Raw genomic sequence first — 57,671 nt, forward strand, 5'->3', positions numbered from 1 at the left:
CTTGGAAGCGGAGTGGCTCCAACATCTTTAGCTATAGCTTTATCATGACAGCTTAAACAAATATTATTATCCTTAGTAATTGGAAGCATATCCTCTAAAGTATGTGGAATTAATGGCGGAGCATTTTCAAATGATCTCTCAATTAAAACAGATTCTCCAGCCATTGCTTGAGAATACTTTGCATCCAATAACTCTACATTTTCACTTTCTAAACTTGTTTTTCTTAAACCTATATCTTTTGAATCAACACTTTTAACAGCAAGTCCGCAAGCACTTATTAAAACAGCTGCTGCTAAGGATAAAAAGATTTTATTTTTCATTTTCTCTCCTTAAATTTATTATACTAAAACCTAAAGCATCATCACCGCAAACATCAACACATTTTCCACATCTTATACACTCACCTGATTTTACATCTTGATTTTCTTTACCTATCATCCAAAGCACTTGCTTTTCAGGGCATACTCCAAGGCATTTGTAACACTTGGTGCATTTTTGTAAGTTATATCTTACTTTTAGTAATGAAAAATGCGAACTTAAAGCCCAAAAAGCTCCTAAAGGACAAAAATGCGAGCAAGTAAATCTTGGACTAAAAAATATATCTATACAAAAAACAATCAAAGCTACAAAAAGCCAAGAAATACCGCCAAAAATAATCCCTCTTTGGATTATTCCTATATAAGAAAATTCCTCAAAAACAGGAAAGGAAAAAAGAAAAGAAAAAATCAAAACAAAAGCCAAAACATAATAACGCAAATTTTTATTTACATTAAAAATCCTTGCTTGATTAAAACCTAATTTACTTCTAATAAAATAAGCAAAATCAGTAATGATATTTACAGGACAAACCCAAGCACAAAACGCTCTTCCAGCAAAAATAGCATAAAATAAAAATACTATCAAAGCACCACTTAAAGCCATTAAATCTACTTGCAAACTTGCTAAAGCAAGTTGAATAAACGCAAAAGGATCACTTAAGGGCGCCGAAGAAAATAAAACTGAAGAGCTTAAATTTCCTTTTAATATAAAATTAAATACACCAAAAGAAAAAAAAGTTAAGATAGACAATTGCACTATTCTTCTTAAAATAAGATATTTCATAACAATTCTCCATCATTAAGATAATCTTTAGCCTTGTTTTTATTGAAATTTTTATCTGTGTTTACATCTTGCAAGCGTTTTTCATCTTTTTCATCCCAACCTTTGATGTAATTATCCCCAGCTTTTCCCAAGACAAATTCTCTAGGTAAAACTCTAATAGCAGCTTTTTGCGTTATACAGGCTTTCTCACAAATCCCACATCCCACGCATACTTCATGATCTACTACAGGTAATAAAAATGCGTGCTTTGCAGTTCTTTCATTGCGTTTTATTTCAAGCTTTAATGCTTTATCTATCAATGGACAGGCTCTATAACAAGCATCACATTGAATTCCCCAATAAGCAACACAACTTGCGCTATCAATTATAGCTATACCCATTTTTGTTTTATAAATTCCATCATTTTGCTCTAAATATTTATGATCTAGCGCATTTGTAGGACAATCTCTTATACAAGGTATATCCTCGCACAATCTACAAGGATTTTCTCTTGCTATAAAAAAAGGTGTGCCATTTTTAGCACTATTTTCTAAATTTGCTAGTTTTAAAACATCATAAGGACAAGCTTTTACACAAAGTCCACATCGTATACATTTTGATAAAAATTCTTTTTCATCATCTGCCCCAGGAGGTCTTAAAAAATACTCCTGATTTGAGCTAAATGCTAAACTTGCTAAAAATGCACTTCCGCTTCCTATACATAAAAGCTTAAAAGTAAAGGCTAAAAATTCTCTTCTATTTTTCATTTTTATGCTTTAGTAATTTTTACGGCACATTTTTTGAAATCTGTTTGATTAGACAATGGGCAAGTTGCATCTAATGTAACTTTGTTTATATATACATTTTCATCAAACCAAGGCACATACACAAGCCCTTTAGATGGTTTATTTCTACCACGAAAATCTACTCTAGCTTTTACTTTACCACGGCGTGATTGTACCCATACGATATCACCTTGATTAATTTTCATTGCCCTAGCATCATCTTCATTCATATAACAAAGTGCTTCAGGTACTGCACGGAAAAGCTCAGGAACTCTCATAGTCATAGTTCCACTATGCCAATGCTCTAAAACCCTACCAGTACATAACCAAAATGGATACTCTTCGCTCGGTCTTTCAGGAGCTTTCATAAATGGTCTAAAGAAAATTTTCACTTTGTTTTTCAAGCTATATTTTTCTTTAGTCTGCGGAGCCAGCAAATCTCCTTTTGGTAGTTCTTTAGCGAATTCACCATAAAATGCAAAATCTGAATTTGGAGCTGCTTTTTTAGCATAATAATCAAATTTAGTATTAAATCTCCATTGTGTTTCTTTACCATTTACTACAGGCCATCTTAAACCTCTTACTTTATGATAAGTATCAAAATCCGCTAAATCATGGCCGTGTCCTAAACCAAATTTACGGTATTCTTCCCAAAGGTATTTTTGAACGAAAAAGCCATAGCCGGTAAATTCTTTACCATCACTACCTATAATTTTTCTTTCATCGCCATTAACATCACTATTATCAAATCCTTTTGCAATAGAATCGTTTGCTTTGAAAGATTTTGCTTCTTTGTTTGCAAATAATACATCATATAAAGTATCATCTTCACTATAACCCATAGCTTTAGCTTCTTCTAAAACACTTGGCAGAGTAAGTTTATCATTTACCTTAGTTTCACCCCAAACTTCTTTTAATTTAAAGCGTTTTGCAAATTCCATAATTTGCCAAGTATCACTCATAGCCTCACCTACAGGCAGCACTTGCTGTTTCCAGTGTTGAGTTCTTCTTTCAGCATTACCATAAGCACCCCATTTTTCATAAATCATAGCACTTGGTAAAATTAAATCTGCCACCTTAGCACTAATTCCTGGGTAGCAATCACTCACAACGATAAAATTATCCATTTCTCTAGCTGCTGCTATCCAGTGATTTGCATTAGCAGTGTTTTGCCAAGGATTATTTACTTGCACCCAAGCAAATTTGATATTTCCATCTTCTAAATCTCTCATGATTTTTAAGTATGGAGCACCTGGTTTAGGATTGATTGTTTTTGCCGGAACTTTCCAAATTTTTTCGCTAATTTCTCTGTGTTTAGGATTTGCAACGACCATATCAGCAGGTAAACGATGCGAAAAAGTCCCTACTTCTCTTGCAGTTCCACAAGCACTTGGTTGCCCTGTCAATGAAAACGCACCGCTACCTGGCTTAGCTTGTTTACCAAGTAAGAAATGTACCATATAAGCTTGTTCATTCACCCAAGTACCTCTTGTGTGTTGATTAAAGCCCATAGTCCAAAAACTTACAACTTTTCTATTTTTTTCTATATATAAATTTGCTAATTCTTGAAGTTTTTTCTTAAATTCTTCAATGCTTTCATCTTCATTACCTTTAGCAACTTTAGCAACATAATCAAGCGTATAAGGTTCTAATGCTTTTTTGAAATCTTCAAATGAAATTTCCCAATGCGCATCAGAAGCACTTTGGTGTTTCATTTCAAATTTATCACCTGTTTTTACTCCTAAATAAGCCAAAGATACCGCTTCTTCTTCATCTACAATAATAGCATTTTGTTTTGCTACTGTATCTTTCTCACTTGCTTTAAATTTAGGATGGTTTGGATTATTTCTCATTCCATAACCAATATCAGCATAGCCTGTTGTAAAGATACAATGTTTTTCAATAAATTCTTTATCCATAGCTTCAGGATGATTATAAACAATCTCTCTAGCGATATAATTCCAAATAGCTAAATCAGTATTTGGCTTGAAGATGATTTCAGTATCTGCTATATGAGAAGTTCTATTAGAAAAAGTAGATAAATTTACAATTTTGACTTTATCTAAATTACTTAATTTTCTATCACTTACCCTTGACCATAAAATCGGATGCATTTCTGCCATATTTGCACCCCAAGTAATAATAGTATCAGTAAGCTCTATATCATCATAACAGCCAGAAGGCTCATCAACTCCAAAAGTTTGCATAAAACCAACAACTGCACTAGCCATACAATGGCGTGCATTTGGGTCTATATTGTTTGATCTAAAACCAGCTTTTACTAATTTTGCAGCAGCATATCCTTCTTGTATAGTATATTGACCGCTTGCAAAAATTCCAATTCCTTCAACACCTTTTTCTTTATAAGCTTTTTTAAATTGTTTTTCCATTTCATCAAAGGCTCTTTGCCAAGAAACTTGTTGAAATTTTCCATTTTTATCAAACTCACCTTTTGCATTTACGCGAAGTAAAGGTGTTACTAAGCGATCTTCTCCATACATAATTTTTGCATTAAAATAACCTTTAATACAATTTAATCCACGATTTACAGGAGCTGCTGGATCTCCTTTTACAGCAACAATTTTACCATCTAAACTTGCAACTAAAATTCCACAGCCTGTACCACAAAATCTACAAACAGCCTTATCCCAACGCCATTTATTCTCAGTATTAGCAAGTACACTACTTGGAACACTAAGACCTGCAACACCACAAGCACTAGCAATAGCGGTGTTTTTAATGAAGTCTCTTCTGTTCATTATATCCCTCGTTATTGTTTATTCAATGTATTTTAATACATCTAAAAAATATTACTACATTAATGATAAAATTTAAATTATAAAAAAGAATATTTTATAAGTATTTATAAATAGGAGTTTTTTAGTATATTTTTAAATATTTTTACATATTATAAACGCTAGTTAATTCTAGCGTTTTAATTGATTTACAATTCCAAGCATATCATCACTTGTAGTGATTGCTTTTGAGCCTGCTTCGTAAGCTCTTTGTCCTGTAATAAGATCAGTCATTTCCTCTACAAGTTGAACATTACTAAGCTCCACAAAGCCGTGTTTGATAACAGAAAAACCGTTCTCGCCCGCTATACCTGCAATAGGTGCCCCACTTGCATCAGTTTCTACTAAAAGATTATCCCCTAAAGCATGTAAACCTGCAGGATTGATAAAATTTACAAGTTCAATTTGTCCTATTTGAGTTTCAGCTGTATTTCCTGGCTGCATTACTGAAACTGTTCCATCGCTTGCAACATTTATAGCAATAGCATCTTCAGGTATAGTCATTTCCGGTAAAAGTCTATAACCATCTGAATTTACTATGTTTCCTTCAGCATCTTTAGTAAATTGACCATTTCTAGTATAAGCTATAGTTCCATCAGGCATTTGAATTTGGAAAAAGCCATTATTACCAGCAATTGCCATATCAAGACCTGAAGTTGATGTTTGTTTTAAACTACCTTCACTAAAAATTTTACTTACAGCTGTTACTCTTGCTCCAAGCCCTACTTCAATGCCACTTGGATGTTTTGTGGTGCTTGAGGTTGAAGTTCCTGCATATTTCATCGTTTGATACATCAAATCTGCAAATTCTGCACGCGATTTTTTATAACCTACTGTATTAACATTTGAAATATTATTTGAAGTCACATCAATTTGTGTTTGTTGTGATACCATCCCTGATGCTGCTGTGTATAATGATCTTAACATTTTATCTATCCTTAGTTTATTTAGTACTTGCTAATTTATTAATAGCTTCTTGATTTAAATCATCCATATGAGATGTCATAACTTTTTGATACATCTCAACCATTCTATTTGCCTCAATTAATCCTACCATTTCTGTAACTGGATTAACATTTGATCCTTGAGTAAAACCTTGCTTAATGGCATTTGAATTTGGTAAATCTCTAATCTTGTTTAAATTATCAATTTTATACATATTATCGCCATCTTTTTGCAAATCTCTTAAATCATCAACTTGTGCTACAAATAATCTTGCAATATTTTGATTAGCTGCACTGATAATTCCATTTTTATCCACATTAATAAAAGAAGTAGAATCTCCTATGCGTATGCCATCATTTTCGGGATTATTAAAATAATCACTACTTAAAACTCTGTATCCTTGACGATTTACCAAATAACCCTCATCATCAAGTTGGAAATTTCCATCTTGACTTAATCTTATTTCACCATTATTTGTTTTAATCAAGTAAAAAGTATCTTCGCGAGTAAGAGCTAAATCCAAAGGATTATGCGTCATTTTCATAGAACCTACGCTAAAATTTGTATAGACATGATTAACCTGCGGAACTCTATCTATAGTTGTATTAACAAATCTTGCAGCATCTCTTGTGTGATTTTGTATAGGTAACTCATCTTGAGTTTCTTTAAAAATCCTTTTAAAATCTGCAATAACAACATTATCTCTTTTATAGCCACTTGTATTTACATTTGCTAGATTGTTAGTTACAACATCTAAGCGATTAAATTGCGTAACCATAGCACCGGTGGCTTGATAATACCCATTTTGCATTATTTTTCCTAACTAAAATCTTAATTTTTCACCAACAAAGCAAAAGTCGTTCCAAAATATTTTTATTTGTTTTTAATTAATTTTTAGGCATAATATTTAGTTTTACACTCATTACTTAAATACAAGGGGTATCCATGGCTAATGAAACTAATGTTTTAGAAGAACTTTTCAAAGAAAATTTTAAAGATTATATCACATATGAAAAACTTGTCAAGTATTTTGCAAAGCTTCCAAACGCAACAAGTGCAAAAAAAATCCGTGATCTAATGGATAAATATAAAGTAGAATTAATCTCTTCAGCTGAAATTGCCAAAAAAAGAAATTTAGAAGAAGCAAAAAAGCTACAAGAGGAAAAACAAAAATTACAAGATACAAGTTTGGAAAATGAATTTGATTTAGCCAATGAAAATGATTTACTTGAGTGGAGCAGATCAGACTCTCCTGTAAGAATGTATTTAAGAGAAATGGGACAAATTGCTCTTTTAAATAAAGATGAAGAAATTGAAATTTCTAAAAAGATTGAGCTAGGCGAAGACATTATCATCGATGCTTTTTGTTCTGTGCCTTATTTGATTGATTTTATACTTGATTATAAAGAACCTTTAATTAATAGAGAAAGAAGAGTGAAAGAGCTTTTTAAAAGCTTTGAGGATGATGATAAAAGCGATGATGATAAAAGCGATGAAGAAATAGACTCTGAAGAAGAAAATGAAAATGAGGAAAATGAAAATTCTAATGAAAAAAAACCTAAAAAAACAAATAAAAAAGAAGATGAAAGAACTCTAAAAGTCATAGAAAGCTTTAAAGCATTAGAAAAAGCAAAAAAAGAATGGTTAAAAACTATATCTACTATTAATGCAGAAAAAAATGATGATGAACTATTAGATAAACTCATAATTGCTTTTAAGAAAAATATACTAAAAGAAAAACTAATGGATCTAGGTCCAACATCAAAACTTATTTCTGAAATAGTAAAATCTATGGAAACAGCATTAAAAAGTGATGAGGAATTTGATAAAGAATTAAAACGCTTGGAGTATCGCTTACCGATGTTTTCAGAAGAATTAAAACAAAGACACCAAGATATTTTAAAAGATATTACCAAACTTAGCAAAGAAGAAATAGCCGAGCGTGCTTTAGAAACTACCATGGTAAGCACTTATATGGAGATTAAAAAACTTATTCAAACTAAAGAAGCTAGTCAAAATTCTTTTGATTTAGAAAAAGATCAATTAAAAGAAATTCTAGAGCAAATCAAACGCGGTAAAAAAATATCTGATGAGGCTAAAACTAGAATGGCAAAATCAAATTTACGCTTAGTTGTAAGCATTGCCAAAAGATATACTAACCGCGGATTACCATTTTTAGATTTAATCCAAGAAGGCAACATAGGCTTAATGAAAGCGGTAGATAAATTTGAATACAAACGCGGTTATAAGTTTTCAACCTATGCAACTTGGTGGATTAGACAAGCTATTTCAAGAGCAATTGCCGATCAAGCAAGAACTATAAGAATTCCTATTCATATGATAGAAACTATCAATCAAATCAATAAAATCATTCGCGAGTATTTGCAAAAAGAAGGTAAAGAACCGGATGTAAGTATTATTGCAAAAGAAGTAGGACTTAGTATAGATAAAGTAAAACAAGTTATTAAAATTACTAAAGAACCAATTTCCCTAGAAGCACCTATTAGCAACGAGGATGATGGTAAATTTGGAGATTTTGTAGAAGATAGAACCTCAATTTCACCTATGGATCACATCTTAAAAGATGATTTAAAAGAACAAATTGATGAAGTTTTAGATCAGCTTAATGATAGAGAAAAGGCTGTTATTAGAATGCGTTTTGGCTTAATGGATGATGAAAGTGATAGAACTTTAGAAGAAATCGGTAAAGAATTAAATGTCACAAGAGAAAGAGTAAGACAAATAGAAAGCTCAGCTATAAAAAAACTTAAACACCCAAAAGTTGGTAGAAAACTTAAAAACTACATAGAAGGTTGGAAATAATCCTTGCTAAAAAAGCAAGGATTAGCTATCTCTAAAAAGCTTCGTTGCTAAGTGCGTCGCCCTGCTGTGATCAGTATCTTTTTTCAAGGTATTAAAAATTCTACTAATATACTCTTCTAAAGTTTGTTGAGAATTGTTGATTTTTTCTGTCTCATTTAAAATAACCTTACGATATCTTCCCTCGTTGTCTAACTCATAAGCTAAATCATTGTCGCTTAATTGTAGTTTTAAAATTTGAGCCAATTTTGCACGAGAATGCTCATCAAAAATAGGAGTCATTAATTCTAGTCTTCTTTCTAAATTCCTTGGCATCCAATCAGCGCTTGAAATAAAATAATTTGGTGTTGTATGTTTAAAATATAAAATTCTAGCATGCTCTAAATATTTTCCCACTATACTTCTAACTCTTATATTTTCACTATATCCTTTTACTCCAGGTCTTAAACAACAAATTCCACGCACAATAAGATCTATTTTAACACCTTTGTTTGAAGCCTCATATAAAGCTTTAATCACATCACCATCTACCAAAGCATTCATTTTGGCTATGATTACCCCATCTTTTCCATAGCTTGCTTCAGTAGCTATCATATCTAAAATTCTTTCTTTGATTTGCTTTGGACTCATTGATAAAGTCTTTAAACGACGACTTTTGCTATATCCTGAAAGTATGTGAAAAAAAGTTGTAGTATCTTGAGAATATTCTTCTTTTGAAGTAAAATAACTCACATCAGTATAAATTTTAGCTGAACTTGCATTGTAATTACCCGTACTTAAATGATTATAAATTTTTAATTTATCCCCTTCTTTTCTAATCACTTGAGCTACTTTTGCATGCACTTTAAAACCAGTGATTCCATATACCACATGAGCCCCTGCATTTTCTAATGATTTTGCCCAATGCAAGTTATTTTCCTCATCAAAACGCGCTTTTAATTCTACCATTACAGTAACTTGTTTGCCATCGCTTGCTGCATCAATTAAAGCTTGAACTATGTTTGAATTTTTTTCTACTCTATAAAGAGTCATTCTTATAGAAACAACCTTAGGATCTTTACTTGCCTCTTTGATAAATTGATATACAGGCTCAAAACTCTCATAAGGTTGTATAGCCAAAATATCTTGTTTATCTATTGCACTAAATATAGATACATTATCCCCAAAAGGTGGTAAAATTTTTGGTGTATACATAGGATTTAGCAAATGTGTAAATTCTTTGTTGGAAATGATTTGCCATAATGAAGCTAAATTTAAAAGTATATTATACTCATAAATATCTTTATGAAAAATATTCATATGAGAACTTAAAAATTCAATCAACTGCTCATCTGCGCCTTTTTCTATTTGCAAGCGTATAAAAGCACCTTTTCTACGAAGTTTTAAACCCTGCTCTAAAATCAACATAAAATCATCAGCTTCTTCTTCTTCTATTTCCATATCTGCATTTCTAGTTACTCTAAAAGCAGCAGAAGATAAGAGCTTATAGCCAGGAAAAATATGCTCAGTATGATAGCGTACTATACTTTCTATAGGCACATAAATATTAGAACTTACTTGATAAAATCTTGGTAAAACCCTAGGTATGCGTATCATGCCAAATTTTAAAAGTTCAGGGTGCATAGGATCACAAAGTTTTACCGCTAAAGAAAATGAAAGGTTATTTAAATGCGGAAAAGGATGAGTTGCATCAACTGCAATTGGAACTATCACAGGAAAAATATTAGAAAAAAAATGCTCATTACATTGCTGTTTTAAATCCTCATCAAGTTCTTCGTATGAGCGAATAAATAAATTTTCTTTTTCTAAATCTTGGGTATTTTTAGTAAAATACTGCTCTACTACATATTTTTCTTCATGTAGATAATTTCTAATAGCTTTAAGTTGCGCAAGAGGAGTCATTTCATCATTGCTTGTTGTGCTTATTCCTGCCACAAAAAGTTGTTTTAATCCAGCCACTCTTATCATATAAAACTCATCTAAATTTGTACAGTATATAGCAATAAATTTAAGTTTTTCAAGCAAAGGAAGATCTTTAGAGCATTGATCTAAAACACGAGAATTAAACGCAAGCCAAGAAAGTTCTCTGTTAATATACATTGATGGTTGAATTTGCATGATATACCTACCTTTATTTCTAGATATTTATATTTTAGTATTTCTTTCATTAAAATTTATTTTATTTGTATAATAGTAAATATAATTATATAAAAAAATAACACTTTTTTTATCTTATTAAAAAAATAATAAATGATTAATAAATATATATTTACTTTTTTACCTTTATGGTGTTATATAATTATACACAAGTTCTTGTAACTTAAACTTCATTCAAAGGAGAGACTTTGAAAAAAGCAAACTCAAAACTTTTTGCTGTTTTCCTCTTCTTACTTGTAATTTTAGCAGGAGTTGGAATGTATACTTTCCATAATGCTAAGGGCACTTCTTATTTTAGCGATGCTAGTGAAAGCTGTAATAATTGCCATATTATGAACGAGGTTTATAATGATTATTTAAAAGCTTCGCACTCTAAAGAAGTTGATGGTAAACCAAGAGCAACCTGTAATGATTGCCATTTGCCACATAGCTTTTTTGAAAAATGGATTGCTAAAGCTCAAAGTGGCTTAGGACATGCTTATGCATTTACTTTCAAACTAGATTCTTTACCTACACATTTGAGTGCAAATGCAAAAAGTAAAGAAATAGTCCAAAATAACTGTATAGAATGTCACAAAGAAATTGCGAGTAACACTATCAACCCTACCCTAGATCCACATAAAGATAATGCTTTAAGTTGTGTATCTTGCCACCAAGGTGTTGGTCACAAGAGAGGATTTTAAATGAAAGGAGTATTTAATGAATAACAAAGGCATTTTATATAGTGCTATAAGTGCTACTATAGTAGCTATTGCAGGTGTATTATGGCTTAATCAGGACATTACAGCTAAAACAAATGATTCAGTAGGCGGGATCATTTCACAAGAAATTGTAAAACTTGGTGATGAAAATCCTACTTTTGATTACTGGGGAAAGAACTTTCCTGATTATTTAGACATGCACACAGCAGTAGAAAAACAAACACCTAATGCAACAGAATTTGGTGGAAATTTAGCTTATTCAAAGCTTATTCGCTATCCACAACTAACTGTTCTTTGGGCAGGTTATCCATTTAGCATTGATGCAAATGAAGAAAGAGGACACTTTTGGGTTCAAGTAGATCAAATGGATACAGCTAGAAATAATAAAGATTTCTTAAATGCACATGGTTTTACAGGATTTGGCGGTCAACCAACAGCTTGTATGAACTGCCATAGCGGATGGACTCCATGGCTTTTAAACAACACTGCAAAAGGCGATTGGGTAGCATTTAACTCTGCAAAATATTGGACTATGGTTAAAACTATCCCAGCTGTAAATGGAGCTAAAGAAAACTCACCTGAACACAGCGGACCTCATGGTGGAAAAAGAATGGGTGTAACATGCGCAGATTGCCACAACCCAACAGATATGAGTTTAAGACTTACAAGACCAGCTTTAATTAAAGCATTAATTTCAAGAGGTTATGAAGCAGACGAAAAACAAGGCATTAAAGCTTCAAGAAGCGAAATGAGAACTTTAGTATGCTCTCAATGTCATGTTGAATACTACTTCAAACCAACAGGCACTAAAGTGAAAACTATAGGCGAAAGTATTGCTAATGATAGTTCTAAAAAATGGTGGAATGGCACTCAAAAAACTTACGATGAGTTTGATTCTTGGAGAGATGGTAACAAGCCAGTTGAAATCGAAGTTGATGGTATAGAGCTAGCATTTCCATGGAGTGAGTGGAAAAAAGGCGAGCCATTTAGAATAGAAATGATTGATGATTATTATGAAAAAAATAGAGAAAATTTTCCAAGTGATTGGGTTCATAAAATCACAAAAGCACCAATGATTAAAATTCAACACCCAGAAAGCGAACTTTATAGTGGTGGAGTACATGCTGCAAATGGTGTAAGTTGTGCAGATTGTCATATGCCTTATATTAGAAAAGGTGCAAAAAAAGTTACTAACCACAATATTACTTCACCTTTAGTTGATATTAACTCAGCTTGTAAAACTTGTCACACTCAAAGCGAAAGCTATCTAGCTAAACAAGTAAAAGATATTCAAAATTCAGTAGCTCATGATTTAAGAACAGCTGAATATTCTTTAGTAAGCTTGATTAAAGATGTAGAAACTATTCGTGCAGAACTTGGAAAAATGCCTAAATTTCAAACTGATGGCAAAGCAGATGATGCTAAAATTTCGGCTGAATTAAAAGAAGTATTAGAACTACATAGAAAATCTCAAATTAGAGCAGACTTTGTAGGTGCTGAAAACTCAACAGGTTTCCACAATCCTAGAGAAGCTTCAAGAATGCTTTTACAATCAGTTGATATGTCAAGACAAGGACAAACTAAGCTAGCAGAAATTGCGGCCAAAAATGGCATTAAAGATTTCAAAACTTCAAATTTAGGTTTTGAAGATATTCAAAAATTAAATCCAGGTGAAATTCACTATAAAGTAGATCTAAATGGTAATAAAGCAGGTGATCGCTACTATAAACACCAAGAAGTAAATGGTAATCCACCAGCAAAACTTCTTGAAGATGATAAAAATCTAAAACCTTATAATTATAAAGTAATAGATTAATCAAAATAAACCCTCATAATTGAGGGTTTATTCTTTTATCAAACTTACATCCTCACCTTTTAAAATTTTATTCATAGTGTTCATAGCACACATTTTTCCACACATTGAGCAAGAATTAAGCTCTTCAGGTTTTCTTTCATTAAACATTTTCTTAGCCTTTTCTCCATCAATTGCTAATTTAAACATTTTTTCCCAATCAATATCTTGTCTTGCTTTACTCATTTCATCATCTATTTTTCTTTCTTTGGGAAGCTTGGCTATATCTCCTGCATGAGCTGCTATTTTAGTTGCTACTATACCATCTCTTACATCTTCTAAATTTGGAAGTCTTAAATGTTCAGCAGGAGTTACATAACAAAGTATATCAGCACCAGCTGCTGCTGCAACTGCTCCACCAATTGCTCCACTTATATGATCATATCCTGCACCTATATCAGTAACTAATGGTCCTAAAACATAAAATGGAGCTCCATTGCAAATTCTTTTTTCAAGTTGCATATTAGCTTCTATTTCGTTAATAGCCATATGACCAGGTCCTTCTATCATCACTTGCACATCTTGAGCCCATGCTCTTTTGGTTAGCAATGAAAGTTCTATAAGTTCAGCAATTTGAGCTCCATCACTTGCATCATGAGTACAACCAGGTCTTAGTGCATCACCCAAAGAAAGTGTCACATCAAATTCCTTACATATAGCAAGCAAATCATCATAATATTCATAGAATGGATTTTCAGCATCATTCATTTGCATCCAAGCATAAAGAACCGAACCTCCTCTTGAAACTATATTAGTAATCCTATCACACTCTTTAAAAACCCTAGCAGCACGAGAATTTATCCCTGCGTGAATTGTCATAAAATCCACTCCACTTTTAGCATGATGATATACTACATCTAAAAAATCTTTTGCTTTAATATCTTTTAAATCTTTTTCTAAAAAACCTACCGCATCATAAACAGGCACAGTACCTATCATAGCTTTTGAAGTAGCAATTAGCTCATCTCTAAAACGACTGGTTTTACCATAATTACTAAGATCCATAATAGCTTCTATATTAAATTTGTGAGCCAATTCTACCTTTTTCATCTCTTCACTATAATCTACACAATCATTTGAAACACCTAAATTCACATTTACCTTTGTTTTAAGTCCATAGCCAATACCATTTGGATCTAATGCTTTATGGTTGATATTTGCAGGAATGATGATTTTTCCACATGCTATATTTTCAAGTAAAAAACCTTCACTTACTTGTTCTTTTTGTGCAACAATTTGCATTTGCTTTGTGAAAATTCCTTCTTTTGCATAAGACATTTGAGTTTTCATTTGAATTTATCCTTGAAATAAATTTGGATAAATGAAGGGTATGTGAGTAGTTGATAAATTATCCCAACGCTAGCATTACCTAGTTCTGGTGCGGTCTAAGCTTTTAGCTTACTCTCAGCCTGTATCACAAGCTCCCGTCATTTATGCAAAAGAAGTATAGCAATAAATACAAAACAAAGTTTATTTTTTTGTTTGATTTTTAGCTTGCTTGCTAAAATGTAACAATTCTTCAGTAGTTTTAATGTAAAAAGGAATTTTTTTAAGACAGTATTTTAAAATTTCACTTGCAGCCAAAGCATCACTTAAGGCTCTATGATGCTTACTTTCAATACACAAAAACTCTTTTAGAGCATCAAGGCCGTATTTGGGACTTTCAATGCATTTTTTAGCTAAATCAATAGTACATAATCTTCTATTTAAAAGCACTCCAAAATCATTTTCATACATAGCTTTAGATATAAAATGATAATCAAAACGCACATTGTGTGCTACAAAAATGCTATCTTTTAAAAATAACTTAAAATCATTTAACACAGCTTTCAAAGAAGGAGCATTTTCTACCATATCTAAACTAATCCCAGTTAATTCTGTAATATTTTCAGGTATGCTTTCTACTTTTACAAAACTCTCAAATCTATCAATTTCTTTATAATTTTGAATTTTTACAGCACCTATTTCTAAAATTTGACCACTTTTTATCCCGCCGGTACTTTCAATATCTACAACACAAAATATCTCATCTTTTATTTTTTTATTTTTACTTTTTAAACACAAACAATTTTGTGCATTAAGCTCTACCCCTAGTCCTAAAAGCTCAAAAATATATAAATCAAAATCATAGTGGTTTAATTCTTCTATTTTTGCAAGTTCTTTTAAAACCCAAGGAAAAGGTTTGTTTTCTTTGCTTAGCTTGATGATTAAATCATCGATTTGTTGTTGGCTCAAAATTCAAGCTTTAAAGAATTAATTGCTGTTTTTTTATCTTGCGAAGAAAAAATATAACTACCAGCGACCAAAATATCAGCTCCTGCTTCATCCAAATCAGGTGCATTTAAGCCATTTACCCCACCATCAACCTCTATAAAAACTTTAAGATTTTTCCTATCTATCATTTCTCTCAACTGGCGAATTTTATTATACACCAAAGGTAAAAAACTTTGCCCGCCAAAGCCTGGATTAACACTCATTAAAAGCACCATATCTACAAATTCTAAAATATGTTCTATGCTTGAAACTGGAGTATGTGGATTTGATACAATAGCAGGATGAATGCCGTTTTTTCTTATATACTCGCACACCCTAATAGGATGGTTTTCAGCTTCTAAATGAAAACTAATAAATTTTGGTTTTATAGGTATAAATAAATCTACAAAACTACTAACATTATGCACCATTAAATGCACATCTAAAGGTACTGAAGTAATTTTTGAAATATTTTCAATCACACAAGGACCAAAAGTAAGATTTGGCACAAAATGTCCATCCATCACATCAATGTGCAACAAATCAGCTCCCGCTTGAGATACTTCTTTAATCTCATTTTCTAAGTTTAAAAAATTTGCAGACAATAAACTTGGCGCTACATACATTATATATCTCCAATAAAATAAAAAATAATTTTATCATACTTATTATCAAATTTTCTTTATGTATTTTTAATAATATTTGATTTTTTTAAGCTTGCTTTAGATATAATGCTAAAAATTATTTTTATTTCATAAGGAAAAATTTATGTCAAGAATTTGCCAAATTACAGGAAAAGGACCTATGGTAGGTAACAATGTTAGCCATGCTAACAACAAAACTAAAAGACGCTTTTTGCCAAATTTAAGAACAGTTCGTATTACTTTAGAAGATGGAACTACTAGAAAAGTTAGAGTTGCTGCTTCAACTTTAAGAACACTTAAAAAACAGAGTAGCAAATAATCCTTAATATAAACGAGGAATTATTATGTCTTTTTTGAAAAAGCTACAAAAATTCCTCAATTGGTCCCCCTCTCCAAAACCTTCAATCAACCTCAATGACGAGCTTTACGAGCAGCTTAGATTTTTAAGAATCCCTCTTATTGCTGTCGTAATAATGACACTAATTGGAGCTTTTGGTTATATGCTTACAAGTAATTATAATCTCAATGATGCTATTTACCAAGCTGGTATGACATTTACCACTTTAGGCTACACTGAAGTCAATCCCATACCAACAGCGGGTAGAATTTTTACCGTTATATATGTATTATTAACTTTTACAATATTTACTTTTTGCATGGGTTTAGTGATAGAAATAGTAAAAAAAGGAATCTTGTCTAAAATAATCAAGGAGAGAAGAATGCTTCATAAAGTTGCAAGATTAAAAAATCATTTTGTAATATGCTATCACAATGATTTTACCATAGAACTAGCACAGCAATTCAAAGAAAATCACATTCCTTTTGTTGTTGTTGATGAAATAGAAAATTTTAGCGAGATAGCTGAAAAATACAATTATCCTTATTATATAGAAAGTGCTCCACATACAAATATAGCCTTTTTAAAGACCAATCTTTCTAGCGCAAAAGGTGTAATTACTCTTAGCAATAACATAGCAGATAATATAGCCATCATTGCTTCAGTGAGATTGTTTGAAAAAGAATTACAAAGAATCAATCCTTATTTTATACTAGCTAGCTCAAGCAATGAAGACGAAACTGAAAAACTAAAAAAACTTGGAGCAAATTCCATAGTTTCTGCTACAAAATTGGTCGCACAAAGACTTAGTGCTATGTCAGCAAGACCTGATATGGAAAATTTATTAGAAAATTATCTTTACAAAAAAAATAGCCCTATTGATTTAGAAGAGGTTAAAATTCCTGACGAGTCATGGGTGAGATTTAAAAGACTAAAAGAAATCCATTTAAGAGATATGGCAAATGTTAGCATAGTAGGAATTTTGGAAAATAAAAAATTTACTCCTATGCCAAGAGGAGACACTTTAATAGGCACTGGTGCAAAATTGTTAATCGTTGGTACAGCAGATAGTATAAAAATAGCTAAAAAGATTATTAAAAATAAACAAAAACCTGACGAGTTAAAATACATTTAACTTATTTAAGCTATAATCAATAACAATAAAATTTCAAAAAAGGAGGCTTACATGCTACATGAATTTAGGGATTTAATCACCGAGTTAAAAGGCAAGGATATGCATTTTGATAAGTTGTTTGAAGAGCACAACAAACTTGATCACAAAATCAAAGATGCAGAAGAAGGTAGAATTCATCTAGATAGCTTAGAAATAGCAAATCTAAAGAAAGAAAAGTTAAAATTAAAGGATGAATTAAATACTTATTTATCAAATTATAAAAAATAATTTCTACCAATTTTTTTAACTTTTAAGGATTAAATATGTTTGGAAAAAAAAGTCAATTATCACAAGACTTTGAAAATTTACAAAATAAAATCAAAGAACTAGAAGAAGAAAACAAAAGACTTCTTTCAGAAAAACAAGAATTAATTAAAAATTATGAAAAACAACTTCAAGGAAATTGCGGAAAAACTGAACTTGAAACAAATCTTTTAGAAATGCTATTAAATGGTGTTTTAAAAGGTATTGCAAATGTTCAAAGTGATATGCAGGAAAATGTTAATAAAGCGGAAATGATTTCTCAATATTCTGATTCCTCTTTAAAAGATATGCAAGAGTTAAATTCAATAACTCACTCTATCATATCTTCACTTCAAAGCATTATAGAATCAGCTAATCGCTCAAGAGATACAGCGGGAAATTTACACCGCAGCGTTGATGAGATCACTAATGTTATTAACTTAATCAAAGATGTATCCGATCAAACCAATCTTTTAGCACTAAATGCCGCAATCGAAGCTGCTAGAGCAGGAGAACACGGCAGAGGCTTTGCTGTTGTTGCTGATGAAGTAAGAAAACTTGCTGAAAAAACACAAAAAGCAACTTCTGAAGTAGAATTAAATATTAACCTATTAAAACAAAATGCTGATGAGATGTATGGACAAAGTGAACAAGTAGAAAAAGTATCATTAGAATCTAATGAGCATATAGTAAAATTCTCTAGTAATTTTGCTCAATTAATTTCTAATGCAAATTCAACTAGTTCTCACGCTAAAAGCATTACCTCTGAAATATTCATATCACTAGCAAAACTAGATCATATTGCATTTAAATTAAATGGATATAATGAAATTATTCATGCTTCAGGAAAAACTTTATCTGATCATTTAAGTTGCAGACTTGCAAAATGGATTGCTGGTATTGGCAAGGAAAGATTTTCTGGCGGAAGAACTTTTGGTAAGTTAAATTTACCACATCAAAAAGTACATGAAAATATGAACCAAGCCGTTGCTTTAGCACATAATGAAGATACAAGTGATAAACTAGTACAAAATCAAATTTTAGATAAATGCTCTAATGCTGAAAAGGCTTCTGAAGATTTATTTGGAATCTTTAAAGAAATGCTTGATGAAAAAGATCTAAATATTGAAAATAAAGAGGAAAAATAAAAAGAGGTAAGATTAATTCTTACCCTTAAACCATAAATACGCATACTCAAGTAAAGGAGTTTTTATAGGATTTTCTTTAGAAAACTTTTCAAAATCTTTTCTTTTTATCCATACTGCTTGGATATCTTCCCCCTCAATTCCACCACCATTACCAATTTTATCATCTTCATTAATTTCAGCAAAAAATAAAAATTGTCTACTAACACCTGAACCAAAACCTGTATAAAATTCTCCTATTTTTTCTACAACCTTAGGAGCATAACCTAGTTCTTCAATACATTCTTCTTTAGCTATTTCTTCCAAACTCAAATCTTTATCAACAAGCCCTGAACAAAGTTCTATACTAAATCCTATCTCATCTAAATACAAATTATTACGTTTTTGATAATCCCATAAAGGAATTCTAAATTGCTTTACAAAAACAAAAGAATCTTTTTGAGTATGATATAAAAAAACAGAAACGCTATCTAATGCTTCTATAAAATCCCAAGTGTATTTTTTGTTATCTTTACCTATATAAGTATATCTTTTAGGCTTAATATATTTTGAGTTAGAAAATTGCTCTTCTTGTAAATTTTTCACTTTATGATACCTTTTGCAATTAAATTCTTTTTAAAATTTCTTCAGCTAACACATTAGCTCTTTTGTCTAAAAACAAATTATAGTCTACAAAATCATCGTGTATAATAAAATGAGATTTTAATGCCTCATCGATATTACTATTTTCTTTTTCAAAATATTTTATATACTCTTGAGGATTTCTATCCCTTATAATTCTTTTATTTAAATAATCATCCACTAGCGTTATGTTAGCTAATGCATTTGCATTATCGGTATTGTTTATTCTTTTCAAATATGCTTTTGGAAAAAAATGATGATAATTTTTAGAAGAAGCTATACTGAGATAAGAATTATCTAATCTTACTTTTGAATTGTCGCTAAATTTTTTAGGTTCATTATAAGCTAATATACAAAGAACTGCTTTATCAAAAGCATTTGATGATGAAAAATCTTCTTTTAAAAGTTCAATAAAATAATCTTTTTGTTTGTTTTGCAATGGTAATTCTTTATCAAAATTTACATTTATATTGTTTTTGATATTTTCAATTATTTTTATATCAGAATTTAATTTACTTTCAACAGAAGAAGAAAACCTCCAACTGATTGCACATCTAAAAAAATATCTTTCAATTTGTTTTAATTGAGTATTAGTTGGAGGTTTAAAATCATTAATTCTATAAAAATAAGCAATTGGAACTATTAAAACATAATAAGGCAAAAGTTTTGATACTTCTATTTTAAAATAATCTCTTATTTTATCAATCGCTAATTTTAATGCCTTAATTGTATTATCCCATTCATCTATAAATTGATTTTTATTTATAGATAAAATTGCACTTGTTTTAGAATTTTTTATTAAATTTAAAGATAATAATTGCAAAATAATAGTTTTATTTTCGGCTATTGTTTCATATGCACTAATTTCTAATTCTCTTATGAGATTATTATAACTATCTTCTAAATCAAATTTTTTATTTTCATCATAGACTTTAGCATTCATTATTTCAAATAATGTTAAATCTTTTCCCGTTGTATTAATTCTTGTAAAAATTTCAGTTATTCTTTCTATAGAAGTATCATCAATCTCTATAGTTGAAAATTCATACGATTTTATCCAATCTCTTATTTTTTCTATTTTATGTATTTTATCTAAGTCTTTATTAAAATTATTTACCAAATCCACAATAGAAGCATTCATTAAATCATAAAAACTTATATAATTTCCCTTGCCTTTTTCTATACTGCAAATTTCTTCATTTGTTTCAAGTTTATCTAAATTAATATAGAGTTCTTTGTAATCTTCTTTTTCTATTTGAACGCCATTTATGGCAAGATATAACGAAGTCATTCTTTGTTGGCCATCTAAAACATATAAAACAAAATCACCTTCTTTTATATCATTTAGAAAATAATTACCAATTTTTTTTAATGATCTTAACCTTTCTTTGGTTTTCCACAAAATAAAACTTCCTATAGGAAATCCCTTGATTAAGCTATCAATTAATTTAGCAACTTGCTCTTTTTTCCATACAAAATCTCTTTGAAATTTTGGAATTTGATAAAAACCTTCATTTATATTTCTAATTATATCTTCATACTTTCTTGTAATAGGTTTTGGTTGAATAAGCATTTTAACCTCAGAGATAATACAAATAAAGCAAGGAAAATCCTTGCTTTTAAAAAATTAAGAATGGGTTACATCATACCACCCATGCCTCCCATACCACCCATGCCACTCATATCAGGCATAGCAGGTTTGTCTTCTTTAATTTCGCTAATTGTAGCTTCAGTTGTTAAAAGCATGCTAGCTACCGATACCGCATTAAGTAAGGCTACTCTTTCTACTTTAACAGGATCGATAATACCGCTTTCAAGCATATTTACATATTCACCTTTTGCAGCGTCAAAACCAGTATTTTCTTCTTTACTATTTTCTACTGTATTTACAACTACACCAGCATCAAATCCAGCATTTTCAGCAATTTGTCTTAAAGGTGCTCTTAATGCTCTTTCTACAATAGCTGCACCAATAGCCTCATCGCCTTGCAAATTCAAGCTGATTTTTGATTTTGCTTTGATTAATGCAGCGCCACCACCTATTACTATACCTTCTTCAACTGCAGCTTTTGTAGCACTTAATGCATCATCAACTCTATCTTTTTTCTCTTTCATTTCAGTTTCAGTAGCCGCACCAACTTTAATCACCGCTACACCGCCGCTTAATTTAGCTAATCTTTCTTGTAATTTTTCTCTATCATAATCTGAACTTGTTTCAGCAATTTGAGCTTTGATTTGGTTAATTCTTGCATCAATATTTGCTTTTTCACCTGCACCATTTACAATAGTTGTATTGTCTTTATCAATAATCACGCTTGAAGCTTGACCTAAATCTTGAATACTAGCACTTTCTAAAGTTCTTCCAAGCTCTTCAGAAATCACTTCACCACCTGTTAAAATAGCAATATCTTCAAGCATAGCTTTTCTTCTATCGCCAAAACCAGGAGCTTTAACTGCTGAAATATTTAAAACACCTCTTAATTTATTTACAACTAAAGTTGCCAAAGCTTCGCCTTCAATATCTTCAGCTATAATTAAAAGTGGTTTTCCTGTTTTTTGAATTTGTTCTAAAATTGGTAATAAATCTTTTAAGTTGGCAATTTTTTTATCAAATAACAAAATAAAAGGATTTTGCAATTCAGCTGTCATTTTTTCAGTATTTGTAATGAAATATGGGCTTAAATAACCTCTATCAAATTGCATACCTTCAACTACATTTAATTCATCATTGATTGATTTTGCTTCTTCAACAGTGATAACACCATCTTTTCCAACTTTTTCCATAGCATCAGCGATTAAATTTCCGATTTTCTCGTCTGAATTTGCAGAAATTGTCGCAACTTGAGCTATTTCTTTTTTATCTTTAACTTCACGAGAAAGTTTTTTAAGTTCAGCTACTATAGCTTCGCAAGCTTTATCCATACCTCTTTTAACTTCGATAGGATTAGCACCTGCTGTAATATTTCTCAAACCTTCTTTAAAAATAGCATGCGCTAAAACTGTTGCTGTTGTTGTTCCATCGCCTGCTTGATCAGCTGTTTTACTAGCTACTTCTCTAACTAAAGAAGCACCCATATTTTCTAAAGAATCTTTTAATTCCACTTCTTTAGCTACACTCACACCATCTTTTGTGATAGTTGGAGCACCAAAACTTTTTTGGATTAATACATTACGACCGCGTGGCCCCATAGTGACTTTTACAGCATCATTAAGTTTTTTAACACCTTCATAAAGTTTATTTCTTGCTTCATCTGAAAAAAATATTTCTTTTGCCATTTTTTATCCTTTTTTATTTAATAATCCCTAAAACATCTTCAACATTAAGAACTAAATACTCTTCATTATCAAGTTTAATTTCAGTTCCACCGTATTTTGCAAACATTACTTTATCATTTACCTTAATATCTTCTATTTCTTTGCTTACTGCAACAACTTCACCATTTAATGGTTTTTCTTTAGCATTATCTGGTATAATAATCCCAGAAGCAGTAGTTTTCATTTCTTCTAAGCGTTTTACTAAAATACGCTTTCCTAGAGGTTGAAAATTCATTTTTTATCCTTTCTAAAATGTGCCATTTTTAGCACTCTTTGTTTTTGAGTGATAGAATTATACATTAAAGAAAGTTAATTGTCAATAAATTAAGTAAAATATATCATATAAGTTTAGTCTATATCACTAAATTTATATGATATATCATTATAAAGGTTTCTCATGAAAAAAATTCTTTACATTCTTTTAGGTGTAGTGTGTATAGCATTTCTAGCTATATATACATTATTATTTACAAGCATGGGTAATGCTTTTTTAAAGCCAAGAATCGAAACGATTATTGCTCAAAAAAGCGGTATGAATGTTAAATTTGAAAATTTTAAAATTAGTTTTTCACAACTTGACATTAAAGCAAATATTGATGATAAATTTTTTGCTAACATAGAAGGTGGCATATCACCTTTAAGACTAGGATTTGATTTAAACTATCTTTTAGGACTTAAACAAAACTATATTCAAAATCTTGGCTTAAAAAGTGATAAAGATTTTACATTTAAAGGTAGTGCTGTAGGTAAAAGTAGTGATTTTTTAGTAAAAGGTAATGGATTTTTGTTTGATTCTAATCTTAGCTTAGATGCAAAAATTGTTGATTTTTCTCCTATAAATCTTGAATTTATTGGCAAAAATATAGATTTGGCTCAAATTTTAGATTTTGCTAATCTACCAAGATATGCTCAAGGAAAAATTAGTATTATAAGCGATATACAAGCTAAAGATTTAAAACCAAATGGTAATGCTTTGATTAATTTTTACACAAGTTCTATCAACAATACTCTAATTGAAAAAGATTTTAATCTAAGCTTACCAAAACAAAGCTATATAAAAGGTGAAATAAGATCTTTAATCCAAAACAATGAAGTTATTTCTAAAAGTGAAATTTTAAGTAACTTCTTCAAACTTTATACACAAAAAAGTATTTATGATATAGCAAAACAAAGCTTAACTAGTGATTTTGATATCAAAATAGATGATTTTAATCAATTTTCATCTCTAGCCAAAATGAAACTCCAAGGTAAAAGTCAAATTCAAGGTAATTTACTTTTTGCAAACAATCAATTGCAAAAATTAGATGCTAACTTACTTGGATTTGGTGGTAGCTTAAAAGCTGTTTTAGAAAATAATAATCTTAATATCAATACAACTAATATAGAAGTAGCAGAACTTTTAAAAACCATATCCATACCTGCTTTTATTAATTCTAAATTAGTTTTAGATTTAAAAGCACAAGGGCTTGATTTTAAAAATTTCAATCTAAACACTAGGTTAAACAATGCAAATATAAATGTTATGGAATTTAAAAAACTAAGCAATCTTGATTTTCCAAAAACAAATTTTAACTTACAAGCTAAAGCAAATGCGAAAAATTCTTTGATTGATTATGAAGCTTTACTTGATTCAAACATAGCAAAAATACCTCAACTAAAAGGTTCATATAACCTTACAAACAAAGATTTAAACGTACAAATTAGTGCTTTTATAGATAATCTTAACAAATTAAAACCTTTAACCAAACAAGATCTCAATGGACCTTTAAATTTAGATGCCAAAGTTGATCTTAAGTCAAATCAAATTCAAAATCTTGATGCAAATATTAAAATCATGCAAGGGCTTATCAATGCAAAATCCAATGGAAAAAGTTTACAAGCAAAGATTGATAATATAAAACTAGAACAACTTTTTCCTTTGATAGGAAAAAAAGTTTTAGTATTTGGTGATGTAAATGCAGATATTGACTTAAAGTCACTTGATTTTAACAATATTAATGGTGATTTTAAAGCAAATATTAATTCTTCTTTTAATGAAGTAGAATTATCCAAGCTTTTAGAGAAAAAATTTCCAAAGAATACTTCAGCAAAAATCAATCTTGATGGAAAAATTTCTAAATCAATCATTGATTTTAACGCTAAAGCTCTAAGTTCATTTGCAAATATTAATTCATTAAAAGGTAAATTTGATCTTAATCAAATGGCTCTAGTAAGCACTTATAATATATCATTGCAAGATTTTTCTAAGCTAGGATTTTTAGTTGATAGAAACTTAAAAGGCAAGGCTGATTTTGAAGGAAAATTTGATTTTAAAAACGCTTTAATAGATGCAAGTATTAATAGTAAAAATATATTTAACGGCTCATTAAATGCCACTTTAAAAAATAATATTTTTAACGCTAAAATGCAAAATACCGATCTTTCAAATTTAACTCAAAGCTTAGATTTGCCTGATTATTACCAAGCAAAATCAAATTTAAGCATTGATTATAATCTTTTAAAAGAAAGTGGTGTAGTGCTAATGAATTTAGCCGATGGGCAACTTAAGAAAAATCTTATCACAGGTGCTTTAATGTTACTTTTACAAAAAGATATCACTCAAGATGTATATCGCAACGGTGAAGCCAAAATAAATATCAACAAAAATCTTATAGATTTAAATTTAAACCTAGTGGCTGATAGAAGCAATATAAATATTAGCAAAGGTAAGGTTGATACAAAAAGTACCAAATTAAACATTCCTTTTAATATCGTCATTGATAGAGCAAACTTCAAAGGTGTTATAAAAGGAACAACACAAGATCCTAAAGTAAGTCTTGATACAAAAAGTGTTGTAAATTCTATTGTTAATACAATAGGCGGAAATGCTAGTGATGGTGCTAAAAATACAGGTAAAAAAGTAGATCAAGCAATAGATAAAATTTTTAACAAACTCTTCTAATAAATCTAGCCTTTAAAAAAGGCTAGATTTTTATTAAAATAAACCAAATTTACCATCTTTTTTCTTATATAACACCCTCATTTTTGCATCTATGTCATTAAAAACTAAAAATATATCTTTACTTGCTTTTAATTTTTCCAATGCTTCTTCAATTTCCAAAGGCTTATATAGCTCAAGTTCTGTTGGAACTATCTCATCTTCCTCAATCAAGCTCGGTAATACTAAATTTTCTTTTATCTCATCTTGATGTTTATGGGTAATATTTTTATCATGCAATCTTCTTAAAACCTTAGAAATTCTATCAGTAGCTAAATCTATAGCAGCATATAAGTCTTTATCTTTTTGCTTTACAACCACTGTATTAATACCGGCTAGATTAATGCTAAATTCAGCCCAAAATCCTTTCTTTCCATGCCTTTCATCAGCACTTATAACACAACGCGCAGAAATCACATCTAAGCCATATTTACTTAAAGCATCAAAGCTTTTTTCCACATACTCTTTTATAGACTCAGTTAGCTCAAATTGCTTTCCAACTATACTTGTATTCATTACTTCTCCTTTTTATGAAGTTAAATACATTATAGCACTTTAATCGTAAAAAAAATAACTTTTTAAATAAAAAATAAATTTAAAATTTTAAAGGATCTAGAATAAGCACACCATCCTCTGAAAGTTTTTTACCTTGAAAATGTGTTTTACAAAAAGAAACAATCAAAGCATGAAAAATTTGATAAAGCTCATATAATTTACATTCTTTTTTTAATAAAACACACAATTCTTGTTGATTTTTAGCTATGTCTTTTTTTAAAAAATCTGCCAACTCATCATAACTTTGACACTCATAGCCTAAATAATTAGCTATTTTTGCACTATAAGCATCAACTACTAAAACTTCTTTTTTGCATATATAATTTAAAATTCCATCAGCACTTTCTTGACCAAAACCCTTAATATCCAAAAGCCATTCTCTATCAACTTCTTCTTTAAAAAGCTCAAAAGAATTAAAGTATTGAAAATATTTTTGAGTAAAATTTTTAATATATTTTGCCTTAGTATTATAAAATCCACTTGGCTTTATTAAAAACGCTAAATCTTGAGTGTTTAAATTTGATAAATCTTCTATCTTGGTAATATTTGCTTGTTTTAAATTTATCAAAGCTTTCAATACATTTTTCCAGTTTGTATTTTGAGTTAAAACTACAGAAATTAAAATTTCAAACTCACTTAAAGTATTATTTTCTAGCCATTCAAAATCTTTATAAACAATATTTGCATTAACTAAAGCTTTAAAAATTTCATATCCACTCATGCTTTTTCACTCTTTCTTAAATGCATCAAAATAGCCTCAATTACATCATCATCGTCTTTACTTTTTGCTTTAATGACTTCTTTGCTCTCATCATCTTTTACAAAACAAATATTTTGTTCATAATTGCTCACTAATTTATAATGTTTGCTAGCTAAAATTTTTATGATAATTAAATCCAAAAACTGCTTTGTGAAGATATCAGGCCTTCCAAAACGATCATTCATCTCACTTTCTATCTCATAAACTTCATTAGCACTCATACACTTACTAAGTCTTCTGTAAAGTTCTAATCTCAAACGATCTTCACTAATATACTCACTATTTAAAAAAGCATTGATATTAAGCTTTAGATCTATTTTTTTCTCTTTAATTTCTTCTTTTTTACTTAGCTTATTAATTTCATCTTCTAACATTTTAAGATACAAACTATAACCAATTTGTTCTATATGTCCACTTTGATCCACACCTAATAAATTTCCACCCCCACGAATTTCTAAATCATGGTAAGCAAGCACGCTTCCTGAGCCTAAATAAGAATTGCTCTCTAAACTCATAAGTCTTTTTAAAGAATCTTTTGTGATTTTTTCCTTATCTTCAATCAAAAAATAACAATATCCTTGCTTAGCACTACGCCCTACTCTTCCTCTAAGTTGGTGCAAATCAGCCATACCAAAGCGATCTGAATTTTCTACTATAATAGTATTTGCATTTGCTAAATCAATACCACTTTCAACTATAGAAGTACAAAGCAATAAGTCATATTCTTTATTTTCAAATTTAATCATTTCTTCTTCAGTAGTTTTTGCATCAATTTTAGAATGCAAGATTAAAATTTTTAGATTTGGAAACAAATCTAAAAGATATTTTTTACACCCATCAATACTTGCTATATGATTGTGTATATAAAAAATCTGTCCTGCCCTTCTTAATTCTCTTGAAATAGCTTCTTTAATCAAAGCGTCATTACTTTCTCTAACAAATGTACGCACATCCAAACGATCCTCAGGTGGAGTTTGTAAAACACTATATGACTTTAAAGAGCTAAGAGCTTGATTTAAACTTCTTGGTATAGGCGTTGCTGACATAGATAGAATATGTGAATTTTTACTTAGTTCTTTGAGTTTTTCTTTTTGTTTTACACCAAATTTATGCTCCTCATCTATCACGACTAAACCCAAATTTTCACACTCAACCCCTAAAAGAAAATGCGTTCCAACCACTACACAAGGCTTATTTTCTTTTAAAAATGCTAAAACTTGTTTTTTTTCTTTAGCACTAGTAAAACGATCTAGCTTAAAAACCTCTATATCAAAAGAATCAAATCTTCGTTTTAAGGTTTTAAAATGCTGGGCTGAAAGCAAAGTAGTTGGCACAAAAAATAAAGCCGTATAACCACTTTTTACACAAGTAAATATAGCGTTCATAGCAACTTCTGTTTTACCAAAACCCACATCGCCACTTAAAAGCCTATCCATCACCTGCATACTTTTTAAATCTTGAGTGATTTCTTGACAAACTTGACTTTGATCTTTAGTGTAAAAAAATCCTGCCTTATTGATAAATTCATCTTGTAATTCTTGAGAAATTTTTAATTCTTTTGCTTTTATCAAAGCTCTAGCCGCTGCTAAAGAAACTATATTTGAAGCAATGGCAAATAATTTTTCTTTTAATCTTTCCTTGATTTTTAAAAAACTTCCTTTTCCAAGCTTATCAAGTAAAGGCACGCCACCACTTGCACCGATATATTTATCAATCATATATAAATTTTCAACAGGCAATAAAAGCTTATCGTTATTTAAATACCCAAGAGCGACAAATTCTTTTTTTGCTCCTGCTATTGCAATAATCTCAAGACCTAAAAATTTAGCTACACCATAATCTTCATGCACAACAAAATCCCCAACCCTAAGCTCATCTATTACCAAACTTGCTTTTCTAACTCTTTTATTTTTTTCTTTTTTATTTAAAGATATGATAAGCTCATCTTGAGTACTTAAATTAATTCTTTCTTGGGATATTTTTAATTTAATATTTGAAAATTCTTGTAAATTTAAAGCTTTAAACAAAGCTTCATTTTTTGCCAAAATAGTAATTTTTTTATCTTTGTGAAAAGTGAAAAAATCATAATTATAAGAACTTACCAAATCTTTATAAAATTTTGGTTCAGGTAAAATATTTTGATTGATTTTACTAATATCTTCTTCAAAATCATTTACATCAAATTTTTTTATGCTTACAAAATTTAAATCTAAATAATCACAAAAATCATCAACACACCAAAAACCTAAAGAATTAACATCATTTATAATGCTTTGACTTTGGAAATTTTGAATTTTTTCTTGTAAATTTTCATATTGCTCTTGACTAAAAGCACTCAAAAAAGGACAAATTTCTATATTGGAGAGTTCAGTAGGGATTGATTTTTGTGTATGTATATCAAAATATCTTATACTTTCTATCTCATCTGAAAAAAGTAAAATTCTAAAAGGTTGTTCTTCATTAATCGCAAAAATATCTATAATATCCCCGCGTATTGAAATTTCACCCTTATCTTGAACTATATCTACAAACTCATATCCACTATGTAAAATTTCTTCTTTAAATTTCTCTAAAGCAAGAAGTGAATTTCTTTTAAGAATAATGTTTTTTAGATGCTTTTTACCTGGTAATTTTTGCAAAATTGTTTTTATGGGAGATATTAAAATTTTATTTTCATTTTCTTTATGATAAACATTTAATACTTTACAAATTTCAAAAAGTTCTTTAGAAAAAGAGCGTAAATCGCTACCAAATTCTGCTCTAAAATCAGGTAAAATAAAAGTTTTTAATTTTAAAAATAAGCAAACTTGAGCTAATTCATCTGCTTCTTTATCATTCTCACAAATTATTAACTCAGTTTTATTACTTAATAAATATTCATATAATTTAGCTTGCATTTTCTGAATTTTCTATACTCACATCAATAGTTGCAAGCTCTTCTTCTTTTTCAATTATTTTACTACTTCCGTTAAATTTCCCACCATTTTCAATACTTAATTGTTTAACTATGATATTACCATTAAGTACACCGCCGGATAAAATTTCTAAAGAATCAACTTGCATTTCTCCCTCAAAAACTCCATTGATTACTATTTTACTTGCCTTAACTTGTCCTTTTAAAACACCACTTTTACCTATCACTATCACATTAGAAGAATTAATTACTCCTGTAATTTCTCCATCTAAATGAAGCATAGAATCAAAATAAAATTTTCCTTCTATTTTTGCTCCGTTTGAAATGACTGTAGTTTCGGATACTGCAGCAATAGAGCCTTTATTAAAGATTGCCATGGCACTCTCCTTTCTTTTTCAAAAATTTGTTCATAGTTTTTTCGGTTTAAATCTATAAAAATCTTAGGATCTAAAAGTTTATTAATAAATCTAACCTCATAATGCAAATGCGGGCCCGTAGAAAGACCTGTATTTCCCGTATAACCCAACAAATCACCTTTTTTTACAAATTGCCCTGCTTTGACAACATCCTGACGCGTCATATGCGCATAAACCGTTTTAAAACCAAAATTATGGATCAAAATCACTGAGTAACCATAACCATTATTGCTATATGCAGCGTATTCAACCACTCCATTTGCAGGCGCATAAATAGGAGTTTTTAAAGCTGCTCTTAAATCAATACCTGGATGAAATTCTTTTTTATTTAATATAGGATGATGACGCCATCCGAAATTACCTGTGACTCCATTATCTTCTATCACATGACCATTTGGAATTTGTGTTAAAAATAAATAAGCTTGATCATTAGTAAGTTTGACTTTTTCTAATCTTTCTGGTATATCTAAACTTTCATCTTGTTTTAAGCCTAAATTATCCTCAATATCTGCAAGTTGGGTTTGGAGTTCATCATATAAGGCTGTTTTTTCTTCTAAACTTTTTTGCATACTCTCATTTTGAGAAAACAATTTAGTATTCTTTGAAGATAATATTTCTTGTTCTTTTAAAAGCTCTGAACGCTTATCTGCTAGATAATTAATATATAAAGCACCTAAAACTATAACAACAAAAACAAAAGTAGTAAAATAAATTATTACTTTTTTTATAATCTGACTTAATAAAAAATGTCTAGAACCATTTACATCTGTAATAGTTAGCGTAAATTTATCTTTCATTATAGCCTCTTAAAAATTTTTCTACCAATACAAAAGAACCAAAAACTAAATATAACTCATCTTTTTTTATTTGTTCAAATTTTTGATAAACAATATCTAATTTTTCTAAATTTTCTAGCAAAACAGAACCCGCCAAAGGTCTATCTTTACTTTCATAATCATAAATTTCAACTATTTTTATTATAGGTTTTAAAACCTTTAAAATTTTATAAGAATCTTTATCTAAAAAGCAATTATAAACTAAATGAACTTTTTTTTCCTTGAAAATTTCAACTAAAGCTAAAGCCGCCATTTCATTATGTCCTACATCAATAAAAATATTTTGACTTATTTGCTCGCACCTTCCTTTTAAATCAAGTTTTGGTAGATTTTTGATACTTTGAATTAATTCTTTTTCATTTTTAACACAAATTTTAGAAAAAGCTTCTAAAGCTAAAAAAAGATTATCTTTTAAAAAAGTTGCAAAATTGTGCTTTTGAATATATTCTTGCACATAAGGATAAATAAAATTATTTTTTTCTAGCAAACTGATACTTAAACTAGCTTGTTTTAAATTTGCTATTTTTTGAGCCAAATTTAATACTTTTGCTTCTTGCTTATGATTAATTAAAGCTTTGGCACTCATGGCTTTTAATTTTGTTCTTGCTATTTCTTCTAAATTTTTACCTAATAAATCTTGATGATCAAATCCTATTTTAGTAAAAATACTAAAATTTATTTCAAAAACACTTGTCGCATCATACTCCCCACCTACTCCGGCTTCTAAAATCACATAATCACAATCTTTAAAAATAAAAAAAGCTAAAAAAGTAGCGTATTCAAAATAACTAAGTTTTTTTACATCTTCCAAAAAAACACTTTCTAGTTTTTCATGCGCTTTTTCTAAAAGTTCATTGCTTGCAATTTTGCCATTTAACCAAAATCTTTCATTAAATTCAAAAATATGTGGACTTGTATAATGACCTACTTTATATCCTTGCTCTAAAAGTAAAAGCGCTAAAAATCTACCCGTACTTCCTTTGCCATTAGTGCCAATAATTTGGATATTTTTAGTTTTTGGAATAAATTTTTTATACTTCTCATACATACTAAACATAAAAAATCTACTAATTTTCTGCACATACATAGTTTTTTGTGAAAGTATTTGTTGAAATTTCATGCTAAGCTTTTTGGATTAATTCTTTTAAAATATCGCCATCTGGAAATTCTTTTTTTTCTATGTAAGAAGATGATAAAATAAGTTTAACTACTTCTTCTTTATAAATGAATTTATAATCATCTATAAGCTTTAAGGCTTTTTCTATAAAAATCTGAGCACTTTCTAAATTTTTACCTGGAAGTATAACCAAATAAGAACTTTCATCTAAAATCCAAATTTCACCCATATCTTTACATAAATCTTTAAGTATCTTTTTAAACTTTCCACTAATTGCCTTAAAACTATCAACACCATAAACATTAATAACATGCTCTATATTATTAATTTTAAAAAAACATAATGCATAATTAACAGCATAAAGCTTATAGTTTTCATCAAGTTTTTTAAGTTCTTGAGCAAGACTCCACTGCTCTCTTTGCTCATCGTCACTTGTAGCTTGAATTTGAGTTTTAATTTGCGCTATTTGCTCGTTTGCATATAAAAGTTTATCTTTTAGTGTATCAAAATTAATTTGAACATTACCATTTTCATCTTTAGTTAAAGCATTAATAAATTTCACATCTTCTTGGCTGTTATCATAAAGCTTTGATACCATTTCATTTAAGCTTTCTAAGTGTTGATTAAAAAAAGAAAGGTTTTTTTGTATATAATATTTATCTGTTGCTTCTTTTTTTTGCAACATTAAATAATACTCATGTGCAAATTCTTTCCTGGCAATTAATTTAGGATTTTCTTTTAAATTTTGTTTAAACTGCTCAAGCTCTTTACTTACTCCAAACAAAGACTCCAAAGAAGCTAGTAAAAGTTCAGCCTGCTTCTCATAAGATCTCTCCTTTAACATAACAATGAGTTTTTCAACTAAAGTGTGAAAATCCAAAAACGCTCGAATATTAAATTCTTCTAATTTTTTTAAAAGCTCATAATCCTCATAAGATTTTTCAAGCTCTCTCCATTTAGCCCTTAAAAGATATATGGTTTCTAAATCCATAGCTTGAGATAATCTGTGTTGAGTAATTTTTGCTAGTTCTTTGATTTTTTTATCTTTGCTAATACTAAGCTGTTGTACAATCAAATCAAGCAAAGCATAAACATCTTCATATTTTCTACTTACTTGCCTATTAAGCCTAGAAACTAAAAACATCAAAAACTCATCAATAGTTCGAATGCTTTTTCCTTTTAGCTCTTGCTTATAAATATCATCTAAAAGATTAGTATATTTTTCTATCCTTGCTTTATTAAAACTCATCACACCCGCTTTTTTAGCGCATTCTTCAAATACCTCACTATAATTTTCAGGAGTTGGATGCAACTTACGCTCTTTTAATTTTATCAATGTTTCTTTTGCAATCTCATTGATATGACTTGCCATTTATTTATAACCCCTAATAGCTATGATAGAAACAAATTCATCAAAAGCTTCACTTGATGCATTTTTAATTGCTTCAAATCTAGCTTGATCGCTAATAATAGAATTTGGATTAATATCAAAATTATAACTTCCCTTGGTATTTACAACTTCTTCTTTACCATTTTTATAACGCATAAGAAATTCCAAGTAAAGCTCTGCTTTATAATTAACCACATAACCATTTCTATCATACACCATAGGATGAAATTCTAACTTTTTCATCGTAACTATAATAGAACTATCTGCATTATGCTCATCTGTGACTTTTCTGCCAAGCTTATTAAGCATAGCTTCTCTTAAAATATCTGTTATATAAACACTATTTTCGGGATCTTGTTTACTAATATTGATTTTCAAAAATACATTTTCACCCAAAACCCTACTTGCCATTTGAGATGATGGGATATATCCACAAGATATAATAAAAAAAGCAAAAAAAGATATTAAATATTTTTTCATTTAACCACCAAATTTACCAATTTCTTATCAATATAAATTTCTTTTACAATGGTTTTTCCTTCTAGCCATTTTGCAACATTTTCTTTAGCCAAAACTAAAATCTCATCTTTTTTAGCCTCTGAATTTATTTCAATCTGTGCTCTTTTTTTACCATTAACACTAATAGCTATATTAAAACTATCTTTTACAAAAACTTCTTCTTTTATTTTTAATACTTTAAAATTTTCACATTTAAACAAATGCTCGCTAAGCTCAAAACAAACATGAGGGATAATAGGCTCTAAAATATTTAAAATAATATAAAAAGCTTCTTTTAAAACTTCTTTATGATTTATAGCATTTAAGGCATTTAAAGCTTCCATACATGCAGCTATTAAGGTATTAAAGGCAAAACTTTCTTCATAAACTTCAAAAGATTTTTTCAAAGCTTCATATACTTTTAATCTAGCATATTTTTCTTCTTTATTTAAACTTTGATGATCAATTTCTTGTAATTTTCCACATTCTAAACTCATAGCCTTTTCATAAAGTCTATTGATAAATTTAAACGCACCCTCTAGCGCACTATCGTTCCATTCAAGTTCTTTAGCAGGTGGTGCAGCAAACAATATAAACAATCTTGCACTATCTGCTCCATATTTTTCTATAATATAATCAGGATCTACTACATTACCCTTAGATTTACTCATCTTAGCACCATCTTTAGTGACCATTCCTTGGGTTAAAAGTCTATTAAAAGGCTCATCATCTTTTAAATAACCCAAATCTCTAAGTGCTTTTTGGAAAAATCTAGCATAGAGTAAATGCAATATCGCATGTTCAATCCCACCAATATATTCATCAACATTCATCCAATAATTAACACTTTTTTCATCTACCGCTTTTTCTTGCCATGTTTTATCATCACTTGCAAAACGCGCAAAATACCAAGAACTTTCAAAGAAAGTATCTAAAGTATCGCTTTCTTTTTGTGCTTTTTTACCACATTTTGGACAAATGCACTCTTTCCATATTTCATGCTTATCAAGTGGATTTCCCTCTCCATTTATAATCACATCTTCAGGCAAGGTAATAGGTAAATTTTCTATTTTTTGAGGAACTATGCCACAAGAATTACACTTAATCATTGGTATAGGAGCACCCCAATATCTTTGTCTAGAAACACCCCAATCACGAATTTTAAAATTGGTAACCTTTTTACCAATACCCAAAGATTCAATTTTTAAACTAATTTTTTCTCTAGCATCATCACATTCTAATTGATCAAATTCGCCACTATTGGTTAAAACACCTTCTTTTAAAGTGTAGCATTGTGCGTCATTTTCATCTTTATAAATTACTTTTTTTATAGCTAAATTATAAGTTTTTGCAAACTCATAATCTCTTTCATCATGAGCAGGCACACTCATAACAGCCCCACTACCATAATCACTTAAAACAAAATTAGCTACCCATAAAGGAATTTTTTCTTTACTTAGTGGATGGATTACATGAAGATTTAAAAAATATCCTTCTTTTGGCGCAGCTTGTCTTTGGCGGGGTGTTTGATTTTGTATATTTTGAATTTTTATGATAGTATCTTGATCTAGTAATTTTTTATCAATTAATTCGTTTACTATTTCATGATCAGGTGCTAAAGCAATATAAGATACTCCATAAATAGTCTCAGCTCTTGTTGTAAAAACATTGATCTTTTTTGCACTGATTTTATTATTTTCTTCTATATCAAAATCAAAACTAAGCCCTGTGCTTTTACCTATCCAATTTTCTTGCATAGTCAAAACCTGACTTGGCCATTTTCCTTCTAATTTTTTAAGATCTTGCAATAATTCATCTGCATAAGCAGTGATTTTTACATAATATCCTGGCATTTTTTTTCTAATGACTTCATGTCCACAACGCCAACATTTGCCATCTTCAACTTGCTCATTTGCTAAGACCGTTTTATCATTCTCACACCAATTAACTTCAGCTTCTTTAGTATAAACAAGTCCTTTTTCATACATTTTGATAAAAAATTCTTGCTCAAATTTAGTATATAAAGGATCAGAAGTAGCAAACATTCTTTTTTTAGAAAAGGAAAAGCCCAAAGAAGCAAGTTCATTTTGCATATAATCAATATTTTCATAAGTCCATTTCTTAGGATGAATACCGTGTTTTATCGCAGCATTTTCAGCAGGCATACCAAAACTATCAAAACCTATAGGATGTAAGACATTAAAACCTTTTTTTCTATAATATCTAGCCATAGCATCACCTATGCTATAGTTTCTCACATGTCCCATATGAATTCTACCACTTGGATATGGAAACATAGATAAAATGTATTTTTTTGGTAAAGAAAAATCATCTTTTGGCTCAAAATATTCTTTTTCTTGCCAAATTTTTTGCCATTTTTTTTCTATTTTACCTGCCTCATATGCCATTTTAACTCCTAATTTTCTTCTTGACTTTTTACTGAATCAACTATAACTAAAATCATTGAAAAGATATTAGCTATCAAAGCACCAATTGCTAAAGTATAAACCATAACATTAGCCTCTGGATTAATTTGTATTAAAGCAAAAGCTGGAATTAAATGCAAATCAGCCACTAAAGAACTAGCAAATAATTCAGCTGCTAAGAAATTTCTAACTCCGATTTTCAATAAAGTAGAAATTAAATTCACACAAGCTGCAATAAATAATGCAACTTCATTTTGATCATATAAAAATCCTGCGGTTGTAGTTAAGCTCATTAGAGCAAAAAAGATATAAATAACCTTACCCCAATTCATTTTTACACCGTTCCTTTTTCATACATCGCTCTTAATTTCTCTTTTTCTTGTTTTTTCTTTACTTTTTCTAATTCTTTTTGACGATACTGCGTAACACTAAATTTAAACCATAAAAGTGCTGGACTTGCTACAAATATAGAACTTGCAGTACCTGCCACAATACCCACTATCATAGTTAGAGCAAAACCTTCTATCATAGATCCACCAAAGAAATAAAGCACTACAACAGTGATTAAAGTTAAACCTGTTGTTAAAGTAGTTCTTGATAAAGTTGCAGAAACTGATTCATTAATAATTAAATCAAGTTTTGAATTTTTACTTGTTTTAACACCTTCTCTAATCCTATCAAAAATAATAATCGTATCATTTAAAGAATATCCAAGCACAGTTAAAACAGCCGCCAAAATATCTAAATTTACATCTATTTCAAATAATGCAATAGCGCCTAAAGTAATGACTATATCATGAATTTCACACACAATAGAAGCCATAGCAAAACGCCATTCAAATCTCACTGCCAAATAAATCAAAATAGCAATCAAAGAAATTCCAACCGCCATAAGACCTTTGTTACGCAGTTCATCTCCTACTTTTGGACCTACTACATCCACGCGGCGCACTTCAAATTTACCTGTATCTTTTAACAAATTTGCAATACTTACTCCAATATCACTTCCCAAGCTATCGCTACTTCCTGAAAAGCGAATAATAACTTCATTAGCACTACCAAATTCGGTAACACTAGCTCCTTTTAAATTTTCATTTATAGATAAAGCTTTACGAATTTCAGCCAAGGGTGCTTTTTGCTCATATTGAAGCTGTACCAAAGTTCCACCGGTAAAATCAATACCAAAATTCAAACCCTTAGTAAAAAGGATAAAAATAGAACCAAAAAATAAAATAAAAGACAAAGAGATGGCTGCAAATCTCATTCTCATAAAATCATAAATATGTTTTTGACTAAAAAATTGCATTAAGGTCTCCTATATCCAAACCATAATCTTGTGTTATTGCTTTTTTCCATACGGTTCATAAACATTTCAAACATACCATGAGTTCCAACAATAGAAGTAATCATTGAAACTAAGATTCCAATGCTTAAAGTCACCGCAAAACCTTTTACCGCACCTGTTCCATAAGCATAAAGTACCACTGAAGTAATAAGCGAAGTAATGTTAGAATCTAAAATCGCACTCATTGCATGCTTATAGCCATTTTCAACACTTTGCCTTATGCTAGCACCCTCTCGCAATAATTCCCTAATTCTTTCATTAATAATAACATTAGAATCTACTGCCATACCTACAGTAAGCACAAGTCCTGCCATACCAGGTAAAGTTAAGGTTGCACCAAACATAGCCATTACAGCAATAATCACTAAAATATTTGCCACTAAAGCAATATTAGCAAAAATTCCTGCTATACCATAATACATCACCATAAATGCAATAACTAATATAGAAGCACCTGCTAGGGCTATCATACTCATTTTAATACTATCAGCACCCAAAGATGGTCCAACACTTCTTTTTTCAAGCATTTTAACCGGTGCTAAAAGTGCCCCACTTCTTAAAGCAATGGCCACATCATGAGCTTCTTCAACGGTAAAACTACCACTAATTTGACCACTACCTCCACCTATTCTTTCATTAATTCTTGGAGCTGAATATACTTTATTATCTAAAACTATAGCTAAGCGTTTGCCTACATTATTTCCTGTATAGTCTCCAAATTTTTTAGCACCTTCCGAATTTAAGGTGAAATTAATCACAGGAAGATTATTACTTTGCGCAAAACCCACTTTTGCGTCTGTTAGCATAGAACCATCAAGAATAGGTATAGATTTTACTAGATATTTAATTTGAGGATTTTTTGCATCTTCAAAAATTAAATCTCCATATTCAGCAGCTTGAGCTGGAGTAAGATTATTTACCTGATCCATTCTAACATCATCTACTTCCATTAATTGTAAATGTGCAGCTTTTGCGATAAGCTCTCTAGCTCTAGCCTCATCTGCAGCAGTTTTAATACCTGGAAGTTCGACTAAAATTTTATCCTCACCTGATCTTGCTACATTTGGCTCTGCAAGACCAAATTGATCAAGTCTATTTCTAATAGTTTCTACAGCTTGTAAAATAGCTTGTTCATGAGTTAGTTTGATTTCTTCTTGGGTTAAAGAAAGTGTGTAGTGTAAATTTTCATGTGTGACAGCCAAGCCTTTAATGTCTTTTAATAACAAATCAACCTTAGCTACATCATTTTCATCTAATAAACTAAATTCAATACTAGTATCATTTACTTTGATTTTATCAACAATAATATCTTCTTTATTGATAGAATAGCTAAGAGAAGAGGCTATGGATTTAACCTTTGACTTAACCGCCTCTTCTACTTCTACACCTAATAACATATGCAAACCGCCTTGCAAATCAAGTCCTAGGTTAATCTTAGCACCACTTTGGGTTTGCATAAAAGAAGGTATAGAAAAAACAAGCCCTATAAGAAAAACTACAAAGAAAATAATACTTCTATAAGTAATTTTTCCACTACGCATCAATTTTCTTTGCTATAAAATCTCTAGAAATTTTTACAACTACATTTTCATCATTAAGCTTAACTTTGATAAAATCCTCTTCTGGTTTTACCACCTCGCAAATTATCCCACCATTTGTGATGATTTTATCTCCTTTTTCTAAAGATGAAACCATCAACTTATGGTCTTTTGCTTGTTTTTGTTGTGGTCTAATAACCAAAAAATAAAAAATCGCAAAAAGCACAATGAGAGGCAACAATGAAGTCCAAATATTTCCGTTTTCTGCCATTTCTTCCCCTTTTTTTTAAGTTCATAAATTCTAATTCTACCACTTTTAAAATAATAAAAGCCTTTTTTTCTGCACTTTTATTGTCAAATTTTATTTATTTTTCTTTTTTTGAAAATTTACTTTTCGAATTTATCTCACCGTTTTTAAGCATATATGGTTTAATTTTATTACTAAGAAACAAAAGTAAAGCAGGATATTTTTACACCGGTTTTTTTATAGGAATTTTATGGTTTTGGTGGATAGGTTTATCATCAATTTATTTTAATTTAGCTTATTTAATTCCTTTAGAAATTATCTTAATTGGATTAATTTATGGATTTTTGTTTTTTATATGTTTTTTTCTTAAATATGATTTTTTAAGACTTTGTGGAATTTTTTTACTTTGTTTTATTCATCCTTTTGGCTTTGATTGGCTAAATTGGGGTGTTTTAAGTGTATATGGAATCTTTGATGCAAGTTACCAAGGTATTATAGCTATGTTTTTGATTGCTTATTTTTATTATGAAAAATATATTTCAAGATATTATAAAATAGCAATTATTCTAATCCTTATTCTAATCGGTGCTCAATATAATCAAAAACAATCGCAAACGCTAAATTTAGACTATAAATTAATCCAAACTAATATCTCCCAAGATCAAAAATTCATACAAGAAAATTTACAAACTCATTCTAAAGATATATTTTATCAAATCAACAAGACTATAAAAGAAGGTAAAGAAATAATTATTTTTCCTGAAACTGCTTTTGCTTTTGCATTAAATAAAGCACCAAGTTATTTACAAGCCTTAAAAGATTTATCAAAACAAATCATCATCATCACAGGTGCTATAAGCACTACACCTAATCATCTATACAATAGTACTTATGTATTTGACAATGGCAACATACAAGTTTTTAACAAACATTATCTTGTACCTTTTGGAGAAGAAATTCCTATATTTAAAAACTTTTTTAAAAAATATCTTTTAAATATTGATGAATTTTCAAAAGGAAAAGAATTAAATCAATACACTCTAAATAATCAGCTCATCACTAATGCTATCTGCTTTGAAGCTACAAAAGAAAAACTTTACAAACACTCAAAAATCATCATCGCTATTTCAAACAATGCTTGGTTTAATTTTTCAAGTGAGTATAAATTACAAAATTTTCTAATGCGTTTTTATGCAAATAATTATAATGTAAGCATATATCATGCAGTTAATGGAAAAGAAAATGCGGTAATTAAGCCAAAAGAGATATTGATTTTAAAGATAAAAGAAAAACTTTTAAAGCAAAATGAAGCTTAAAAGCTTCATTTTATAATGCCTTAAATTCATCAAGTGCGTCTAATTTTTCCCAAGGATAATCAGCTTGACCCACTTGACCACGAGCAGCTACATCAGCATACATGAAAGTATCTTTACTTGGTTTATCAAGATTGAATTTATTTTTAATCCAATTTGGAGTTAATGGGAAAGTTTTCATCACAAAATCACTTAAAATATCATCATTTAATCTTGTATTTGTTCCCATGCAATCCACACTTACAGAAGTTGGTTTAGCCACACCTATAGCATAAGAAAGTTGTACTATACATTTTTTAGCAAGCCCTGCTGCTACAATATTTTTAGCAAGCCATCTTGCAGCATAAAGTCCGCTTCTATCAACCTTAGTATAGTCTTTAGAAGATTGTGCACCACCTCCTATTGGAGCATAGCCACCAAAGCTATCTACTATAAGCTTTCTTCCTGTTAAACCACTATCATGTAATGAGCTGTGATTTACATATTTTCCCGTTGGGTTGATTAAAATTCTTGTTTTTTCTGGGCAAAAAAGCTCTTTTGGTAAATTTGAATCCAAAATCAAATCCATCACCAAAGCTCTTAAATCTTCTATTTTCATACTTTCAACACAAGGAGCTGAAACTACAATAGTATGGATACTTTGAGGTTTGCAATTTTCAAAATTTTCTTTATTTGCATAATCAATTGTAACTTGAGTTTTAATATCTACTCCAAGTTTATCAGGATTGTTTTTTGCAAACTCATATACTTTATCACAAAGCATTCTAGCATAAGAAATAGCTGCTGGCATATATTCTTTTGCTTCATTGCTTGCAAAACCAAACATTATACCTTGATCACCTGCTCCAATCTCTCCATCTTCTTGATCAACACCTTGATTGATATCAGGACTTTGCTCATTTAAAAATACCATTACATCTAAATCATCAGGGTGCAAACATTGTTTTTTGCTAAAATGCGGATTTCCATTGTAACCAATATCTACTAGAGCTTTTTTTACAATATTTTCATAATCTTGTTTTTCTAGTTTATATTTTGATTTAATCTCACCACCAATTACTACTTTATTTCCTGCTACAAAAACCTCACTAGCAACCCTTGAGTCTTTATCATGAGTTAAAAAGGCATCAACTATAGAATCAGCTATAATATCAGCACATTTATCAGGATGTCCTGCACTAACAACTTCAGAAGTAAATAAATACATATTTTATATTCCTTATCATAAAAAATTCTAGCTTTATTTTAACACAAGCTAACTTAAAAATCAAAAAGCTTATTTAAGCTTTACTTTGCTAGAATAAATTTAAATTTATCACTACAAAAAAGGTAAGAAATGAGTTTATTTTCTTATGCAATCAAACGCTATAAAGATGGAAATCTTATTTTACAAATTTGCATAGGTATTGTTTTAGGAATTTTAGTAGGTGTTTTTTCTAAAGATTTAGCTATTTTTGCAAATATTTTTGGTGCTTTATTTACAGGAGCTTTAAAAGCTATAGCACCGATTTTAGTTTTTATCTTAATCTTAACAACTATTTGCACAAAAGAATTTAATCATGGAAGTGAGAAAATAAAACACATTATTTTCTTGTATATTTTTGGAACCTTTTTAGCTTCTTTAAGTGCAGTTAGTATAAGCTTTATCTTTCCTGTAGAATTAGTATTAACCGATGTTGAAAAAGCTTCCACTACAAGCCCTGCGCATATAGGCGAAGTATTTAAAACCTTACTATTTCAAGTAGTAGACAATCCGATCCATGCCTTATCTTCAGGAAATTATTTAAGCATATTAGCTTGGGCTATTGGTGGAGGTTTTGCTCTAAGACATTGCTCTAATGATGCAAAACAACTTTTTACTGATATAAACGAGGGTGTATTAAAAATTGTTAAATTTATAGTCAAGCTTGCTCCTTTTGGAATTTTTGGACTTGTGGCTAATTCAGTTGCTCAAACAGGAGCAGCAGGACTTTTTAGTTATGTTAAATTATTAATAATTTTAGTTTTGACTATGTTTTTTGTAGCTTTTGTGATTAATGCTTTAATTGTCTTTACTTATACAAAGAAAAATCCTTATCCTTTGATTTTTATTTGTTTAAAACATAGTGCTGTTTTTGCATTTTTTACAAGAAGTTCTGCAGCAAATATTCCTGTAAATATGGCACTTTGCTCCAAATTAAATATCAATAATAACCTATATAGCATTTCTATTCCACTAGGTGCTACGATTAATATGGCAGGGGCAGCTGTAACCATAGCCATATTAAGTCTTGCGGCAGCTCACACAGTAGGTATTGAAATAAATTTTTTACAAGCTATGCTTTTGAGTGTTTTAGCTGCATTTGCAGCTTGTGGAGCTAGCGGGGTTGCTGGGGGTTCACTCTTACTTATACCACTTGCTTGCTCTTTGTTTAATATTGATTATGACATAGCTATGCAAGTAGTTGCGGTTGGTTTTATCATAGGGGTTATCCAAGATAGTGTTGAAACTGCATTAAATAGCTCAACAGATGTTTTATTTAGTGCTATTTGTTCAGATAATGAGCTTAATTTAAAAATTTAAGGAGGACTTATGAGGCATTTAATTACTACAAAAGATTTTAACAATGATGAAATCTTGGCTTTATTTAAAGAAGCAAAAGAATTTTTGGATGAAAAACCGCGCACATTTTTAGAAGGAAAAAGTGTTACAACAATTTTCTTTGAAAATTCAACACGCACTCAATCAAGCTTTGAAACAGCCGCAAGAAGACTAGGTGCTAAAGTTTTAAAATTAGATGTTTCAAGAAGTAGTTCAAGCAAAGGTGAAACACTTTTTGATACTGCTGCGAATTTAGATGCAATGGCACCAAGTGCTATTGTAGTTAGACACAAAAACTCAGGTGTGCCTCATACTTTAGCAAATTATACTCATTGTCCTATAGTTAATGGAGGTGATGGTAAACACTCTCATCCTACCCAAGCTTTACTTGATCTTTTTACCATAATGGAGCATTTTGATTATAATGTTAAAAGTAAAAAAATAGCAATAGTAGGAGATATTAAAAACTCACGCGTTGCTGCTTCAAATTTAGAATTATTACCTCGTTTTGGTATAGACATTACCCTAGTGGCCCCGCCTCATTTTATGCCAAATTATCCTATTAAAAAAACAAATAAACTAAAAGAAGTTATTGATGATGTAGATATTATCATGAGTCTTAGAACACAAACTGAAAGACACAATATTCCAACCTATGCATCGCTTAAAGATTATGCAAATGATTTTTGTATTAGCAAAGATTTAATAAAAGATAAAAATCTCATTATCTTACATCCTGGTCCTGTACATAGAAATATCGATATTAGCGATGAAGTAATGGCTGATAAAAGATGTAAGGTTTTAACTCAAGTTAAAAATGGTGTTGCCATTAGAATGGCTGTATTAAAAAAACTCATTTTAGAAAGCTAAAATCATGCAAAATTGGAACTTAAGTACATTATTTAAAGATGAGCAAGAATTAAATCTTTTTTTACAAAAAACCAAAGATGAAGCTTGTGAATTTAAAAAACAATATGAAAATAATCTTCATAGTTTAAGCAATGAGCAATTCTTGCAAGCTTTAAAAAACTATGAAGAATTAATCTTAAAACTTTCTCACATACTAACCTATGTGTATTTAAATTTTGCTCAAGATACTACCAAAGGTGCTTTTTATGCAAAATATGAAAATTTAAGTAAAAAAATAGAAGAAAATCTTTTATTTTTTGAACTTGAATTTTGCGAGTTAAAAGAAGAAAAAAGTAAAACTTTCATCACATTTTGCAAAGATTATGAGTTTTATTTAAATAATCTTATCAAACACAAAAAACACAATCTTTCTAAAAAAGAAGAAAGAGTTATCCTAACTCTATCAAGTACAGGTTCAAATGCATTTGCAAGATTATTTGATGAAACCTTTAGTGCTTTAAAATTTAATTTTGAAGGACAAAAATTAAGTGAGGAAGAAATTCTAAGCAAGCTTTATGATAAAGATAGAAGCATTAGAAAAAAAGCTTCAAAATGCTTTAGCAAAACTTTAAAAAAACAAAACAAGCTTTTAGTATATATTTTTAATATGATTAAAAGTGAACTTGCTAATATTTGTGAGTTAAGATCTTATGAAAGTCCAGAAACCCCAAGACATATAAGAAATCAAATTTCTAAAAAAAGTGTTGATGCGCTTATTAGTGCTAGCGAGAATAGCTTTGATATTGTTTCTAAATTTTATAATGCAAAGAAAAAAATTCTAGGGTATAAAAAGCTAAAAGATTATGATCGTTATGCGCCTATTGGAAAAGAAATGCAAGTTGATTTTGATCAAGGAAAGGATATCGTTTTAAAAGCCTTTGAAAAATTTTCTAAAGATTTTTATATGATAGCAAAAGAAGCTTTTGAGAATAATTGGATTGATATCTATCCTAAAGAATTTAAACAAAGTGGAGCATTTTCTCACTCAAGCACGCCGCTAAGTCATCCTTTCATACTTTTAAACTATACCAACCAAAGACGCGATCTTTTCACCCTAGCACATGAGCTAGGCCACACTATACATCAAAAACTTTCTTATAAAGTAAGTTTTTTAAATCAAGATACACCTCTAACTACAGCAGAAACTGCTTCAGTGTTTGCAGAAATGTTGATTTTTGATTATATTAAAGAAAATTTAGACAAAGAAGAGCTTTTATCTTTATATGCAGCAAAAATTGAAGATATTTTTGCTACTCTTTATAGACAAATTAATTTTACCACTTTTGAACGCAGATTTCATGCTAAAAAAGAAGAACTAAGCGCTCAAGAACTAAGTGAAATTTGGCTTGAAGAATCAAGAAAAATGTTTCAAGATAGTGTAGTTTTAACCAAAAACTATGGCCTTTGGTATTCTTATATACCACATTTTATACACTCTCCATTTTACTGCTATGCTTATGCTTATGCACAACTTTTAGTTTTAGCACTTTATGGTCTATATAAAAGTGGCAAATGCTCTAATTTTACCTCAATTTATATTGAGTTTTTAAGTAGTGGGGGAAGTAAAAGTCCAAAAGAACTTGTAGCTATGTTTGGCTTTGATATAGAAAGTGATGAATTTTGGAATATAGGCTTAGAGCAAGTTAGAATACTAGTAGATGAATTTTTAAGGCTAAGCAATGATTGATAAAATTTTAAATAATAAAAATTTTATAAGTTTAATGCAAAAAAGCATTTATGAATGTTTACAAATTTTAATCCAAGAAGATATTGAGTTTAATATCATTGTAAATACTAAATTTGTTACACTAGAACCTCCTTTACCGCCAGAATTAGATATAGTGAGTAAAAATCCTTATTGTCTTTTTGCACTTGGTGGTTATACTTTTAAGTCCATAGTTTTAACAAATGAGCATATAGAATTTCATGCGGGTTTTGGACCTGATGATTTTGCAACCTTTGTGAAAGTGGATTTAGGAGCAATTACTCAAATTCAAGTTGAAGATAATATCATTTTTGTTAATTTTTCAAACTATTTCAAAAAGCAAAATGATCAAAAATTAAAAGAAAAATCTATGAATGCTTTTTTAAATAATCCTAACAATAAAGATTTATTTAAAAAATGAGTTTTTTTGAAGGTTTAAATGATAGCCAAAAAGAAGCTATCATGCATATTGATGGAGCTATGCTAATACTAGCAGGTGCAGGTAGTGGAAAGACTAAAACCATTACCACTAGACTTGCCTATTTAATCGATCATGTGGGTATTCCTGCACAAAATACCCTCACGCTAACCTTTACAAATAAAGCTGCTAATGTAATGAAAACAAGAGCCTTAGCACTTTTGCAAGATCAAAATTTACACAATCCCCTTTTATGTACTTTTCATAAATTTGGTTTGTTATTTTTAAGACTTTATAGCGAAAGAATTAATAGAGCAAATAATTTTGTCATTATTGATACAGATGATAAAAAGAAAATACTAAAAGATTTAGCTAGCGAAAATTTGCAAAGCTCTTTAGCAAGCATAGGTGCTTATATTTCAAATTTTAAAAATCAAAGCAAAAGCGCTCAAGAAATACGCAAAGAATTAGAATTTTTAAAAGATGAAAAAAACAAAAATTACGAAGAAATCATTCATTTATATGAGCAATATGAGCATTTTTTAATCCAAAATAATTTCATGGATTTTGATGATTTACTCATGCTAACTAATAAAATTTTAGAAGATGAACAATTTGCACAAGAGCAAAGTCAAAAATATACCTATATAACAGTAGATGAGTATCAAGATACCAATGCCTTACAATATCAAATTCTAAAAAAACTTTGCGTGTCTCATGAAAACATTTGCGTGGTGGGTGATGATGATCAGAGTATTTATGGTTGGCGTGGAGCTAAAATAGAAAATATCTTAAATTTCAAAGAACAATTTAACAATGTAAAATTAGTCAAACTAGAGCAAAATTATCGCTCAACTAGCGCTATTTTGCAAGCTGCAAATGAGCTTATAGAACATAATAGAAAAAGATTAGGAAAAACTTTGATTTGTACCAAAGATGAGGGCGAAGAAATTACAATTTTACAAAATGATGATGAAAAAATTGAAAGTTTTAAGGTCGCAAGAGAAGTTTCAAAACTTTTAAACTCTGGGATTAATCCTAGTGAAATAGCCATACTTTATAGAGTAAATGCCCTATCTCGTGCTCTTGAAGAAGCTTTTAGCAAAGAAAAAATTCCTTTTAAGTTGCTAAGTGGAATTCGTTTTTATGAAAGAGCTGAAATTAAAGATATTATTTCTTATTTAAGATTGCTTTCAAATTTAAATGATGATTATTCTTTTAAACGCATTATCAACCGCCCTAAAAGAAACTTTGGTAATGCAAGTTTAGAAAAGCTAGAAAATTATGCTAAAGAAAATCATTTGTCTTTATTTGAAAGTCTATGTGCTTTGCAAGGAAGTGGTTTTTTTAGTAAAAAAACAGACAAAGAGTTAGAAAAATTCATACTAAGCATACACAAAATTAAAGAAAAAGATGATTTGCTTGCAATGATTTTAGCCTTAGAAGAAGAATTTAAAATCAAAGAATTTTACAAAGATAATCCAGAGGGCGAAGATAAACTTTTAAATATAGATGAACTTTATGCTAATTTAAAAGATAAAATTACTCATGGAAATTATAATGGCTTAGATGATATTTTAAATGAAATTTCTTTACTTAATGAGCAAGATGGACTTGATAAAGAAAGTATTTGTATTATGAGTATTCATGCAAGCAAAGGACTTGAGTTTGATTATGTTTTTATCATAGGTTTAGAAGAAGGATTTTTCCCACTCACTAGCGAATCAAGCAATATAGAAGAAGAAAGAAGACTTGCCTATGTAGCAATCACTAGAGCCAAGAAAAAACTTTATTTAAGTTATGCTAATTCTAGATTTTATAAAGGAAGTCGCACAAGATTAGAAAAAAGTAGATTTTTTGGTGAGAGTAATGTAATCAAAAAAGAATTAACACTAGATCATCAAAAAAATTGCTACAAAAAAGGCGATTTAATCAAACATAAAATTTTTGGCATAGGCAGAGTCACTGGGGTAAGTAAAATAGGTGCTGAAGAAAAACTCACGATTAATTTTGGAGGCATAGAAAGAATGATAATGTCAAGTTTTGTGGAAAAAGTGATATGAATAAACTTTTTGTAGCTTATAAACCAAGCGGTATGAGTTCTAATGCTTTTTTAGGCAAACTCAAGAAAAAATATAAAAATAAAAAAGCAGGTTTTTCAGGAACACTTGATCCTTTTGCAAAAGGTGTTTTACTCATAGCCTTTGATCAATACACAAAACTTTTTCGTTTTTTTGATAAAAATCCAAAAGTTTATAAAGCAACACTTTGGCTAGGCGCGCATTCACTAAGCCTTGATAATCAAAATATCAAAGAAATCAATCTTATAAATGCTTTTGAAGAGAAAGTTTTAGAACAAATTAAAAATGAACTTTTAGGTAAAATCACCTACACCCCACCCGCATTTTGTGCAAAAAAAATAGATGGGGTGCGCTCTTATGAGCTTGCAAAAAGAGGTTTTGAAGTCAATTTAAAATCCTGTGTTATGGAAATTTTTTATACTAAAATTTTACACTATAACCACCCCTTTTTAACCATAGAAATAGCAGTTAGTGAGGGTTCTTATATACGCTCTTATTGTGAATTATTTGCTAGAAAACTTGGTATTAAAGCCACATTAAGCTCATTGGAGCGTTTAAGCGAGGGAAGGTTTTTTTATGAGAATGAAAAAGAGTTAAATCCTTTAGCTTATTTAAATCTTAGAAAAAATACGATAAAATACCCCCAAAAATTACACAATGGACAAAAAATATTTTTGGACGATTTGGAAATTCAAGAAGAAGGTAGCTATATTTTAGAAGAAAAAGATTTTTTTTCTATCATTTCTATCCAAGATAATCAAGTGCAATATTATTTAAATAAGGTATTAAAATGTTAATTTTATCAAGAAAAGAAAATGAAAGTATAAAAATCGGAGATGATATAGAAATCAAAGTAGTTCAAACAGGCAAAGGCTATGCTAAAATAGGCATCGAAGCTCCAAAGTCTTTAATGATACTACGCAAAGAGCTTATCGAGCAAGTAAAAAGTGAAAATTTACATGCAATTAGCGATGAAACGATAAAACTTGACGATCTGAGTAAAAAGCTTAAAAAATGAAAGCTTACGCAAAAGCTAATATTTTTTTAAAAATCATAGGAATTGATTTAAGATCTTATCATTTATTACAATCACGCTTTATTTTACTAAAAAATATTTTTGATGAGTTAAGCTTTAGTGATGAAAAAACCAAAGAAGGGTTTGAAATCACTGGAAATTTTACTCAAGATACTATCATACACAAAGCTTATAAAGAATTAGAAAATTTAGGTTTTTCTAATGAATTAAATGAATTTTTTAAAGACAAAAGTTTAAAGCTTATCAAAAACATTCCCATAGGCGGAGGCCTTGGTGGAAGCAGTACTGATGCGGTTGTATTTTTATTAATGATCAACGAAACTTTAAATTTAAAACTCAATCAACAACAACTTAAACAAATCTGCCAAAAACTTGGCTCTGATTTAATCTTTTTTTTAAGCGGATATAATAGTGCAAATGTTAGCGGGTGTGGCGAGATTGTAGAATATTTTGAAGATGATTTTGCCCAACTTGATTTTACTTTTCCAGCTATTGAATGCTCAAGTGCAAAAGTATATAAAGCATTTGATGAAAGTTCATATGATTTAACAGCGAATCTAAATTTAGCCAAAACACTTAAAACACTCAAAACAAGTGAAATTTTAGAGTATAAAAATACTGATTTAAACGACTTATTTGCTCCTTGTGTAAAAATTTATCCTAAAATGCAAACTTTTCTTAATGAGGCTTATTTTTTAAGTGGAAGTGGAAGTGGAGTTTTTAAGGCTAAATGATGAAAAAAACTATAGTAAAAAACAAAAAAGCTTTTTTTGATTATGAAATTTTGGAAAAATTTGAAGCAGGTATTGTTTTAAAAGGTTCTGAAGTAGTGGCATTAAGAGCTAGTAGAGCAAATTTGAAAGATTCTTTTGTGCGTATTATCAAAGGTGAAATTTTCTTACTTAATGCTCATATTTCTCATCTTAGCACTACACATTCTTTTTATAAGCATGATGAAAAAGGTGCGCGAAAACTTTTAATGCATAAAAAGCAAATCGATAGGCTTTTTGGTAAAATTAGCACCCAAGGCTTTACTATAGTGCCATTAGAACTTTATTTTAATGAAAAAAATAAAGCAAAAGTCTTAATAGCCTTAGCCAAAGGAAAAAACTTACACGATAAAAGAGAAAGCTTAAAGAAAAAACAAGCAGATCTTGAAGCAAGAGCTGCTATGAAAAATCATTATTAAAAAAGGATTTTGATGAAAAAATTTACTTATTTGTTTTTTACATTTGCTTTTGCATTTTTAATAAGTGCTTGCTCAAGTGAAGAAAAAATCGAAAATGAATTTGCATTTGCTGAGTATAAAATGGGTGATGAAATTCTTTTAAAAAGTGTCAATGGTGGCGAGAAAACCCTAGTAAGAACACAAAATGGTTTTGTAGTAAAAGGTGAAGAGGGTAAAATTTTAATGTTTGATTTTTTTGGAACCTTTTGCACACCTTGTCAAGAAGAAGCCACTCATCTAACAAGTTTGTGGCAAAAAAATGCTGACAATTTTATCATCATAGGACTAAGTCATTTTGAAAATGTTAGCGATCAAGCTGTAAAAGATTTTGCCATTAAATATGGGGCTTATTATTTCTTAAGCAATTCTAAAGAAAATGATAGAATTGTCGCACAAGCTTTAAAAGATATCAACTATCAAAGCATGGAACAACTTCCTTTTAAAGTAGTTTTAAAAGATGGAAATTATCAAGATCTAACAGATTTTTGGAATAAAGACTCAAAAAGTTATGTGAAATATTATCTTGGAAAAGTTTCTACTGAGATTATGCAAGAAGATATTACTAGGATATTAAATGAGTCTAAAAAATGAAATTTTAGAACAACAAAAACTAGCAGAACCTAAAATGTTTAAGGTTTTGCTTTTAAATGATGATATTACCACCATGGATTTTGTAATTGAAATTTTAATGAATATTTTTCATCATGATTTTGAAAAAGCAAGTGCAATTATGCTTGAAATCCATCATCAAGGAAGCGGAGTTTGTGGCATATACACAGAAGAAATTGCACTTAGCAAAAAACAGCAAGTTGACATGGCAGCAAAAAATAATGATTTTCCACTCCAAACAAGGATAGAAGAACAATGAAATATAAAGAATTGATTGACTCATTTATACCAAATGCAAGACATTTAAGCTTTATCAATCATCATGAATTTATCACTTGTGAGCATTTACTTTTTGCTTTAGTTAAGCTTAGCAATGATTTTAAAAATCTACTTGAAGAAATCGGAGATGGTGATTTACAAGGCTTTGAAAATGAATTAAAAAATTATCTAGCTAAAAATAATGAAATTTTAAAAAAAGAAATAGAACCTATTTTTTCTGTGATCTTGGAAAATATATTACACAAGCTAAATGCAAAAAATCAAACAAGTGTGATTGATTTTATCATCGCACTTTGCAAAGAAGAAAAAGCTTATTCTTATAATATCTTAAAAAAACACCTAATAGAAGAAGAAAAAATAAAAGAATTGTTACAAAATGTTGAATTTGAAAATTTAAAAACCCATACCATAGAGCTAGTTGAGCTTGCAAAAAAAGGCAAAATAGATCCTGTTATAGGTAGGAAATTTGAACTTGAAAGAATGATGCAAATTCTAAGCCGTCGCAAGAAAAATAATCCTATTTTAGTTGGTGAACCAGGTGTTGGTAAAAGTGCTATTATAGATGGGCTAGCACTAGCTATAGCTGAAGAAAAAGTGCCAAAACATTTAAAAAACTCAAAAATTTATAACCTTGATATGACAAGCTTGCTTTCGGGGACAAAATATAGGGGTGATTTTGAAAAAAGGTTAAAAGATATCATTAAAGAATTAGAAAATATCCCTAATGCTATTTTATTTATAGATGAAATTCACACCATAGTAGGAACCGGCGCAAGCAATGAAAGTCATGCAGATATGTCAAATTTATTAAAACCTGCATTAAGTAATGGCAACATCAAATGCATAGGTGCAACTACTTTCATAGAATACAAAAATACCTTTGATAAAAACAAAGCTCTAAGTAGAAGATTTGCAAAAATTGATATAGATGAGCCAAGCGAAGAAGAGTGTTTTTTGATCTTGCAAGGCTTAAAAAGCAAATATGAAAATTTTCACAAAATCAAAATCAGTGATGAAATTTTACAAACAAGCATAAAACTAGCAAAACAATTTTTACATGATAAATTTTTACCCGATAGTGCAATTGATTTAATTGATGAACTTGGTGCAAGTTTTGCTTTAGAAGATAAAAAAAGTAAAAAAATAGTAAAAATAAAAGATTTAGAAAATACTTTAGCAAGAATGACACATTCTCATAAAATTTATGAAAGTGATCAAGGTAAAATCTTAAAAAATTTAGAGCAAAACTTAAAGCAAAATATTTTTGGACAAGATGAAGCCATTAAAGCTTTGTGTTCTATTTTAAAACAAAGCTATGCGGGGTTAAAAGGCAAAAATACCCCAAAAGGCGTGTTTTTATTTACCGGTTCAAGTGGAGTTGGTAAAACCGAACTTGCAAAAAATTTAGCACAAATTTTAAACCTTAATCTTGAAAGATTTGACATGAGTGAATACTCGCAAAAACATGATGTGAGCAAACTCATAGGAACTTCAGCAGGTTATGTGGGCTATGAAGATGGTGGCTTGCTTAGTAATAGTATTAGAAAAAATCCTTTTAGTGTGGTCTTATTTGATGAGATAGAAAAAGCTCATCCTGATTTAACTAATACCTTTTTACAAATTTTTGATAATGCAAGTTTAACAGATAATAGTGGGTTAAAAGCTGATTTTAAAAATACTATTATCATTATGACTTCAAATTTAGGTCTCAAAGAAAGTAATGAGCTTGGTTTTTTAAGCAGTGATAAAGAAAAAAGTAATAAAGCCATAAAAGATTTCTTCGCACCTGAATTTATCAACCGTATAGATAAAATCATTCATTTTAATGACTTAAGTCAAGAAATTTTAGAACAAATCGTTCAAAAAGAACTAGATTTAATGGCAAAAAATTTAAACAACATCACCATGGAAGCTGATAAAAAAGTAAAAGAATTTCTTGCTAAAAAAACTAATAATAAAGAATTTGGAGTAAGATTATTAAAACGCATTATTGCCGAAGAATTAGGCGAGAGATTAAGTGATGAAATTTTATTTGGAAAATTAAAAAATGGTGGTAAATTAAAACTCAAACTTTCCAAAAATGAAAAAATTGAATTTGTATTCTAAACTTTTAAAAAGCCCTGATAATGCGCCTGTTTTTATTAGTGAAAAACTAGAAGTAGATTTTATATCTCATGCTTATAGCTTAGGGCTTTTTCCATGGACTAGCAATCCTGTTACTTGGTGGTGTCCTTCTCCTAGAATGGTGCTTTTACCTGATGAAGTGCGCATACAAAAAAGCATAAAAAAAGCTTTAAAAACTTATGAAATAAGACTTAATTTTGATTTTAACTCGCTTATAAATCATTGTGCAAAAAGAAAAAAAACTTGGATAAGTCAAGAATTTATACAAGTTTATACAAAGCTTTTTGAGCAAAATTTAGCTCATAGTGTTGAAGTTTATGAAAATGATGTTTTAATCGGCGGTTTATACGGACTTATAATAGGTAAAATATTTTTTGGTGAAAGTATGATAAGTCTTAAAAAAGATGCCTCAAAAGTAGCTCTAATAAGACTTTGTGAGCTTTTAAAACCATATGATTTTTTAATAGATTGTCAAGTGCCTAATGAGCATTTAAAATTTATGGGTGCTAAAGAAATGACAAAAAAAGATTTTTTGGAAACACTAGAAAAAAAAGTTTCACTTGAAAGTGGCTTTAAAAATTTCAAAAATTTACTATAAAAAGATATACTTATACATAAATAAAATTGCATAAATATTTTGGAATGATTTTTGCTTTTAGTCTATAAAAGCTTTATTTTAAAGGAAAAATTATGATAAGCCCTTTTAAGTCAAAAGAACTTATTGTTGATGCTTTAGCAGGAAGAAACCTAAGAAGTCAAATGATTAATTCTAACCTTGCAAATGTTGATACTCCTTTTTATAAAGCAAGAGATATAGAATTTGAAACTGCTTTAGTTAATAGAGCAAATGAAATTTTCAAAAAAAAAGATACTAAAGAGCTTGAATTAGCAAGCACAAATACAAATCATCAAAAACCTTGGAAATTTCCAGACCCTAATAAATCAACTATTTATTTAAGAGATGGACATTTAGCAAGAAATGACGCAAATACAGTAGATCTTGATGTAGAAACTACTGAAATGAGCAAAAATACTATGATGATTTCTGCTTTAGATGGTGTTTTAAGAAGACAAAGTAATATTTTTTCAACCATCATAGAAACAAGCTCTAAATTAGGCTAGGAGAAAAATAATGGCTTATTTAAGTGATTTTGATATTAGTGGATATGGACTTAGTGCTCAACGCTTTAGAATGAATGTAATTAGCTCAAATATAGCTAATGCTAATACTACTAGAACAGCAGAAGGTGGTCCATATAGAAGAAGAGAAGTGATTTTTAAAGCGACTGATTTTAACGAATTGCTAAACAAGCAAATAGCTAAAGATAATAATTTTTTAGAATATGAAAATCCTTTAAACGATCCTGCTTCACAAAAAGATGCAAAACCTGCTATAATGAGCGTAGTAGTTGATAAAGTTGTAAGAGATGATAAAGATTTTCGTATGAAATTTGACCCATCTCATCCAGATGCGAATGAACAAGGTTATGTTGCTTATCCAAATATAAATCCTGTTATTGAAATGGCCGATTTAATAGAAGCAACAAGAGCTTATCAAGCTAATGTAAGTGCCTTTACTAGCACCAAAACTATAGCACAAAGTGCGATAGATTTACTAAGAGGTTAATAAATGAACACTATTAATGGTATAAATCAATTTAACAATGTTAATAACAAAAACAATAATAACAACACAAGCAACATAGGAGATGAGTTTTCGAGTTTATTAAAAAATTCCATCAACGATCTTAATAAAACTCAAGAAACTGCCGAAGCTGCTATGGTAGACATTGCAACAGGCGAAGTCAAAGACTTACATCAAGCTGCAATTGCGATTAGCAAAGCTGAATCAAGTATGAAATTTATGCTTGAAGTTAGAAATAAGGCTATAAACGCATATAAAGAAATTTCAAGAACTCAAATTTAATATATGCTTTCAAACACCATTAGAAATAGGGTTTCAAAAGTAGCTTTTGCTTTTTGTATGGCTCTGTTTTTTATGGCCTTATTTTTACTTTCTACTTTTTTTCTAACCTCAAAACGCCATATACCAAATACTCAAAAAGAACAATATTTTTCCGCTCTTAGAGGTAATATCATCACAAGCGATAATTTTACCGTAACTTCTAGTAGGCAAATTTATAGAGCTGAAATTGATCTAAGGAGCTTAAATCCCGATAAAAAGGATTTGTTTTTAACTCTTTTTCAAATTTATAGTGGCGCAAGTGATGAACAAATGCAAGATATAAAAAAAAGAATGCTTGCAAAGAAAAAAAGAAGTTATAATTTTATTTTACTCCAAGATATTAACTCAAAAGACGCAAGTTATTTAAAAGAACTAGCTAAAAAACTTTATACTCAAGGTTTTTTTAAATCTTTCACAAATAATAATGGCAGAGTGGAGACAAGAGGACTTGATATTATAGAACATAAAGAAGATCGTGTATATATGCCAAAAGATTCACTTACTCCAATCATAGGCTACACAAGAACCTATATGGATGAGCAAAGTGAAATTTTTAAAAATGTCGGCATAAAAGGTTTGGAAAAATACTATAATGAATGTTTAAATCCTTTGCAAAATGCTAAAATTCAAGGTTTAAGAGATATAGGTGGTAATATCATCTTGAATTTGCATTCTTATGAACAACGCAAAATAGATGGTTGTAATTTATACTTAAATATTTCCTTAAAACTTCAAAAAGGTTTAGAAAAAGCTATCGATAAAAGAAATGAAGATCTAAAAGCCAATGAAATTATAGTTGCCATCATGGAAAGCAAAAGCGGAAAAATTCTAGCACTTGCTAGCTCAAGAAGATACGATCCGCAAAATCGCGGAAAAGATCTATCTGTGCTCAATGCAAGCGCCATAGAATATGGCTATGAAGCGGGATCTGTTATAAAACCTTTTATATTTACCACTGCATTAATGCTTGATAAAATCAAAGTTGATGAAATCATTGATACTCAAGGTGGACAATACAAACTTGGTCGTTTTACTATACGTGATGATCACAAAAAAAATAAAATGAGCATGGAAGAAGTTATTACTTACTCTTCAAATGTCGGTATGATTAAAATTGCCCAAAGATTAAGTAATCTTGAAATCATCTCAGGGCTTAGAATTTTTCGTTTTGGAGAAAAAAGCGGTATTGATCTTCCTTATGAGCAAAAAGGAGAAATACCAAATCCAAAAAGATTAAGAGAAGTTGAAAAATCTGTATTAAGTTATGGTTATGGCTTGAAAACAACTTTTATACAACTTTTAGCTGCTTATAATGTATTTAACAATGATGGAATTTACATCACCCCGCAAATTGCAAATAAAATTTATCAAGATGGGCGTTTAATAAAACTTGATGATGAAGTTAAAAAAGAAAAAATTCTTTCAAGCAAAGCTGCCAAAGAAATGCAGCAAATTTTAATTAATGTTATAGAAAAAGGAACCGGTAAAAAAGCACGAACTCAAGGTATCATTATAGGTGGAAAAACGGGTACAGCT

General features: G+C 29.7%; 54 protein-coding genes, 1 pseudogene and 1 riboswitch (2 of these 56 cut by a window edge). Of the genes and pseudogenes, 27 read left to right on the forward strand and 28 right to left on the reverse strand.

All coding sequences use genetic code 11. The features are described 5' to 3' along the window. From L8U04_RS00335 to L8U04_RS00360, 6 genes are all read right to left on the reverse strand, one after another. Nucleotides 1-320 carry the 5' portion of a nitrate reductase cytochrome c-type subunit gene (locus tag L8U04_RS00335; protein ID WP_133318733.1) on the reverse strand. The gene continues 199 nt to the left of window position 1, outside the view, so only the first 320 of its 519 coding nucleotides appear in the window; its start codon is at nucleotides 318-320; the stop codon falls past the left edge of the window. Then, nucleotides 310-1,101, reverse strand: a complete 792-nt coding sequence (napH, locus tag L8U04_RS00340) for a quinol dehydrogenase ferredoxin subunit NapH (RefSeq protein WP_263709164.1) — start codon at nucleotides 1,099-1,101, stop codon at nucleotides 310-312. Before napH ends, L8U04_RS00335 begins: the two co-directional genes overlap by 11 nt. Further along, nucleotides 1,098-1,847, reverse strand: coding sequence for a ferredoxin-type protein NapG (gene napG, locus L8U04_RS00345; RefSeq protein WP_133318731.1), 750 nt, complete (start codon nucleotides 1,845-1,847; stop codon nucleotides 1,098-1,100). Before napG ends, napH begins: the two co-directional genes overlap by 4 nt. A gap of 2 nt (nucleotides 1,848-1,849) precedes the next feature. After that, nucleotides 1,850-4,624 (reverse strand): periplasmic nitrate reductase subunit alpha, encoded by a 2,775-nt coding sequence (gene napA / locus L8U04_RS00350; protein ID WP_263709166.1) that lies wholly within the window; start codon nucleotides 4,622-4,624, stop codon nucleotides 1,850-1,852. 168 nt (nucleotides 4,625-4,792) lie between these two features. After that, nucleotides 4,793-5,587: a flagellar basal-body rod protein FlgG gene (gene flgG / locus L8U04_RS00355; RefSeq protein ID WP_133318729.1), complete on the reverse strand. Its 795-nt coding sequence runs from the start codon at nucleotides 5,585-5,587 to the stop codon at nucleotides 4,793-4,795. Between the two features lie 16 nt (nucleotides 5,588-5,603). Further along, nucleotides 5,604-6,416 (reverse strand): flagellar hook-basal body protein, encoded by an 813-nt coding sequence (locus L8U04_RS00360; protein ID WP_133318728.1) that lies wholly within the window; start codon nucleotides 6,414-6,416, stop codon nucleotides 5,604-5,606. 134 nt (nucleotides 6,417-6,550) lie between these two features. Here L8U04_RS00360 and rpoD point away from each other — a divergent pair, with 134 nt between their 5' ends. After that, a complete protein-coding gene (rpoD, locus tag L8U04_RS00365) occupies nucleotides 6,551-8,428 on the forward strand; it encodes an RNA polymerase sigma factor RpoD (protein ID WP_263709167.1) in 1,878 nt (625 codons plus the stop codon). Nucleotides 8,429-8,449: 21 nt separating this feature from the next. Here rpoD and L8U04_RS00370 read toward each other — a convergent pair whose 3' ends face one another. Next, nucleotides 8,450-10,543 carry an RNA degradosome polyphosphate kinase gene (locus tag L8U04_RS00370; RefSeq protein ID WP_263709168.1) on the reverse strand — a complete coding sequence of 698 codons (2,094 nt, stop codon included), beginning with the start codon at nucleotides 10,541-10,543 and terminating at the stop codon, nucleotides 8,450-8,452. A gap of 227 nt (nucleotides 10,544-10,770) precedes the next feature. Between L8U04_RS00370 and nrfH the strand changes: the two genes are divergently transcribed. Beyond that, on the forward strand, nucleotides 10,771-11,265 hold the full coding sequence (nrfH, locus tag L8U04_RS00375) for a cytochrome c nitrite reductase small subunit (RefSeq protein ID WP_039618639.1): 495 nt from the start codon (nucleotides 10,771-10,773) through the stop codon (nucleotides 11,263-11,265). A gap of 16 nt (nucleotides 11,266-11,281) precedes the next feature. Beyond that, the gene (locus tag L8U04_RS00380; protein WP_263709170.1) at nucleotides 11,282-13,099 is read left to right on the forward strand and encodes an ammonia-forming cytochrome c nitrite reductase subunit c552; all 1,818 of its coding nucleotides are present in this window, start codon (nucleotides 11,282-11,284) and stop codon (nucleotides 13,097-13,099) included. A gap of 27 nt (nucleotides 13,100-13,126) precedes the next feature. Here L8U04_RS00380 and thiC read toward each other — a convergent pair whose 3' ends face one another. The 3 genes from thiC to rpe form a co-directional block, all read right to left on the reverse strand. Beyond that, entirely contained in the window at nucleotides 13,127-14,425 is a 1,299-nt protein-coding gene (thiC, locus tag L8U04_RS00385; protein WP_263660121.1) for a phosphomethylpyrimidine synthase ThiC, read from the reverse strand. Nucleotides 14,426-14,468: 43 nt separating this feature from the next. Next, a riboswitch (TPP riboswitch) is annotated at nucleotides 14,469-14,573 on the reverse strand. A 32-nt stretch (nucleotides 14,574-14,605) separates the two neighbouring features. Then, nucleotides 14,606-15,370: a 3'-5' exonuclease gene (locus L8U04_RS00390; protein ID WP_263662503.1), complete on the reverse strand. Its 765-nt coding sequence runs from the start codon at nucleotides 15,368-15,370 to the stop codon at nucleotides 14,606-14,608. Next, a complete protein-coding gene (gene rpe, locus L8U04_RS00395; RefSeq protein WP_263709171.1) occupies nucleotides 15,367-16,014 on the reverse strand; it encodes a ribulose-phosphate 3-epimerase in 648 nt (215 codons plus the stop codon). Before rpe ends, L8U04_RS00390 begins: the two co-directional genes overlap by 4 nt. 142 nt (nucleotides 16,015-16,156) lie before the next feature. On the opposite strand from rpe, the gene rpmB reads away from it, so the two are divergent. The 5 genes and pseudogenes from rpmB to L8U04_RS08325 all read left to right on the forward strand — a co-directional run bounded on the left by rpmB (nucleotide 16,157) and on the right by L8U04_RS08325 (nucleotide 18,934). Further along, entirely contained in the window at nucleotides 16,157-16,351 is a 195-nt protein-coding gene (gene rpmB / locus L8U04_RS00400) for a 50S ribosomal protein L28 (RefSeq protein WP_012661734.1), read from the forward strand. Between the two features lie 25 nt (nucleotides 16,352-16,376). Further along, complete coding sequence (locus tag L8U04_RS00405) at nucleotides 16,377-17,504, forward strand: potassium channel family protein (RefSeq protein ID WP_220566855.1); 1,128 nt, start codon at nucleotides 16,377-16,379, stop codon at nucleotides 17,502-17,504. Between the two features lie 51 nt (nucleotides 17,505-17,555). Further along, nucleotides 17,556-17,771, forward strand: a complete 216-nt coding sequence (locus tag L8U04_RS00410; RefSeq protein ID WP_133318720.1) for a YdcH family protein — start codon at nucleotides 17,556-17,558, stop codon at nucleotides 17,769-17,771. Between the two features lie 431 nt (nucleotides 17,772-18,202). Then, nucleotides 18,203-18,487, forward strand: a pseudogene (locus L8U04_RS08320) (methyl-accepting chemotaxis protein); the annotation flags it as partial. Between the two features lie 99 nt (nucleotides 18,488-18,586). Further along, nucleotides 18,587-18,934, forward strand: coding sequence for a CZB domain-containing protein (locus tag L8U04_RS08325; protein WP_410689985.1), 348 nt, complete (start codon nucleotides 18,587-18,589; stop codon nucleotides 18,932-18,934). A 12-nt stretch (nucleotides 18,935-18,946) separates the two neighbouring features. On the opposite strand, the gene L8U04_RS00420 is transcribed toward L8U04_RS08325, so the two are convergent. The 4 genes from L8U04_RS00420 to groES form a co-directional block, all read right to left on the reverse strand. Then, nucleotides 18,947-19,516, reverse strand: coding sequence for an NUDIX domain-containing protein (locus L8U04_RS00420; protein ID WP_263672733.1), 570 nt, complete (start codon nucleotides 19,514-19,516; stop codon nucleotides 18,947-18,949). A 19-nt stretch (nucleotides 19,517-19,535) separates the two neighbouring features. After that, nucleotides 19,536-21,125: a DUF262 domain-containing protein gene (locus L8U04_RS00425; protein WP_263671272.1), complete on the reverse strand. Its 1,590-nt coding sequence runs from the start codon at nucleotides 21,123-21,125 to the stop codon at nucleotides 19,536-19,538. A gap of 65 nt (nucleotides 21,126-21,190) precedes the next feature. Further along, a complete protein-coding gene (groL, locus tag L8U04_RS00430; RefSeq protein ID WP_070256698.1) occupies nucleotides 21,191-22,828 on the reverse strand; it encodes a chaperonin GroEL in 1,638 nt (545 codons plus the stop codon). A gap of 13 nt (nucleotides 22,829-22,841) precedes the next feature. Then, on the reverse strand, nucleotides 22,842-23,102 hold the full coding sequence (groES, locus tag L8U04_RS00435) for a co-chaperone GroES (protein WP_039626536.1): 261 nt from the start codon (nucleotides 23,100-23,102) through the stop codon (nucleotides 22,842-22,844). 162 nt (nucleotides 23,103-23,264) lie between these two features. Between groES and L8U04_RS00440 the strand changes: the two genes are divergently transcribed. Beyond that, nucleotides 23,265-25,808: a hypothetical protein gene (locus tag L8U04_RS00440; protein ID WP_263709172.1), complete on the forward strand. Its 2,544-nt coding sequence runs from the start codon at nucleotides 23,265-23,267 to the stop codon at nucleotides 25,806-25,808. A 33-nt stretch (nucleotides 25,809-25,841) separates the two neighbouring features. On the opposite strand, the gene hpf is transcribed toward L8U04_RS00440, so the two are convergent. The 13 genes from hpf to yajC form a co-directional block, all read right to left on the reverse strand. Continuing rightward, complete coding sequence (hpf, locus tag L8U04_RS00445) at nucleotides 25,842-26,360, reverse strand: ribosome hibernation-promoting factor, HPF/YfiA family (RefSeq protein WP_220566860.1); 519 nt, start codon at nucleotides 26,358-26,360, stop codon at nucleotides 25,842-25,844. Nucleotides 26,361-26,439: 79 nt separating this feature from the next. Continuing rightward, a complete protein-coding gene (locus L8U04_RS00450) occupies nucleotides 26,440-27,120 on the reverse strand; it encodes an endonuclease III domain-containing protein (RefSeq protein ID WP_263662500.1) in 681 nt (226 codons plus the stop codon). Beyond that, nucleotides 27,117-30,056, reverse strand: coding sequence for a DEAD/DEAH box helicase (locus tag L8U04_RS00455; protein ID WP_263709173.1), 2,940 nt, complete (start codon nucleotides 30,054-30,056; stop codon nucleotides 27,117-27,119). The genes L8U04_RS00450 and L8U04_RS00455 overlap by 4 nt, the downstream gene beginning before the upstream one ends. Further along, a complete protein-coding gene (locus L8U04_RS00460) occupies nucleotides 30,046-30,450 on the reverse strand; it encodes a bactofilin family protein (RefSeq protein ID WP_263660127.1) in 405 nt (134 codons plus the stop codon). The genes L8U04_RS00455 and L8U04_RS00460 overlap by 11 nt, the downstream gene beginning before the upstream one ends. Further along, nucleotides 30,378-31,289, reverse strand: coding sequence for a M23 family metallopeptidase (locus L8U04_RS00465; protein ID WP_243705623.1), 912 nt, complete (start codon nucleotides 31,287-31,289; stop codon nucleotides 30,378-30,380). Before L8U04_RS00465 ends, L8U04_RS00460 begins: the two co-directional genes overlap by 73 nt. Next, a complete protein-coding gene (locus L8U04_RS00470; protein WP_263709174.1) occupies nucleotides 31,276-32,445 on the reverse strand; it encodes a Mur ligase family protein in 1,170 nt (389 codons plus the stop codon). Before L8U04_RS00470 ends, L8U04_RS00465 begins: the two co-directional genes overlap by 14 nt. Nucleotide 32,446: 1 nt before the next feature. Further along, a complete protein-coding gene (locus tag L8U04_RS00475) occupies nucleotides 32,447-33,814 on the reverse strand; it encodes a hypothetical protein (protein WP_263709175.1) in 1,368 nt (455 codons plus the stop codon). Then, nucleotides 33,815-34,312, reverse strand: coding sequence for an LPS assembly lipoprotein LptE (gene lptE, locus L8U04_RS00480; RefSeq protein WP_133318709.1), 498 nt, complete (start codon nucleotides 34,310-34,312; stop codon nucleotides 33,815-33,817). It abuts the gene before it with no gap. Beyond that, a complete protein-coding gene (gene leuS / locus L8U04_RS00485; protein WP_263709176.1) occupies nucleotides 34,309-36,738 on the reverse strand; it encodes a leucine--tRNA ligase in 2,430 nt (809 codons plus the stop codon). The genes lptE and leuS overlap by 4 nt, the downstream gene beginning before the upstream one ends. Nucleotides 36,739-36,746: 8 nt before the next feature. Then, nucleotides 36,747-37,088: a DUF6394 family protein gene (locus L8U04_RS00490; RefSeq protein WP_133318707.1), complete on the reverse strand. Its 342-nt coding sequence runs from the start codon at nucleotides 37,086-37,088 to the stop codon at nucleotides 36,747-36,749. 2 nt (nucleotides 37,089-37,090) lie between these two features. Next, entirely contained in the window at nucleotides 37,091-38,062 is a 972-nt protein-coding gene (gene secF, locus L8U04_RS00495) for a protein translocase subunit SecF (RefSeq protein WP_220566868.1), read from the reverse strand. Then, nucleotides 38,062-39,642, reverse strand: a complete 1,581-nt coding sequence (gene secD / locus L8U04_RS00500) for a protein translocase subunit SecD (protein ID WP_087689307.1) — start codon at nucleotides 39,640-39,642, stop codon at nucleotides 38,062-38,064. The genes secF and secD overlap by 1 nt, the downstream gene beginning before the upstream one ends. After that, entirely contained in the window at nucleotides 39,635-39,910 is a 276-nt protein-coding gene (gene yajC / locus L8U04_RS00505) for a preprotein translocase subunit YajC (protein ID WP_039618686.1), read from the reverse strand. Before yajC ends, secD begins: the two co-directional genes overlap by 8 nt. Here yajC and L8U04_RS00510 point away from each other — a divergent pair. Then, complete coding sequence (locus L8U04_RS00510; protein ID WP_263659037.1) at nucleotides 39,880-41,202, forward strand: apolipoprotein N-acyltransferase; 1,323 nt, start codon at nucleotides 39,880-39,882, stop codon at nucleotides 41,200-41,202. The genes yajC and L8U04_RS00510 overlap by 31 nt on opposite strands. Before the next feature lie 10 nt (nucleotides 41,203-41,212). Here the strand turns inward: L8U04_RS00510 and metK are convergent, their stop codons facing one another. After that, entirely contained in the window at nucleotides 41,213-42,406 is a 1,194-nt protein-coding gene (metK, locus tag L8U04_RS00515) for a methionine adenosyltransferase (RefSeq protein WP_263709177.1), read from the reverse strand. A gap of 129 nt (nucleotides 42,407-42,535) precedes the next feature. On the opposite strand from metK, the gene sstT reads away from it, so the two are divergent. The 17 genes from sstT to L8U04_RS00600 form a co-directional block, all read left to right on the forward strand. Continuing rightward, nucleotides 42,536-43,762 (forward strand): serine/threonine transporter SstT, encoded by a 1,227-nt coding sequence (gene sstT / locus L8U04_RS00520; RefSeq protein ID WP_263709178.1) that lies wholly within the window; start codon nucleotides 42,536-42,538, stop codon nucleotides 43,760-43,762. A gap of 9 nt (nucleotides 43,763-43,771) precedes the next feature. Next, complete coding sequence (locus L8U04_RS00525; RefSeq protein WP_263709179.1) at nucleotides 43,772-44,650, forward strand: aspartate carbamoyltransferase catalytic subunit; 879 nt, start codon at nucleotides 43,772-43,774, stop codon at nucleotides 44,648-44,650. Nucleotides 44,651-44,654: 4 nt separating this feature from the next. Next, complete coding sequence (locus tag L8U04_RS00530) at nucleotides 44,655-46,376, forward strand: M3 family oligoendopeptidase (RefSeq protein WP_263709180.1); 1,722 nt, start codon at nucleotides 44,655-44,657, stop codon at nucleotides 46,374-46,376. Continuing rightward, on the forward strand, nucleotides 46,369-46,815 hold the full coding sequence (locus tag L8U04_RS00535) for a hypothetical protein (protein ID WP_214134720.1): 447 nt from the start codon (nucleotides 46,369-46,371) through the stop codon (nucleotides 46,813-46,815). Before L8U04_RS00530 ends, L8U04_RS00535 begins: the two co-directional genes overlap by 8 nt. Continuing rightward, entirely contained in the window at nucleotides 46,812-48,875 is a 2,064-nt protein-coding gene (locus L8U04_RS00540; RefSeq protein ID WP_263659034.1) for an ATP-dependent helicase, read from the forward strand. The genes L8U04_RS00535 and L8U04_RS00540 overlap by 4 nt, the downstream gene beginning before the upstream one ends. Further along, the gene (gene truB, locus L8U04_RS00545) at nucleotides 48,872-49,690 is read left to right on the forward strand and encodes a tRNA pseudouridine(55) synthase TruB (protein ID WP_263709181.1); all 819 of its coding nucleotides are present in this window, start codon (nucleotides 48,872-48,874) and stop codon (nucleotides 49,688-49,690) included. Before L8U04_RS00540 ends, truB begins: the two co-directional genes overlap by 4 nt. Continuing rightward, on the forward strand, nucleotides 49,684-49,911 hold the full coding sequence (gene csrA, locus L8U04_RS00550; RefSeq protein ID WP_012661763.1) for a carbon storage regulator CsrA: 228 nt from the start codon (nucleotides 49,684-49,686) through the stop codon (nucleotides 49,909-49,911). Before truB ends, csrA begins: the two co-directional genes overlap by 7 nt. Continuing rightward, nucleotides 49,908-50,663 (forward strand): 4-(cytidine 5'-diphospho)-2-C-methyl-D-erythritol kinase, encoded by a 756-nt coding sequence (locus L8U04_RS00555; RefSeq protein WP_263709182.1) that lies wholly within the window; start codon nucleotides 49,908-49,910, stop codon nucleotides 50,661-50,663. The genes csrA and L8U04_RS00555 overlap by 4 nt, the downstream gene beginning before the upstream one ends. Then, nucleotides 50,663-51,118: an SsrA-binding protein SmpB gene (gene smpB, locus L8U04_RS00560; RefSeq protein ID WP_039668585.1), complete on the forward strand. Its 456-nt coding sequence runs from the start codon at nucleotides 50,663-50,665 to the stop codon at nucleotides 51,116-51,118. The genes L8U04_RS00555 and smpB overlap by 1 nt, the downstream gene beginning before the upstream one ends. 12 nt (nucleotides 51,119-51,130) lie before the next feature. Beyond that, nucleotides 51,131-51,748 carry a TlpA family protein disulfide reductase gene (locus L8U04_RS00565; RefSeq protein ID WP_263661836.1) on the forward strand — a complete coding sequence of 206 codons (618 nt, stop codon included), beginning with the start codon at nucleotides 51,131-51,133 and terminating at the stop codon, nucleotides 51,746-51,748. Further along, nucleotides 51,732-52,025, forward strand: coding sequence for an ATP-dependent Clp protease adaptor ClpS (locus L8U04_RS00570; RefSeq protein WP_220566880.1), 294 nt, complete (start codon nucleotides 51,732-51,734; stop codon nucleotides 52,023-52,025). The genes L8U04_RS00565 and L8U04_RS00570 overlap by 17 nt, the downstream gene beginning before the upstream one ends. Next, nucleotides 52,022-54,151: an AAA family ATPase gene (locus tag L8U04_RS00575; RefSeq protein WP_263709183.1), complete on the forward strand. Its 2,130-nt coding sequence runs from the start codon at nucleotides 52,022-52,024 to the stop codon at nucleotides 54,149-54,151. The genes L8U04_RS00570 and L8U04_RS00575 overlap by 4 nt, the downstream gene beginning before the upstream one ends. Further along, a complete protein-coding gene (aat, locus tag L8U04_RS00580) occupies nucleotides 54,126-54,767 on the forward strand; it encodes a leucyl/phenylalanyl-tRNA--protein transferase (RefSeq protein WP_263709184.1) in 642 nt (213 codons plus the stop codon). Before L8U04_RS00575 ends, aat begins: the two co-directional genes overlap by 26 nt. Nucleotides 54,768-54,859: 92 nt before the next feature. Continuing rightward, on the forward strand, nucleotides 54,860-55,291 hold the full coding sequence (flgB, locus tag L8U04_RS00585; protein ID WP_133318692.1) for a flagellar basal body rod protein FlgB: 432 nt from the start codon (nucleotides 54,860-54,862) through the stop codon (nucleotides 55,289-55,291). A 10-nt stretch (nucleotides 55,292-55,301) separates the two neighbouring features. After that, complete coding sequence (gene flgC, locus L8U04_RS00590) at nucleotides 55,302-55,796, forward strand: flagellar basal body rod protein FlgC (protein ID WP_133318691.1); 495 nt, start codon at nucleotides 55,302-55,304, stop codon at nucleotides 55,794-55,796. A 3-nt stretch (nucleotides 55,797-55,799) separates the two neighbouring features. Further along, complete coding sequence (fliE, locus tag L8U04_RS00595) at nucleotides 55,800-56,096, forward strand: flagellar hook-basal body complex protein FliE (protein WP_133318690.1); 297 nt, start codon at nucleotides 55,800-55,802, stop codon at nucleotides 56,094-56,096. Between the two features lie 3 nt (nucleotides 56,097-56,099). Continuing rightward, nucleotides 56,100-57,671, forward strand: the 5' portion of a protein-coding gene (locus L8U04_RS00600) for a peptidoglycan D,D-transpeptidase FtsI family protein (RefSeq protein ID WP_220566884.1). It continues 237 nt past the right edge of the window; only the first 1,572 of its 1,809 coding nucleotides appear in the window; the start codon lies at nucleotides 56,100-56,102; its stop codon lies beyond the right edge, outside the window.

The organism is Campylobacter sp. IFREMER_LSEM_CL908, assembly GCF_025771545.1.
GTDB lineage: Bacteria > Campylobacterota > Campylobacteria > Campylobacterales > Campylobacteraceae > Campylobacter_D > Campylobacter_D lari_D.

What these genes read in the sequence shown, in the direction of transcription:
- napH (WP_263709164.1), bottom strand. Translation starts at nt 1,101, where the DNA reads ATGAAATATCTTATTTTAAGAAGAATAGTGCAATTGTCTATCTTAACT.
- napG (WP_133318731.1), bottom strand. Translation starts at nt 1,847, where the DNA reads ATGAAAAATAGAAGAGAATTTTTAGCCTTTACTTTTAAGCTTTTATGT.
- napA (WP_263709166.1), bottom strand. Translation starts at nt 4,624, where the DNA reads ATGAACAGAAGAGACTTCATTAAAAACACCGCTATTGCTAGTGCTTGT.
- flgG (WP_133318729.1), bottom strand. Translation starts at nt 5,587, where the DNA reads ATGTTAAGATCATTATACACAGCAGCATCAGGGATGGTATCACAACAA.
- L8U04_RS00360 (WP_133318728.1), bottom strand. Translation starts at nt 6,416, where the DNA reads ATGCAAAATGGGTATTATCAAGCCACCGGTGCTATGGTTACGCAATTT.
- rpoD (WP_263709167.1), top strand. Translation starts at nt 6,551, where the DNA reads ATGGCTAATGAAACTAATGTTTTAGAAGAACTTTTCAAAGAAAATTTT.
- L8U04_RS00370 (WP_263709168.1), bottom strand. Translation starts at nt 10,543, where the DNA reads ATGCAAATTCAACCATCAATGTATATTAACAGAGAACTTTCTTGGCTT.
- L8U04_RS00380 (WP_263709170.1), top strand. Translation starts at nt 11,282, where the DNA reads ATGAATAACAAAGGCATTTTATATAGTGCTATAAGTGCTACTATAGTA.
- thiC (WP_263660121.1), bottom strand. Translation starts at nt 14,425, where the DNA reads ATGAAAACTCAAATGTCTTATGCAAAAGAAGGAATTTTCACAAAGCAA.
- rpe (WP_263709171.1), bottom strand. Translation starts at nt 16,014, where the DNA reads ATGTATGTAGCGCCAAGTTTATTGTCTGCAAATTTTTTAAACTTAGAA.
- rpmB (WP_012661734.1), top strand. Translation starts at nt 16,157, where the DNA reads ATGTCAAGAATTTGCCAAATTACAGGAAAAGGACCTATGGTAGGTAAC.
- L8U04_RS00405 (WP_220566855.1), top strand. Translation starts at nt 16,377, where the DNA reads ATGTCTTTTTTGAAAAAGCTACAAAAATTCCTCAATTGGTCCCCCTCT.
- L8U04_RS00410 (WP_133318720.1), top strand. Translation starts at nt 17,556, where the DNA reads ATGCTACATGAATTTAGGGATTTAATCACCGAGTTAAAAGGCAAGGAT.
- L8U04_RS00425 (WP_263671272.1), bottom strand. Translation starts at nt 21,125, where the DNA reads ATGCTTATTCAACCAAAACCTATTACAAGAAAGTATGAAGATATAATT.
- groL (WP_070256698.1), bottom strand. Translation starts at nt 22,828, where the DNA reads ATGGCAAAAGAAATATTTTTTTCAGATGAAGCAAGAAATAAACTTTAT.
- groES (WP_039626536.1), bottom strand. Translation starts at nt 23,102, where the DNA reads ATGAATTTTCAACCTCTAGGAAAGCGTATTTTAGTAAAACGCTTAGAA.
- L8U04_RS00440 (WP_263709172.1), top strand. Translation starts at nt 23,265, where the DNA reads ATGAAAAAAATTCTTTACATTCTTTTAGGTGTAGTGTGTATAGCATTT.
- hpf (WP_220566860.1), bottom strand. Translation starts at nt 26,360, where the DNA reads ATGAATACAAGTATAGTTGGAAAGCAATTTGAGCTAACTGAGTCTATA.
- L8U04_RS00450 (WP_263662500.1), bottom strand. Translation starts at nt 27,120, where the DNA reads ATGAGTGGATATGAAATTTTTAAAGCTTTAGTTAATGCAAATATTGTT.
- L8U04_RS00455 (WP_263709173.1), bottom strand. Translation starts at nt 30,056, where the DNA reads ATGCAAGCTAAATTATATGAATATTTATTAAGTAATAAAACTGAGTTA.
- L8U04_RS00460 (WP_263660127.1), bottom strand. Translation starts at nt 30,450, where the DNA reads ATGGCAATCTTTAATAAAGGCTCTATTGCTGCAGTATCCGAAACTACA.
- L8U04_RS00470 (WP_263709174.1), bottom strand. Translation starts at nt 32,445, where the DNA reads ATGAAATTTCAACAAATACTTTCACAAAAAACTATGTATGTGCAGAAA.
- L8U04_RS00475 (WP_263709175.1), bottom strand. Translation starts at nt 33,814, where the DNA reads ATGGCAAGTCATATCAATGAGATTGCAAAAGAAACATTGATAAAATTA.
- lptE (WP_133318709.1), bottom strand. Translation starts at nt 34,312, where the DNA reads ATGAAAAAATATTTAATATCTTTTTTTGCTTTTTTTATTATATCTTGT.
- leuS (WP_263709176.1), bottom strand. Translation starts at nt 36,738, where the DNA reads ATGGCATATGAGGCAGGTAAAATAGAAAAAAAATGGCAAAAAATTTGG.
- L8U04_RS00490 (WP_133318707.1), bottom strand. Translation starts at nt 37,088, where the DNA reads ATGAATTGGGGTAAGGTTATTTATATCTTTTTTGCTCTAATGAGCTTA.
- secF (WP_220566868.1), bottom strand. Translation starts at nt 38,062, where the DNA reads ATGCAATTTTTTAGTCAAAAACATATTTATGATTTTATGAGAATGAGA.
- secD (WP_087689307.1), bottom strand. Translation starts at nt 39,642, where the DNA reads ATGCGTAGTGGAAAAATTACTTATAGAAGTATTATTTTCTTTGTAGTT.
- L8U04_RS00510 (WP_263659037.1), top strand. Translation starts at nt 39,880, where the DNA reads ATGAAGTCCAAATATTTCCGTTTTCTGCCATTTCTTCCCCTTTTTTTT.
- yajC (WP_039618686.1), bottom strand. Translation starts at nt 39,910, where the DNA reads ATGGCAGAAAACGGAAATATTTGGACTTCATTGTTGCCTCTCATTGTG.
- metK (WP_263709177.1), bottom strand. Translation starts at nt 42,406, where the DNA reads ATGTATTTATTTACTTCTGAAGTTGTTAGTGCAGGACATCCTGATAAA.
- sstT (WP_263709178.1), top strand. Translation starts at nt 42,536, where the DNA reads ATGAGTTTATTTTCTTATGCAATCAAACGCTATAAAGATGGAAATCTT.
- L8U04_RS00525 (WP_263709179.1), top strand. Translation starts at nt 43,772, where the DNA reads ATGAGGCATTTAATTACTACAAAAGATTTTAACAATGATGAAATCTTG.
- L8U04_RS00530 (WP_263709180.1), top strand. Translation starts at nt 44,655, where the DNA reads ATGCAAAATTGGAACTTAAGTACATTATTTAAAGATGAGCAAGAATTA.
- L8U04_RS00535 (WP_214134720.1), top strand. Translation starts at nt 46,369, where the DNA reads ATGATTGATAAAATTTTAAATAATAAAAATTTTATAAGTTTAATGCAA.
- L8U04_RS00540 (WP_263659034.1), top strand. Translation starts at nt 46,812, where the DNA reads ATGAGTTTTTTTGAAGGTTTAAATGATAGCCAAAAAGAAGCTATCATG.
- truB (WP_263709181.1), top strand. Translation starts at nt 48,872, where the DNA reads ATGAATAAACTTTTTGTAGCTTATAAACCAAGCGGTATGAGTTCTAAT.
- csrA (WP_012661763.1), top strand. Translation starts at nt 49,684, where the DNA reads ATGTTAATTTTATCAAGAAAAGAAAATGAAAGTATAAAAATCGGAGAT.
- L8U04_RS00555 (WP_263709182.1), top strand. Translation starts at nt 49,908, where the DNA reads ATGAAAGCTTACGCAAAAGCTAATATTTTTTTAAAAATCATAGGAATT.
- smpB (WP_039668585.1), top strand. Translation starts at nt 50,663, where the DNA reads ATGAAAAAAACTATAGTAAAAAACAAAAAAGCTTTTTTTGATTATGAA.
- L8U04_RS00565 (WP_263661836.1), top strand. Translation starts at nt 51,131, where the DNA reads ATGAAAAAATTTACTTATTTGTTTTTTACATTTGCTTTTGCATTTTTA.
- L8U04_RS00570 (WP_220566880.1), top strand. Translation starts at nt 51,732, where the DNA reads ATGAGTCTAAAAAATGAAATTTTAGAACAACAAAAACTAGCAGAACCT.
- L8U04_RS00575 (WP_263709183.1), top strand. Translation starts at nt 52,022, where the DNA reads ATGAAATATAAAGAATTGATTGACTCATTTATACCAAATGCAAGACAT.
- aat (WP_263709184.1), top strand. Translation starts at nt 54,126, where the DNA reads ATGAAAAAATTGAATTTGTATTCTAAACTTTTAAAAAGCCCTGATAAT.
- flgB (WP_133318692.1), top strand. Translation starts at nt 54,860, where the DNA reads ATGATAAGCCCTTTTAAGTCAAAAGAACTTATTGTTGATGCTTTAGCA.
- flgC (WP_133318691.1), top strand. Translation starts at nt 55,302, where the DNA reads ATGGCTTATTTAAGTGATTTTGATATTAGTGGATATGGACTTAGTGCT.
- fliE (WP_133318690.1), top strand. Translation starts at nt 55,800, where the DNA reads ATGAACACTATTAATGGTATAAATCAATTTAACAATGTTAATAACAAA.